This is a genomic window from Agromyces sp. NPDC056389, assembly GCF_042262385.1.
In the GTDB taxonomy this organism is placed as follows: domain Bacteria; phylum Actinomycetota; class Actinomycetes; order Actinomycetales; family Microbacteriaceae; genus Agromyces.
The window spans coordinates 1,925,011-1,979,361 of sequence record NZ_JBHJPN010000001.1 but is presented as its reverse complement, the minus strand read 5'-3'; the positions used below and the strand labels follow the sequence as shown (position 1 = coordinate 1,979,361).

General features: G+C 71.3%; 58 protein-coding genes and 1 pseudogene (1 of these 59 only partly in view). 34 read left to right on the top strand and 25 right to left on the bottom strand.

Features of this window, described 5'->3' with window-relative positions:
- Both ACFCVM_RS09220 and ACFCVM_RS09215 read left to right on the top strand, forming a co-directional pair.
- Positions 1-157 carry the 3' end of an SDR family NAD(P)-dependent oxidoreductase gene (locus ACFCVM_RS09220; protein WP_375835825.1) on the top strand. The gene continues 764 nt to the left of window position 1, outside the view, so 157 of the gene's 921 nt are visible here — the last part of the coding sequence; the start codon falls outside the window, past its left edge; it ends in the stop codon at positions 155-157.
- Entirely contained in the window at positions 154-357 is a 204-nt protein-coding gene (locus tag ACFCVM_RS09215; protein WP_375835824.1) for a hypothetical protein, read from the top strand. Before ACFCVM_RS09220 ends, ACFCVM_RS09215 begins: the two co-directional genes overlap by 4 nt.
- 57 nt (positions 358-414) lie before the next feature.
- Here the strand turns inward: ACFCVM_RS09215 and ACFCVM_RS09210 are convergent, their stop codons facing one another.
- Positions 415-837 carry a GNAT family N-acetyltransferase gene (locus tag ACFCVM_RS09210; RefSeq protein WP_375835823.1) on the bottom strand — a complete coding sequence of 141 codons (423 nt, stop codon included), beginning with the start codon at positions 835-837 and terminating at the stop codon, positions 415-417.
- 174 nt (positions 838-1,011) lie between these two features.
- Here ACFCVM_RS09210 and ACFCVM_RS09205 point away from each other — a divergent pair, with 174 nt between their 5' ends.
- From ACFCVM_RS09205 to ACFCVM_RS09165, 9 genes are read left to right on the top strand one after another with little or no spacing between them, the layout of a single operon-like run.
- Entirely contained in the window at positions 1,012-1,938 is a 927-nt protein-coding gene (locus ACFCVM_RS09205; RefSeq protein WP_375835822.1) for a phosphate/phosphite/phosphonate ABC transporter substrate-binding protein, read from the top strand.
- Between the two features lie 55 nt (positions 1,939-1,993).
- On the top strand, positions 1,994-2,863 hold the full coding sequence (gene phnC, locus ACFCVM_RS09200) for a phosphonate ABC transporter ATP-binding protein (RefSeq protein WP_375835821.1): 870 nt from the start codon (positions 1,994-1,996) through the stop codon (positions 2,861-2,863).
- On the top strand, positions 2,860-4,671 hold the full coding sequence (phnE, locus tag ACFCVM_RS09195) for a phosphonate ABC transporter, permease protein PhnE (protein WP_375835820.1): 1,812 nt from the start codon (positions 2,860-2,862) through the stop codon (positions 4,669-4,671). The genes phnC and phnE overlap by 4 nt, the downstream gene beginning before the upstream one ends.
- On the top strand, positions 4,668-5,852 hold the full coding sequence (locus ACFCVM_RS09190) for a TIGR03364 family FAD-dependent oxidoreductase (RefSeq protein WP_375835819.1): 1,185 nt from the start codon (positions 4,668-4,670) through the stop codon (positions 5,850-5,852). Before phnE ends, ACFCVM_RS09190 begins: the two co-directional genes overlap by 4 nt.
- Positions 5,849-6,709 carry a phosphonatase-like hydrolase gene (locus ACFCVM_RS09185; protein WP_375835818.1) on the top strand — a complete coding sequence of 287 codons (861 nt, stop codon included), beginning with the start codon at positions 5,849-5,851 and terminating at the stop codon, positions 6,707-6,709. Before ACFCVM_RS09190 ends, ACFCVM_RS09185 begins: the two co-directional genes overlap by 4 nt.
- Positions 6,710-6,719: 10 nt before the next feature.
- The gene (locus ACFCVM_RS09180) at positions 6,720-7,877 is read left to right on the top strand and encodes an alcohol dehydrogenase catalytic domain-containing protein (protein WP_375836691.1); all 1,158 of its coding nucleotides are present in this window, start codon (positions 6,720-6,722) and stop codon (positions 7,875-7,877) included.
- A 51-nt stretch (positions 7,878-7,928) separates the two neighbouring features.
- Entirely contained in the window at positions 7,929-8,621 is a 693-nt protein-coding gene (locus ACFCVM_RS09175; RefSeq protein ID WP_375835817.1) for an endonuclease/exonuclease/phosphatase family protein, read from the top strand.
- A complete protein-coding gene (locus tag ACFCVM_RS09170) occupies positions 8,618-9,037 on the top strand; it encodes a pilus assembly protein CpaE (RefSeq protein ID WP_375835816.1) in 420 nt (139 codons plus the stop codon). Before ACFCVM_RS09175 ends, ACFCVM_RS09170 begins: the two co-directional genes overlap by 4 nt.
- Complete coding sequence (locus tag ACFCVM_RS09165) at positions 9,034-9,597, top strand: hypothetical protein (protein WP_375835815.1); 564 nt, start codon at positions 9,034-9,036, stop codon at positions 9,595-9,597. The genes ACFCVM_RS09170 and ACFCVM_RS09165 overlap by 4 nt, the downstream gene beginning before the upstream one ends.
- A 30-nt stretch (positions 9,598-9,627) precedes the next feature.
- On the opposite strand, the gene ACFCVM_RS09160 is transcribed toward ACFCVM_RS09165, so the two are convergent.
- The gene (locus ACFCVM_RS09160) at positions 9,628-9,945 is read right to left on the bottom strand and encodes a hypothetical protein (RefSeq protein ID WP_375835814.1); all 318 of its coding nucleotides are present in this window, start codon (positions 9,943-9,945) and stop codon (positions 9,628-9,630) included.
- A 238-nt stretch (positions 9,946-10,183) separates the two neighbouring features.
- Here ACFCVM_RS09160 and erm point away from each other — a divergent pair, with 238 nt between their 5' ends.
- Entirely contained in the window at positions 10,184-11,083 is a 900-nt protein-coding gene (gene erm / locus ACFCVM_RS09155) for a 23S ribosomal RNA methyltransferase Erm (RefSeq protein ID WP_375835813.1), read from the top strand.
- Between the two features lie 113 nt (positions 11,084-11,196).
- On the opposite strand, the gene ACFCVM_RS09150 is transcribed toward erm, so the two are convergent.
- Both ACFCVM_RS09150 and ACFCVM_RS09145 read right to left on the bottom strand, forming a co-directional pair.
- Entirely contained in the window at positions 11,197-11,640 is a 444-nt protein-coding gene (locus ACFCVM_RS09150) for a hypothetical protein (RefSeq protein WP_375835812.1), read from the bottom strand.
- Positions 11,641-11,667: 27 nt separating this feature from the next.
- Positions 11,668-11,895, bottom strand: coding sequence for a PLDc N-terminal domain-containing protein (locus tag ACFCVM_RS09145; protein ID WP_375835811.1), 228 nt, complete (start codon positions 11,893-11,895; stop codon positions 11,668-11,670).
- 123 nt (positions 11,896-12,018) lie between these two features.
- Here ACFCVM_RS09145 and ACFCVM_RS09140 point away from each other — a divergent pair, with 123 nt between their 5' ends.
- Positions 12,019-12,684 carry a VIT1/CCC1 transporter family protein gene (locus ACFCVM_RS09140; RefSeq protein WP_375835810.1) on the top strand — a complete coding sequence of 222 codons (666 nt, stop codon included), beginning with the start codon at positions 12,019-12,021 and terminating at the stop codon, positions 12,682-12,684.
- Here ACFCVM_RS09140 and ACFCVM_RS09135 read toward each other — a convergent pair.
- From ACFCVM_RS09135 to ACFCVM_RS09120, 4 genes are all read right to left on the bottom strand, one after another.
- Positions 12,657-12,953: a hypothetical protein gene (locus ACFCVM_RS09135; protein ID WP_375835809.1), complete on the bottom strand. Its 297-nt coding sequence runs from the start codon at positions 12,951-12,953 to the stop codon at positions 12,657-12,659. The two genes, ACFCVM_RS09140 and ACFCVM_RS09135, sit on opposite strands and share 28 nt — an antisense overlap.
- Before the next feature lies 1 nt (position 12,954).
- Complete coding sequence (locus tag ACFCVM_RS09130; RefSeq protein ID WP_375835808.1) at positions 12,955-13,449, bottom strand: NUDIX domain-containing protein; 495 nt, start codon at positions 13,447-13,449, stop codon at positions 12,955-12,957.
- Between the two features lie 34 nt (positions 13,450-13,483).
- Positions 13,484-15,817, bottom strand: coding sequence for a phosphoribosylformylglycinamidine synthase subunit PurL (gene purL / locus ACFCVM_RS09125; protein ID WP_375835806.1), 2,334 nt, complete (start codon positions 15,815-15,817; stop codon positions 13,484-13,486).
- 167 nt (positions 15,818-15,984) lie between these two features.
- Positions 15,985-16,338 (bottom strand): RidA family protein, encoded by a 354-nt coding sequence (locus tag ACFCVM_RS09120; protein ID WP_375836689.1) that lies wholly within the window; start codon positions 16,336-16,338, stop codon positions 15,985-15,987.
- A gap of 140 nt (positions 16,339-16,478) precedes the next feature.
- Between ACFCVM_RS09120 and ACFCVM_RS09115 the strand changes: the two genes are divergently transcribed.
- Complete coding sequence (locus tag ACFCVM_RS09115) at positions 16,479-17,483, top strand: helix-turn-helix transcriptional regulator (RefSeq protein ID WP_375835805.1); 1,005 nt, start codon at positions 16,479-16,481, stop codon at positions 17,481-17,483.
- A 125-nt stretch (positions 17,484-17,608) separates the two neighbouring features.
- On the top strand, positions 17,609-18,826 hold the full coding sequence (locus tag ACFCVM_RS09110) for an MFS transporter (RefSeq protein ID WP_375835804.1): 1,218 nt from the start codon (positions 17,609-17,611) through the stop codon (positions 18,824-18,826).
- Between the two features lie 8 nt (positions 18,827-18,834).
- Here ACFCVM_RS09110 and ACFCVM_RS09105 read toward each other — a convergent pair whose 3' ends face one another.
- Both ACFCVM_RS09105 and ACFCVM_RS09100 read right to left on the bottom strand, forming a co-directional pair.
- Positions 18,835-19,650, bottom strand: coding sequence for a shikimate 5-dehydrogenase (locus tag ACFCVM_RS09105; RefSeq protein ID WP_375835803.1), 816 nt, complete (start codon positions 19,648-19,650; stop codon positions 18,835-18,837).
- Positions 19,651-19,678: 28 nt separating this feature from the next.
- Complete coding sequence (locus ACFCVM_RS09100) at positions 19,679-20,140, bottom strand: DUF3817 domain-containing protein (protein ID WP_056654278.1); 462 nt, start codon at positions 20,138-20,140, stop codon at positions 19,679-19,681.
- A 138-nt stretch (positions 20,141-20,278) separates the two neighbouring features.
- Here ACFCVM_RS09100 and ACFCVM_RS09095 point away from each other — a divergent pair, with 138 nt between their 5' ends.
- Both ACFCVM_RS09095 and ACFCVM_RS09090 read left to right on the top strand, forming a co-directional pair.
- Positions 20,279-20,812, top strand: a complete 534-nt coding sequence (locus ACFCVM_RS09095) for an adenine phosphoribosyltransferase (protein ID WP_375835802.1) — start codon at positions 20,279-20,281, stop codon at positions 20,810-20,812.
- Between the two features lie 118 nt (positions 20,813-20,930).
- Complete coding sequence (locus ACFCVM_RS09090; protein ID WP_375835801.1) at positions 20,931-21,233, top strand: hypothetical protein; 303 nt, start codon at positions 20,931-20,933, stop codon at positions 21,231-21,233.
- A gap of 110 nt (positions 21,234-21,343) precedes the next feature.
- On the opposite strand, the gene ACFCVM_RS09085 is transcribed toward ACFCVM_RS09090, so the two are convergent.
- The 3 genes from ACFCVM_RS09085 to ACFCVM_RS09075 all read right to left on the bottom strand — a co-directional run bounded on the left by ACFCVM_RS09085 (position 21,344) and on the right by ACFCVM_RS09075 (position 24,329).
- The gene (locus tag ACFCVM_RS09085; protein ID WP_375835799.1) at positions 21,344-22,033 is read right to left on the bottom strand and encodes a DNA alkylation repair protein; all 690 of its coding nucleotides are present in this window, start codon (positions 22,031-22,033) and stop codon (positions 21,344-21,346) included.
- Between the two features lie 69 nt (positions 22,034-22,102).
- Positions 22,103-22,627 carry a tetratricopeptide repeat protein gene (locus tag ACFCVM_RS09080; RefSeq protein ID WP_375835798.1) on the bottom strand — a complete coding sequence of 175 codons (525 nt, stop codon included), beginning with the start codon at positions 22,625-22,627 and terminating at the stop codon, positions 22,103-22,105.
- Between the two features lie 106 nt (positions 22,628-22,733).
- Positions 22,734-24,329, bottom strand: coding sequence for an AMP-binding protein (locus ACFCVM_RS09075; protein WP_375835797.1), 1,596 nt, complete (start codon positions 24,327-24,329; stop codon positions 22,734-22,736).
- 119 nt (positions 24,330-24,448) lie between these two features.
- Here ACFCVM_RS09075 and ACFCVM_RS09070 point away from each other — a divergent pair, with 119 nt between their 5' ends.
- Together ACFCVM_RS09070 and ACFCVM_RS09065 are read left to right on the top strand one after the other, a co-directional pair.
- Positions 24,449-24,898 (top strand): Fur family transcriptional regulator, encoded by a 450-nt coding sequence (locus ACFCVM_RS09070; RefSeq protein ID WP_375835796.1) that lies wholly within the window; start codon positions 24,449-24,451, stop codon positions 24,896-24,898.
- Positions 24,899-25,054: 156 nt separating this feature from the next.
- Positions 25,055-26,536: a catalase gene (locus ACFCVM_RS09065; RefSeq protein WP_375835795.1), complete on the top strand. Its 1,482-nt coding sequence runs from the start codon at positions 25,055-25,057 to the stop codon at positions 26,534-26,536.
- A 116-nt stretch (positions 26,537-26,652) separates the two neighbouring features.
- Here ACFCVM_RS09065 and ACFCVM_RS09060 read toward each other — a convergent pair whose 3' ends face one another.
- Together ACFCVM_RS09060 and ACFCVM_RS09055 are read right to left on the bottom strand one after the other, a co-directional pair.
- Positions 26,653-28,218, bottom strand: coding sequence for a glycerol-3-phosphate dehydrogenase/oxidase (locus ACFCVM_RS09060; RefSeq protein ID WP_375835794.1), 1,566 nt, complete (start codon positions 28,216-28,218; stop codon positions 26,653-26,655).
- Between the two features lie 35 nt (positions 28,219-28,253).
- Positions 28,254-28,850, bottom strand: coding sequence for a TetR/AcrR family transcriptional regulator (locus tag ACFCVM_RS09055; RefSeq protein WP_375835793.1), 597 nt, complete (start codon positions 28,848-28,850; stop codon positions 28,254-28,256).
- A 20-nt stretch (positions 28,851-28,870) separates the two neighbouring features.
- Here ACFCVM_RS09055 and ACFCVM_RS09050 point away from each other — a divergent pair, with 20 nt between their 5' ends.
- The 4 genes from ACFCVM_RS09050 to ACFCVM_RS09035 are packed head-to-tail and all read left to right on the top strand — an operon-like array spanning position 28,871 to position 33,945.
- Positions 28,871-30,553, top strand: a complete 1,683-nt coding sequence (locus ACFCVM_RS09050) for an FAD-binding oxidoreductase (protein WP_375835792.1) — start codon at positions 28,871-28,873, stop codon at positions 30,551-30,553.
- Between the two features lies 1 nt (position 30,554).
- Complete coding sequence (locus ACFCVM_RS09045) at positions 30,555-31,532, top strand: diacylglycerol kinase (RefSeq protein ID WP_375835791.1); 978 nt, start codon at positions 30,555-30,557, stop codon at positions 31,530-31,532.
- On the top strand, positions 31,529-33,175 hold the full coding sequence (locus ACFCVM_RS09040; RefSeq protein ID WP_375835789.1) for a GMC oxidoreductase: 1,647 nt from the start codon (positions 31,529-31,531) through the stop codon (positions 33,173-33,175). The genes ACFCVM_RS09045 and ACFCVM_RS09040 overlap by 4 nt, the downstream gene beginning before the upstream one ends.
- Positions 33,176-33,225: 50 nt before the next feature.
- Positions 33,226-33,945 (top strand): flavodoxin family protein, encoded by a 720-nt coding sequence (locus ACFCVM_RS09035; protein ID WP_375835788.1) that lies wholly within the window; start codon positions 33,226-33,228, stop codon positions 33,943-33,945.
- A gap of 67 nt (positions 33,946-34,012) precedes the next feature.
- Here ACFCVM_RS09035 and purQ read toward each other — a convergent pair whose 3' ends face one another.
- The 3 genes and pseudogenes from purQ to ACFCVM_RS09020 all read right to left on the bottom strand — a co-directional run bounded on the left by purQ (position 34,013) and on the right by ACFCVM_RS09020 (position 35,651).
- A complete protein-coding gene (gene purQ / locus ACFCVM_RS09030; RefSeq protein WP_375835787.1) occupies positions 34,013-34,711 on the bottom strand; it encodes a phosphoribosylformylglycinamidine synthase subunit PurQ in 699 nt (232 codons plus the stop codon).
- Positions 34,712-34,821: 110 nt separating this feature from the next.
- Positions 34,822-35,055 (bottom strand): annotated as a pseudogene (gene purS, locus ACFCVM_RS09025) (phosphoribosylformylglycinamidine synthase subunit PurS); the annotation flags it as partial.
- A 167-nt stretch (positions 35,056-35,222) separates the two neighbouring features.
- Positions 35,223-35,651, bottom strand: coding sequence for a hypothetical protein (locus ACFCVM_RS09020; protein WP_375835786.1), 429 nt, complete (start codon positions 35,649-35,651; stop codon positions 35,223-35,225).
- 201 nt (positions 35,652-35,852) lie between these two features.
- Here ACFCVM_RS09020 and ACFCVM_RS09015 point away from each other — a divergent pair, with 201 nt between their 5' ends.
- Positions 35,853-36,440 (top strand): PadR family transcriptional regulator, encoded by a 588-nt coding sequence (locus ACFCVM_RS09015; RefSeq protein ID WP_375835785.1) that lies wholly within the window; start codon positions 35,853-35,855, stop codon positions 36,438-36,440.
- An 18-nt stretch (positions 36,441-36,458) separates the two neighbouring features.
- Positions 36,459-37,988, top strand: a complete 1,530-nt coding sequence (locus tag ACFCVM_RS09010; RefSeq protein WP_375835784.1) for a DHA2 family efflux MFS transporter permease subunit — start codon at positions 36,459-36,461, stop codon at positions 37,986-37,988.
- A gap of 28 nt (positions 37,989-38,016) precedes the next feature.
- On the opposite strand, the gene ACFCVM_RS09005 is transcribed toward ACFCVM_RS09010, so the two are convergent.
- The 4 genes from ACFCVM_RS09005 to tatA form a co-directional block, all read right to left on the bottom strand.
- A complete protein-coding gene (locus tag ACFCVM_RS09005) occupies positions 38,017-39,240 on the bottom strand; it encodes a kynureninase (RefSeq protein WP_375836688.1) in 1,224 nt (407 codons plus the stop codon).
- A 32-nt stretch (positions 39,241-39,272) separates the two neighbouring features.
- Positions 39,273-40,274, bottom strand: coding sequence for a hypothetical protein (locus ACFCVM_RS09000; protein ID WP_375835783.1), 1,002 nt, complete (start codon positions 40,272-40,274; stop codon positions 39,273-39,275).
- Between the two features lie 2 nt (positions 40,275-40,276).
- The gene (kynA, locus tag ACFCVM_RS08995; protein WP_375836687.1) at positions 40,277-41,134 is read right to left on the bottom strand and encodes a tryptophan 2,3-dioxygenase; all 858 of its coding nucleotides are present in this window, start codon (positions 41,132-41,134) and stop codon (positions 40,277-40,279) included.
- A 79-nt stretch (positions 41,135-41,213) separates the two neighbouring features.
- A complete protein-coding gene (tatA, locus tag ACFCVM_RS08990; RefSeq protein WP_375835782.1) occupies positions 41,214-41,432 on the bottom strand; it encodes a twin-arginine translocase TatA/TatE family subunit in 219 nt (72 codons plus the stop codon).
- Positions 41,433-41,567: 135 nt separating this feature from the next.
- Between tatA and ACFCVM_RS08985 the strand changes: the two genes are divergently transcribed.
- Complete coding sequence (locus tag ACFCVM_RS08985) at positions 41,568-42,530, top strand: acetylxylan esterase (RefSeq protein WP_375835781.1); 963 nt, start codon at positions 41,568-41,570, stop codon at positions 42,528-42,530.
- A 46-nt stretch (positions 42,531-42,576) separates the two neighbouring features.
- Here ACFCVM_RS08985 and ACFCVM_RS08980 read toward each other — a convergent pair whose 3' ends face one another.
- Entirely contained in the window at positions 42,577-43,314 is a 738-nt protein-coding gene (locus ACFCVM_RS08980; protein ID WP_375835780.1) for a FadR/GntR family transcriptional regulator, read from the bottom strand.
- An 88-nt stretch (positions 43,315-43,402) separates the two neighbouring features.
- On the opposite strand from ACFCVM_RS08980, the gene ACFCVM_RS08975 reads away from it, so the two are divergent.
- The 8 genes from ACFCVM_RS08975 (at position 43,403) to ACFCVM_RS08940 (ending at position 52,386) form a co-directional block, all read left to right on the top strand.
- Complete coding sequence (locus tag ACFCVM_RS08975) at positions 43,403-45,007, top strand: ABC transporter substrate-binding protein (protein WP_375835779.1); 1,605 nt, start codon at positions 43,403-43,405, stop codon at positions 45,005-45,007.
- Positions 45,008-45,068: 61 nt separating this feature from the next.
- Positions 45,069-46,022, top strand: a complete 954-nt coding sequence (locus ACFCVM_RS08970) for an ABC transporter permease (RefSeq protein ID WP_375835778.1) — start codon at positions 45,069-45,071, stop codon at positions 46,020-46,022.
- 3 nt (positions 46,023-46,025) lie between these two features.
- Positions 46,026-48,089 (top strand): dipeptide/oligopeptide/nickel ABC transporter permease/ATP-binding protein, encoded by a 2,064-nt coding sequence (locus ACFCVM_RS08965; RefSeq protein ID WP_375835777.1) that lies wholly within the window; start codon positions 46,026-46,028, stop codon positions 48,087-48,089.
- Positions 48,086-48,886 (top strand): ABC transporter ATP-binding protein, encoded by an 801-nt coding sequence (locus ACFCVM_RS08960; RefSeq protein ID WP_375835776.1) that lies wholly within the window; start codon positions 48,086-48,088, stop codon positions 48,884-48,886. Before ACFCVM_RS08965 ends, ACFCVM_RS08960 begins: the two co-directional genes overlap by 4 nt.
- Positions 48,887-48,938: 52 nt before the next feature.
- Positions 48,939-49,862, top strand: coding sequence for a dihydrodipicolinate synthase family protein (locus tag ACFCVM_RS08955; RefSeq protein ID WP_375835775.1), 924 nt, complete (start codon positions 48,939-48,941; stop codon positions 49,860-49,862).
- A gap of 38 nt (positions 49,863-49,900) precedes the next feature.
- Positions 49,901-50,875, top strand: a complete 975-nt coding sequence (locus ACFCVM_RS08950; protein ID WP_375835774.1) for an ROK family protein — start codon at positions 49,901-49,903, stop codon at positions 50,873-50,875.
- Positions 50,872-51,549, top strand: coding sequence for an N-acetylmannosamine-6-phosphate 2-epimerase (locus ACFCVM_RS08945; protein WP_375835773.1), 678 nt, complete (start codon positions 50,872-50,874; stop codon positions 51,547-51,549). The genes ACFCVM_RS08950 and ACFCVM_RS08945 overlap by 4 nt, the downstream gene beginning before the upstream one ends.
- 186 nt (positions 51,550-51,735) lie before the next feature.
- Positions 51,736-52,386, top strand: a complete 651-nt coding sequence (locus tag ACFCVM_RS08940) for a TetR/AcrR family transcriptional regulator (RefSeq protein WP_375835772.1) — start codon at positions 51,736-51,738, stop codon at positions 52,384-52,386.
- Positions 52,387-52,469: 83 nt separating this feature from the next.
- Here the strand turns inward: ACFCVM_RS08940 and ACFCVM_RS08935 are convergent, their stop codons facing one another.
- Both ACFCVM_RS08935 and ACFCVM_RS08930 read right to left on the bottom strand, forming a co-directional pair.
- A complete protein-coding gene (locus tag ACFCVM_RS08935) occupies positions 52,470-54,026 on the bottom strand; it encodes a DHA2 family efflux MFS transporter permease subunit (RefSeq protein WP_375835771.1) in 1,557 nt (518 codons plus the stop codon).
- Positions 54,027-54,084: 58 nt separating this feature from the next.
- Positions 54,085-54,219 (bottom strand): hypothetical protein, encoded by a 135-nt coding sequence (locus tag ACFCVM_RS08930; protein ID WP_375835770.1) that lies wholly within the window; start codon positions 54,217-54,219, stop codon positions 54,085-54,087.
- Positions 54,220-54,351 lie beyond the last annotated feature (132 nt).

Genomic DNA, 54,351 nt, shown 5'->3' with positions numbered 1-54,351 from the left:
CGTCGAGGGCGGCCAGTTCTGGGGCCCGCGCTGGTCGACGAAGGGCGAGCCGACGCTGCAGCGGCCGACCCGCACGTCGACGGATGCCGCGATCGCTGCACGCTTCTGGGCTTCCGCCGAAGACGCCACCGGCACGACGTTCACCGTCGGCGCATGAGTGGGCCGGCCGGGCCCGCCGAGAAGCCGCGATTCTTCGCGCGGCCGAGGGTCCGGCGCATCCTCTCGCGCACCGTGGTCGCCGTCGGCATCGTGCTCGCCGTGATCGGCGTCGTCTCGGGCCGGTACGGGTGGCTCTTCGCGGGCATCATCGCGACCGGCCTCGGTGCTGCGATGGGGCCGGGGCGCATCCGCCGCTGAGCCCTGCGACGCGCGCATGCGGCACGAGGTGCCGCGCTCGCCCGCCGCTCGGCCCGATCAGGCGGGCTTCACCCAGCGGCTCCACTCCGGCTGCGGCGAGTATCCCGCTGACTGCCAGATCGTCTGGCCGAGCTCGTTGCCGTCGAGCACCATGGCGTCGATGCGTGCGGCGCCGAACTGAGACAGGCCGGCCGCCGCGTGCTCGAGCAGGCGGTTGCCGATTCCACGTCGACGGAACTCGGGGCTCACCGCGAGGCGGTAGAGGTGCGCGCGCCACCCATCCCATCCTGCGATCACCGAGCCCACCACCGTGCCGTCGACGACGGCGACGATGAGCGCGTCGGGGTCGCGAGCGATCAGTCGTTCGACGGCGGCTGCGGTGTCGACCGGCCGGGTGTCGTTCTCCGCAGAGGACTGCCAGAACTGCAGCACCTCGGGAATGTCGTCGGGCGTGGCGGTTCGGAACTCGGGGTCGGCCATGGCTCCGATTCTGACGCACGAGTGACTGGACGCCGTGCCGTGCGAGAACGCCGCACGCGGTTCACCTGCCGGTAACCGTGACGCTGCCCTGCGTTGGCGCCCGCTGCCTAGCTTGGGCCATCGGAACACACAGCATGCGCCTGCACCGGGCGCAGCGGTCACGAAAGGTTTCCGATGAAGCTCAACACCAAGGCCTGGCCCGCGATCGCCGCAGCGGCCCTGCTCACCGTCGGCCTCGCCGCCTGTTCGTCGCCCTCCGCGGCCGACGACGCCGCAGCGGATGCCTCGGGTGCGAAGTTCGCCGTCGACGAGAACACGCTCGTCTTCGGCGTCGTTCCCGACTCGGTCGACACCGAGACGAACTACCAGCCCCTCATGGACTACATCGCGCAGGAGACCGGCAAGACGGTCGAATACCACGAGTCCACCGACTACGCCGCGCTCATCGAGGCCGCCGTCGCCGGCAAGATCGACGTCGCCTCCTTCTCGGGCTTCACCTACGTGACCGCGACGAACAACGGCGCCGCCCTCACCCCGATCTCCTCGATCATCACCGAAGAGGGCCAGGAGCCCGGTTACTTCTCGCAGGCGATCGTGCCCAAGGGCAGCGACATCACCGACCTCGCCGGCTTCAAGGGCAAGAAGGTCTGCTTCGTCGACCCGTCGTCGACCTCGGGCTACCTGTTCCCGAGCTACAACCTGCTGAACGAGGGCATCGACCCCGAGACCGACGTCACGCCGGTGTTCGCGGGCAAGCACGACGTCTCGGTCACCAAGACCGGTGAGGGCGTCGAGTGCGAGGCCGGCTTCGCCGAGGACAGCGAGGTCGAGAAGAGCGACAAGGTCGAGGTCATCGCCGAGACGATGGTTCCCGGCGCGCCGATCGTGCTCTCGAAAACGCTGCCCGAAGAGCTCCAGGCCCAGTTGACCGACATCCTCGGCGAGGTCACGATCGACGAGATCATCGCCGCAGGCATCGACAGCGCCGACACCGACGCGTTCCGCAGCGTCTTCTTCGCGACGTCGCCCGTCGACGACGCGTACTACGACACCATCCGCGACATCTGCGAGAAGACGAACGCGGACCAGTGCCAGGGCTGACGCCTCGGCACTGAACACGGTCGGATCGCACGGAACACGGAACACGGAGCACCGCATGGGCACGCCAGTCGGCAACGAGGATCGCGTCGTCATCGACGTCACCGGACTCACGAAGGAGTTCGGCCGCACCGTGGCGCTGAATGGGGCGTCGCTCACGGTCGCGCGGGGGGAGATCGTGGTGCTCCTCGGGCTCTCGGGGTCGGGCAAGTCGACCCTGCTGCGGCACCTCGACGGACTCGAGACGCCGACATCCGGTTCCGTGCGCGTGCTCGGCCAGGAGGTGCCGCGCCTGACGGGGCGGCGCCTCCGGGCCCTGCGCAGCCGCATGGGCTTCGTCTTCCAGCAGTTCGACCTCGTGCCGTCGCTAACGGTGCTCGAGAACGTGCTGACCGGCGCGCTCTCCGAGCTCCGCGGCCCGCGCATCGGGCTCTGGAGCTACCCGCGGCGGCTGAAGCTCGCGGCGCTCGGCCACCTCGACCGGGTGGGCCTGCTCGACCGGGCGTACCAGCGGGCGGACACGCTCTCTGGCGGCCAGCAGCAGCGCGTCGCCATCGCACGCGCCCTCATGCAGGACCCCGAGATCCTCCTCGCCGACGAGCCCGTCGCCTCGCTCGACCCCGAGTCGAGCGAGCAGGTCATGTCGCTCATCCGCGAGATCGCGATGGACGCCGGCCTCACCGTCGTCTGCAGCCTGCACCAGGTCGACCTCGCGCTCTCCTGGGGCGACCGCATCGTCGGGCTCCGCCACGGCGAGGTCGTGCTCGACACGCCCGCCGAGGGTCTCTCAAAGGCCGAGGTCATGGAGATCTACGGCCGGGTCGCCACGTCGACCACGGAACTCGAGGCGATCGAGGTTGAGCTCGCGGACGCCGCGGCCGACGCCGCAGCAGACACCCACGTCGCCGACGGCGCGCTGCGCTCATGAGCCTCGCCGCCGTCGCTCCGGCCCCATCGGCACCGCCGCCCTCATCGTCGATCGCCGAGCGGGCACCCCGCCGCCGCGTTTCGCCGGAGCGCATCGCCGCGACCCTGACGCTCGGCGCGATCGTCGTGGCGTCCGTCATCGCCCTCGCGGACTCGGGCATCTCGATCCCGAGCATGATCGAGAGCTGGGGCAACGCCGAGCGGTTCTTCGCCCGCGTCGGCCCGATCACCTTCCCCGAGCCGGGGGAGCTCCTCTACCTCACCGCGCTCACGATCGGGCTCGTGCTCTGCGGCACCCTGCTCGCCGCGGTCATCTCGGTGCCCGTCGCCTATCTCGCCGCGTCGAACACCACACCGGGCCGCGCCTGGCAGGCGTTCGGCCGCTTCGTCACGGTGCTGACCCGTGCGATCCCCGACGTCGTGCTCGCGATGGTCTTCGTGCTCATGTTCTCGCTCGGCTCGCTCCCCGGCATCCTCGCGATCGGCATCCACTCGATCGGCATGATCGCCAAGCTCTTCGCCGACGCCATCGAGCAGATCGACGAAGGCCCGCGCCGCGCCATCCGTGCCGCAGGAGGCTCGAAGCTGCAGGAGTTCACGAGCGGGATCCTGCCGCAGGTGCTGCCGTCGTGGGTGGCGACCGTGCTGCACCGCAACGACATCAACCTGCGCGGATCGGTCGTGCTCGGCTACGTCGGCGTCGTCGGCCTCGGCATGGAGATGTCGTTCGCGTTCAAGTCGCTGAACTACTCGGAGGGCCTCGGCATCGCGCTCGTGATGTTCGCGCTCTGCGTGGTCATGGAGATCGTCTCGAGCGTCGTGCGCCAGGCCATGCTCGGCGGCGCGCCGTCGGGTCGGGGGCTCGGCGACCGCGTCGTGCGCGGCGTGCAGAACGCCGGCGCACGGGCACGCAACGCCCGCTCGGCGGCAGCGCAGGCATCGACGCAGGCAACGGTCGGGCGGGCGGATGCCGCGGCCCCGCGCCACGGCGTCGGCGCCCGCCACGCGGCATCCGACCTCGAAGCCGCCCTCAGCAGGCCGTGGGACGCCGTGCGGATCCGGAACGCCGTCTGGGGCTGGATCGCGCTCGCGGTCGTCATCGGCAGCGTGCTCGTCTGCAACATCCAGTGGGGCGACCTCATCACCTTCTGGGCGAAGGTCCCCGCGATCGCGGTGCAGTTCTGGCCGCCGAACTTCGGCAACTACGACGCCGCCACCATGTTCGGTGCAATGGCGCAGACGATCGGCATCGCACTCGCCGCGACCCTGCTCGCGTTCGTCGTGTCGGTCTTCGTCGGCTCGCTCGCCGCTCGCAACGTCGCCCCGAACGGCACCGTGCGCACGTCGATGCGACTGCTGCTCGTGGTGATCCGCGGCATCCCCGAGGTGATCCTCGCGATCGTGCTCATCGTCATCACGGGCCTCGGCAGCCAGGCCGGCACCCTCGCCCTCGCATTCGGCGGCATCGGCCTGCTCGGCAAGCTCATCGCCGACTCGTTCGAAGAGGTGAGGCCGGGGCCCGAGCGTGCGCTGCGCGCCACCGGCGCGAGCCGCGGCCAGGTCTACGCCTCGGCGACCCTGCCGCAGGGAACGCGGGCGCTCATCGGGCACAGCTTCTACCTGCTCGACACGAACATCCGTGCGGCCACGATCCTCGGCATCGTGGGCGGCGGCGGCATCGGGTACTACCTGCTGAACGCCGGGCAGGGCTCGAACTACGCCGTCGTGACCGCGATCGTGCTGATGATCCTCGTCACGGTGCTGATCGTCGAGGGCATCGCGATGTGGATGCGCCGGGTGTTCCGATGAGCACGGCCGGCTTCGACGTCGCCGTGGTCGGATCGGGCATCGTCGGCCTCGGCGCCGCACTCGCCGCCCACCGGCGCGGGCAGCGGGTCGTCGTGATCGAGCGGGGCAGCGAGGCAGCCGGGGCATCCGTCCGCAACTTCGGTCACCTGTGCTTCACCCCGCAGGCCGGGCTCGCCCGTGAGTTCGCGCTCACCTCTCGTGAGCTGTGGCTCGGGCTCGCCCTCGATGCCGGCGTGTGGCTGCGGGAATCGGGCACCCTCGTCGCCGCCCGCCGCGACGACGAGTTCGCCGTGCTCAGCGATCTCGAGGGCACCCGCGGTGGCGAGGTCGAGCTGCTCACGGCGGCCGAGGCCGAAGAGCGGATGCCGCTCGCCCCGGGTACCGCCGTCGGGGGCGCGTTCCTCCCGCACGACCTGCAGGCGAATCCGCGCCAGGCCCTCGCCGCGCTCGCCGCGCACCTCGAGCGCGAGGGCGTCGAGTTCCGCCGGCGCACCGCGGTCGGCGCCGTGCGCCGCGGCCGTGTCGAGACGAGCCGCGGCCCGATCGACGCCGGCCGTGTGGTCGTCGCGGTGAACCACGACATCGACCTGCTCTACCCCGAAGTCGCCGAGCGACACGGCATCGTGCGGTGCGCGCTCGACATGATGCGGGTCTCGGCGGAGCTGCGGATGCCGCTCGCCGCACCGCTCCTCACCGGCTGGTCGCTCGTGCGGTACGGCGCCTTCTCGGCCACTCCGGCTGCGGCGGCCCTTCGCGAGCGGCTGCACTCCGAGCGCCCCGACCTCGCGGCGCTCGACCTGAACCAGATGTACACGCGGCTGCCCGACGGCACCCTCATCGTCGGCGACACCCACTCTCGCGGCACGACTGTCGCGCCCTTCCAGGCCGAGTTCGCGTTCGAGTCGCTCGCCGCCGAGACCCGGTCGCTCTTCGGCCTCGACGAGCTGCGCGTGGTCGAGCGCTGGCAGGGCGTCTACGCGAGCGGGCCCGAGGACTTCCTCATCGAGGAGGTCGAACCCGGCGTGCACCTCGTCGCCGCCACGACCGGCATCGGCATGACGACCGGACTCGGGCTCGCCGAGCACGTCGTCGCCGGCTTCTCCGGCGAGCCGGTGTTGGCCCGCGACTCGTCGGCGTTCGCCTCGGCACCCACGATCACCCTGCAGAAAGGCGCATCATGACCTCGAACACTCCCATCGACCTCTCCGCCGACGAACTCGCCGAGCGCGACGAGCTGGCCGAGCTCTCCGAAGCCGGCGAGGCGGGCGAGGCCGGCACGCGCGCGCTCATCGCCGAGCAGCTCGACGAGCGGCTCGAGGACTTCGATGACGACGACCTCGACGACGACGACGAGTCGGGCGACATCGAGCTGATCGTGCTCGACATGGCCGGAACGACCGTCGCCGACGACGGCGTGGTGGAGCGGGCGTTCGCCCTCGCCGCCGAGCGCAGCGGCATCGCGACCGGCGAGGCCTTCGACCTCGCACTCCAGTACGTTCGCGACACGATGGGCCAGTCGAAGATCGACGTCTTCCGCGTGCTCGCCGATGGCGACGAAGACGCCGCGCAGCGGGCGAACTCGGCCTTCGAGGGGGCGTACGCCGAGCTCGTCGCGAGCGAGGGCGTCGCCGAGATCCCGGGCGCGGCCGAAGTCATCAGAGAGCTGCGCGGCGCCGGGGCATCCGTCGTGCTCACGACCGGGTTCTCGCCCGAGACGCGGACCGCGATCATCGATGCGCTCGGCTGGCACGACCTCGCCGATGCCGTGCTGTCGCCCGCCGACGCCGGTCGCGGCCGCCCGCACCCCGACATGCCGCTCACCGCACTGCTCCGCACCGGCGCGAGCGCGGTCGACGCGATGGTCGTCGTCGGCGACACCGTGAGCGATGTCGCATCCGGCGTCAATGCAGGCGCCGGATTCGTCGTCGGCGTGCTGAGCGGCGCCCACGACCGCGACGCGCTCGAGGAGGCCGGAGCCGACGCCGTCATCGACAGCATCACCGAGCTGCCCGCGCTGCTCGGCCTCCGCGGCGAGTAGCGGCGTGTCGATGCACACCGTCGTGCGGGTCGGCGATCTCGACATCATCGTCAAGCCGTCGCCGATCGCGATGGTCTGGTACGAGCCGGGCCGCCCGCATGAGGCGCTCGCGGCGCCCGGGGTGCGGCTCGCGCCGGGGGAGGCGCTCGTCGAGGTCGAACTCGCCACGATCTGCGGATCCGACGTGCACACGGTCAGCGGCCACCGCTCCGCTCCCGCGCCGCTCGTGCTCGGGCACGAGCAGGTCGGCCGGGTCGTCGCCGTGGGCGACGGCGCCGTGCGGGCCGACGGCACGCCGCTCGAACTCGGTGATCGCGTCGTGTGGTCGGTCACCGTCAGCTGCGGCGACTGCGACCGGTGCCGCAGGGGGCTCGCGCAGAAGTGCCGCACGCTCGCGAAGTACGGGCACGAGCGCGTGCATCGGGGCTGGGAGCTGTCGGGCGGTTTCGCCACCCACGTGCAGCTGCGAGCGGGCACCGCGACGGTGCGCGTCAGCGAGGCGCTGCCCGCAGCCATCGCGGCACCCGCATCGTGCGCGACGGCCACGGCGGTCGCGGCGCTCGACGCGGCCGCGGCGAAGGTCGGACTCGACGGCGCGCTCGTGCTCGTCACCGGTGCGGGCATGATCGGCCTCTCCGTCGCGGCGATGGCCATCGAGTCCGGAGCGGAGGTCGTCGTCAGCGATCCGGATGCCGCGCGGCGAGCCTTCGCCCGGCGGCTCGGCGCCGTCACGGTCGACCCGCTCGCCCGAGGTGCATCGCCCGATCGCCTCGACGCGGCGCTCGCGCGCTTCGCGGAGCGCGGCCGCCCGGAGGTGCTCGTCGCGATCGAGGCATCCGGAACCGCGGCGGCGGTGCGCACCGTGCTCGACATCGTCGGGGTCGGCGGCGTCGCCGTGCTCGTGGGCAGCGTCTCTCCGGGGTCGGAGGTGAGCCTCGACCCCGAGACCGTCGTGCGGCGGCTCGCGACCGTGACCGGCGTGCACAACTACTCGGCGGGCCAGCTCGAGCGCGCGGTCGCGTTCCTCGAGCGGGCGTGGCAGCTGCTGCCCTTCGAGGAGCTCGTGGGGGCGACGCATCCGCTCGCCGAACTCGACCTCGCGCTCGAGGAGGCCGCGACCGGGCTGCACGTGCGGGTCGGGGTCGCGCCGGGTCGCCGCCCGATCTGATCCCGAGATTCTGGGGACCCGATGAGCTGGGAGACGTAGGCTGATCGAATCATGCGCGTCATCAGCTACAACCTGCGGAAGCACCGGGCGAGCGGCGAACTCGTCGGTCTCGTCGAGCGCCACGAGCCCGACATCCTGTGCCTGCAGGAGTGCGACACACAAGATCTCCCGCAGCAGATCCACGACCTGCAGCTCGCCGATGCGACGCAGCGCAACCGGCTCGGCCTCGCGCTCTACTACGACGCGGAGCGATTCCGAGCCCTGCGCATCCAGGCGTTCGCGCTCAAGAAGTCGCTGCACGACCGGCTGCTGCAGCCGGCGCACGAACGACTCATCGGTGTGCGGCTCTACGATAACGAGGCGCAGCGCGAGCTCATCGTCGCCTCGTTCCACGCTGCGCCGCTGACCGCGCTGAACTCGCTGCGACGCCACCAGATCAAGTCGGCGCTCGGCGAGCTGCAGTTCCTCGGCCCGGGGCTGCCGACCCTCATGGTGGGCGACTACAACTACCCGATCTTCAAGGAGAACCTCGGCGAGAAGGTGCGCGACTCGGGCTACGACCTGACGCTCAGCGACAAGCGCACCTACACGCGGTACAAGTTCTTCCGCGGGCACTTCGACCTCGCGACCTCGGTCGGACTCGACATCTCGGCCGTCGAGACCCTCGCGCGCGGCTCGTCCGACCACATGCCGATCCTCGTCGACGCCGAGTACAGCGTGCCCGTCGTCGCGAGCGCCACATGATCGGTCGCGAACTCGCGCTCGCGCTGCGGGACGCCGGCCTCGTGTGGCACCCGGAGTCGGGCGATCGCTTCGCGCTCGACCTGCCCGATACCGTCGAGTCCGAGGTCGAGGCCGAGGTGTTCACGGTCAGCGAGATGACGATCGAGCCGCAGGCGTACTCGACCGACACGGTGCTCGGCTTCAACGGCACGACCGAGTGGGCGCTCGACTCGGTCTCGGTCGGCGACGCCGTCTGGTTGCCGCGCGAAGACCAGTTGCGGGAGCTGCTCCGCGGGTCGTTCCGGGCGCTGCGGCGCCTCGACGACGCGTTCGAGGTCGAGATCGAGCTCGGCGGCGAGCCGCATCGCTTCGAGCATCCCGACGTCGCCGAGGCATACGGCCTCGCCCTGTTCGAACTGATCGGGCGATCGCGATGACGGATGCCTCGGCGCCCGGGCCGTCTCCTTCGCAATCGTCGGAGGCGCTGCAGGTGCTGCGGCCGCTCGCCGATGCCGCATCGGCTGCAGCAGCCGAGCTCGCCCGCCACAGTGCCCGCGACGAGGCGCTCGCCGAGTACGTTCCGGAGCGCCGCACGCTCGGCATCACGCGTGCGGCGCGGATGACCCCGCTCGGCCGGGTCTGGCGGCTCGGGGTGCTGCTCGTCGGCGCCGACGGCCGGCTCCTCGCGACCGGCCGCGTCGTGCGTGCCGAACGCCCCGTCAGGCGGAGCACCCCTGCCGCGGCGATCGCCGAGCAGCGCGCCTACGCCGTCGCCGCCTCGAAGGGCGGATTCGCCGAGGGCGAGACCGTGAACTTCGGTGCGGTGCCGGTCGACCCGGTGGAGCTCGGGCGGTCCGGGGCATCCGGCCCGCTCGTGCTGGTCGGCGGCGAGCTGTTCGTTCGCTGGAGCCCGGCGCAGCCCGACGCGCTCACGCCGCTCGGCCGGTATCTCGCCGACCGGGTCGAGCTGCTCGCGAACCCGCCGTCGGGTTCCTGAACCGGGGCCGGCCGCCAGGCGGGGCCGGTGTCAGAACAGCGGGGTCGGCTGGAACAGCATGAAGATCGTCCATCCGCATGCGACGACGGTGAGGCCGAGGGCGATCCACCAAGTGAAGACCGGCGGCTCGGAGACGAGGTTCCAGATCAGGAAGCCGAGCTGCAGGATCCCGACCGCCGAGGCGATCACCGTCGAGACCACGGCCGGTTCGAACACCGTGTGCTGCATCGTCGCAGTGCCGTCGTCCAGCTGGTACGACAACTGGATCGCCGACGCCGAGAGGAGCACCGCGACGACCGCGAACAGCACGAGGAAGGAGGCGAACACGATGCGCTGGGAGCGTTGCATGGGCTCCATGATGGCAGTTGCCGGCCGTCGGGCTCCTGAGCCGTTCGGCTGCGCGGCCCGCTCCCGTTTGCTAGGGTCGACGATCGTGTCCTGCAATTCCGCTGCAATGATCATTCGGCCCCGCACCGCCTGAGGCGGAGCGACCGAACCTTCACGCGTCCCTCCGCCTCGGCCATGACCATGGCCGCGGTGCCCCTTCGGCGCGCCCGGCTGACGATCCTCGCCAGCGGAGTTCTCATTGCGTACGCACAACCCTTCTTCCCTTCCCTTCTCGTCTTCCGCCTCCCGTTCCGGTCGATCCGCCCGTTCCCACCGGGCACCGGCTCCAGCCTCGGCACTCGCCCGGCCGTCGGCCGTCGGCGGGCGCCACGAACTCGGCCAGAACTTCCTCGTCGACCGCCGCGTCGTCGAGCGGTTCGTCGCGCTGACGGCCGCCACTCGCGGCCCGATCGTCGAACTCGGCGCCGGTAGCGGCGCGATCACCCGCGAGCTCGCGGCGCTCGGCCGGCCGCTCACGGCGCTCGAGATCGACCGCCGCCAGGCCGACTCGCTTCGTCGCGAGTTCGCGCACGATGCCGACGTCACGATCGTCGAGGCCGACGCGCTCGCCTGGCGCTATCCGACGGCGCCGCATGCCGTCGTCGGCAACGTGCCATTCCATCTCACGACGGCGATCATGCGCTCGCTCCTCCCGCGCGGGCACTGGACCGACGCGATCCTGCTCACCCAGTGGGAGGTCGCCCGGCGTCGCTGCGGGGTCGGCGGCTCGAGCCTGCTCACGGCTCAATGGGACCCGTGGTTCTCGTTCCGGCTGCACGATCGCGTGCCGGCACGGGCGTTCAAGCCGGCCCCCTCGGTCGATGGCGGCGTCTTCACGATCGAGCGGCGACGCGAGCCGCTGGTATCGACGGCCGACACCGCGGCGTATCAGGCGTTCGTCGCCGAGGTCTATCGAGGGAAGGGGCGCGGGCTCGCTCAGATCCTCCGACGCACCTCGAGGCCGGTGTCCGCGGAGCGGACCCGCTCACTGCTGGCCTCGGTGGGCGTCACCGCGGACGTGCTGCCGAGTCGGCTCACCGGGCCGCAGTGGGCTGCGCTCTGGGTCGGGGTGCGCGGGGCTGCCGGGGGTCGCGGGTGAGGTGAGTTGATCGCTGATGCGCCGGGACCTGTCGTCCCGCACGCAACCGCCGGACTCATCGATTGCCCGGCAGCACGAGGCTGTCGTAGCTCATCGATCTGATCGGTTGAGCGTCAGCTCGCGACCGCGGTGGGTCCCGTGCGCATCTGCTGTGCGAGGCGGCCGCGGTACGTGAGTGCGGCGGCGATACCGCCGAGCACGGAGTACGCGGCAGCGTTCCAGAGAAGGCCGGGCGCGGCACTCACGAGGATGACGAGGGCGACCTGGGTCGCCATTGCGGTGCCGGCGAACACGAGACCAACGATCAGCACGCGAATCCGTGCGGCGCGTCTGCCCACCAAGAGGGCTGGCCCCGAACTCACCGCTCCGTAGATCGCGGAGAGCGCCGCCCCGACGAGCGTGATCTGCATGGCGAAGAAGAAGTCCTGAATGATCACCATCCAGGCGACGGAGATCGCGGCACCGAGAACCGCGCCCCAGGAGGCGTTCTTCGCGACGAACCAGCCGAGCGAGAGCGGCTCGGCGGTCTCCTTCGGCGGACGCAGCGATTCAGTCACGCGTTCATCGTCCTGTAGCGCCGTCGACTATCGAGGGTCGCGGTTGATTCGGATGCCGAATGAGTGCGGCCCGGCGGCGAACCACACGATCGAGCCGACGAGCGGGAAGCAGATCACCGCGATCACCCACACCCAGCGCTCGAGCTCGTTCAGCTCTGCGCTCCGGAAGGTCAGTGACACGACACAGACGATTGCGGCGAGGTAGGCGATGCCGACCATGAACGCGAGGAGGTTCCAGACGAGCATGCCGTCCATGGTCTCGCTCCGTTCGTCGGTGGCGGTGCTCGTGCCCCGGCCAGTGCCGACAGGCTACCGCCATGCACGCGGCATCCGCTCGCCGTCACGCGAGAATGGGTGCACGGCGGCAGGGGAGGGCGCATGAGGTGGTACCGCTCCGATGCCGCGCGGGACTTCGCCGTCGCCGCGAACGACGGCATCATCGGCACCGCCGGTGTGCTGCTCGGCTTCGCGGGCGCGGGCGCCTCGAGCACGACCCTGCTCGTCGCCTCGCTCTCGGCGCTCGTCGCCGGATCGGTCGCGGGCTTCGGGGCGAAGTACGCCGAGCTCGCCGCCGAGCGTGACGCCGAACGAGCGCTCATCGCCGAGACGGCGCTCGACATCCAGGAGGATGCGAGCGACGACCTCGACGACCTCGCCGCCCATTTCGTCGAGCGCGGCGTCTCGCACGACCTGGCACGGGATGTCGCGCAGCAGATGCACGCCCACGACGCGGTCGGGGCGCAGCTCGAGGCCGAGCACGGCATCGACCGGCCGATGCCGCGCTCGCGCCCGGTGCTCGGGGCGCTGGGGAACGCGGCAGCGCTCGCCACGGGCTCGCTGCTCCCGCTCCTCATGCTGCTCGCGTACCCGGCGGCATGGGAGGAATGGGCGGTCGCGGCCGCGACCCTGATCTCGCTCGCCGTGACGAGCGTGCTCATCGCCCTCTCGGCTCGCACCTCCGTGCCGCGCGCGCTGCGCCGCACGATCGGCATCGGCGTGGCGACGATGGGGCTCAGCTATCTGGTCGGCCTGGTCGTCTTCTGACCGGCGTCGTCGCCGCTGCCGCGCTCCGAACCCTGCGACTCCTGCTCCTGCACGGCCTCGATGATCGAATCCTGCAGGCCCCGCTGCCCGGTGTGCAGCTCCTGGTACTTCTCGCCGGCGCTCATGAGCGGCCCGAGTGCATGCCGCAGACGCGAGCGCGTGCCGCGCGGCGCGCGGAACCAGCGCACGACGATGCCGACGACGATCGCGATCGCGAGCAGTGCGACCGGCACCCAGATGAGGGCGAGCGACCACGACTCGGGAGCCATCTCAGAACCCGTACGGCGTGATCGGGTCGAGGCGCCCGTCGCGCAGGGCCTCGAGCACCGCGAGCTCGTGCGGCACGACGGGCACGGGCAGGGCGTCGAGCGGGAACCAGGCGAGCTCGGCCGCCTTGTCCTCCATCAGCCTCGGCTCGCCGCGCCACTCGGTCGCACTGAAGAACACGTCGATGCGCTCCTCGATCGCCCGGTGCGGTTCGCCGCCCGTGCGGTGCATGACGGTGAGCACCGTGAGCGCCGCCTCGTCGAGACCGACCCCGAGCTCTTCGCGGGTCTCGCGCACGGCGGCGGCGAGCAGGGACTCGCCCTGCTCGACATGGCCTGCCGCGCCGCACGCCCAGTGCTCGTCGAAGTAGCCCGTTCCCCTTCGCAGCTGCAGCAGCACCTCGTCGCCGCGCCGGAGCACGACGTAGGCGGCGGGAATGACCGCGAAGCGCCCGTGCGACGCCGCGTACGCCTCGGTGTACGACTCGGACTCGGTCACGGGGTTGTCGATGCGCTTCGCTACTCGACCGGCGTCAGTAGCCGACGATCGGCCCGAACGCGTCGGCGAGCGGCGCGCGGTTGATGCCGCGCAGCTCGTCGATCGAGACCGTGAAGAGGCCCTGCACCTCGAGCGCACCCGACGTGGCGTCGGTCACGCCGATGCGGCGCACGGGGTAGTCGCGTCCCTCGCAGAGGCCGCGGAACTTCACGTCGTCTTCGCGCGGCACCGTCACGATGACGCGGCCCGTCGACTCGGAGAACAGTGCGGTCGCGAGGTCGATGCCGGCGTCGCCGGCGACCTCGTCGAGCACGACGCGGGCGCCGAGGCCGAAGCGGCCGACCGCCTCGGCGAGGGCGATCGCGAGGCCGCCGTCGGAGAGGTCGTGCGCCGAGTCGATGAGGCCCTCGATCGCCGCGGCGTTCAGCAGCTCGGCGAGGCGCTTCTCGCCGGCGAGGTCGACCGCCGGCGGGCGACCGCCGAGGTGGCCGTGCACGACGCCGGCCCAGGCCGAGCCGTCGAGCTCGAGCGCGGTGTCGCCGAGGAGGTAGATGTTGTGGCCGTCGTCCTGCCAGCCCGAGGGGATGCGGCGGGCGACGTCGTCGATCACGCCGAGCACGGCGATCACGGGCGTCGGGTGGATCGGCACGTCGCCGGTCTGGTTGTAGAACGAGACGTTGCCGCCCGTGACGGGGATGCCGAGCTCGAGGCATCCGTCACTGAGGCCTTCGACCGTCTCGGAGAACTGCCACATGACCTCGGGGTTCTCGGGGGAGCCGAAGTTCAGGCAGTCGGAGACGGCGGCGGGCACCGCGCCGGAGACGGCGACGTTGCGGTACGCCTCGGCAAGGGCGAGCTTCGCACCCTGGCGCGGGTCGAGCTGCGAGTAGCGGCCGTTGGCGTCGGTCGCGACCGAGACGCCGAGACCCGACTCCTCGTCGACGCGCACCATGCCGGCGTCGTCGGGGTAGCTGAGCGCGGTGTTGCCGAGCACGTACTTGTCGTACTGGTTCGTAACCCACGCGGCATCCGCCTGGTTCGCCGAGCCGACGAGCTGCAAGAACTGCGCGCGGATCTCGTCGGGCGTCGCCGGACGGTCGAGCTTCGCGGCCGTGTCGGCCTGCAGCGCGTCGATCCAGGTGGGGTAGGCAACCGGGCGCTCGTAGACCGGGCCGTCGACGGCGACGGTGCGCGGGTCGACGTTCACGATCTCCTGGCCGTGCCACATGATCGAGAGGCGGCCGGTGTCGGTGACCTCGCCGAGCACGCTCGTCTCGACGTCCCACTTCTTGACGACCTCGAGGAAGCCGTCGAGCTTCTCGGGCCGCACGATCGCCATCATGCGCTCCTGGCTCTCGCTCATCAGGATCTCTTCGGGCGTGAGCGTGGGGTCGCGCAGCAGCACGTCGTCGAGCACGATGGACATGCCGCCGTCGCCGTTCGAGGCGAGCTCGGAGGTCGCGCACGAGATGCCGGCTGCACCGAGGTCTTGGATGCCCTCGACGAGGTCGCCGGCGAAGAGCTCGAGGCAGCACTCGATGAGCACCTTCTCGGCGAAGGGGTCGCCGACCTGCACCGCGGGGCGCTTGGTCGGGCCGCCCTCGGCGAAGGTGTCGGAGGCGAGGATCGACGCGCCGCCGATGCCGTCGCCGCCGGTGCGCGCGCCGAAGAGCACGACCTTGTTGCCGGCGCCCTTGGCGTTGGCGAGGTGCAGGTCTTCGTGGCGCATGACGCCGACCGCGAGGGCGTTGACGAGCGGGTTCGCCTGGTACACCGGGTCGAACCAGGTCTCGCCGCCGATGTTCGGCAGGCCGAGGCAGTTGCCGTAGAAGCTGATGCCCGAGACGACGCCGTGCACGACGCGGGCGGTGTCGGGGTGGTCGATGGCGCCGAAGCGCAGCGCGTCCATGACGGCGACGGGGCGCGCGCCCATCGAGATGATGTCGCGCACGATGCCGCCGACGCCGGTCGCGGCGCCCTGGAACGGCTCGATGTAGCTCGGGTGGTTGTGGCTCTCGATCTTGAACGTGACCGCCCAGCCCTCGCCGACGTCGATGACGCCCGCGTTCTCGCCCATGCCCACCATGAGGTTCTTCTTCATCTCGGGCGTGACCTTCTTGCCGAACTGGCGAAGGTAGATCTTCGACGACTTGTACGAGCAGTGCTCGCTCCACATGACCGAGTACATCGCGAGCTCGGCGCTCGTGGGGCGACGGCCCAGGATGTTGCGGATGCGCTCGTACTCGTCGGGCTTCAGGCCCAGGGCGGCGTACGGCTGCTCCTTCTCGGGAGTGGTCGCCGCGACCTCGACGGTGTCGAGCACCGCGGTCGTCGGTGCAGCGATGTTGGCGGGGGTGTTGATGGTCACGAGTGGCGAGCTCCAGAGAACGGCGGCGGGCGGATGCCGCGGGGCGGATGCCTGACCCCAGCAGTCTACCGGCCGTTGCAGACTCCCTTTCCGCGGTCATCCGCGGCCTGTTCGCCCGCTGCTCGTGCCGACCCGACCGGCACGAGCAGCGGCCCCGCTCGTTCACCTCACGCGACCGCGGTCGCCTCGAGCTCGACCATCTGACCGGGGATCGCGAGCCGGGTCACCCCGAGCATCGTGGTGGCGGGCGCGACGCCCGCGCCGCCCAGCCGCGATGCCAGCACGCCGTAGTGCGGGAACAGCAGGTCCACGTCGGTCGTGTACACGTTGAGCCGCACGACGTCGCCGAGTGACATGTCCGCCGCGGCGAGCACGGCCTCGAGGTTGTCGAGGCTGAGCGCCAGCTGCGCCGCCATGTCCCCGTCGTGCTGGGGCCTTCCATCGCTGCCCATTGCCGTCTGCCCCGAGCAGTACAGGGTGCGGGCATGCCCTGAGACGAGCTCGCCCTGGTTGAATCCCATCTCCACCGACCACGTCACCGGGTTGATCGCCGTTCGTTCGAGTGCCACTTCTGCTCCATTCGATTCGCGGGACTGCGTACATCTCGAGCCTTCCAACGAATCAAGACATCCTCTGTCATGTATTCGGATAGCGTTCTCGTATGCGTGCCGATCGCTTGGTCTCGCTGGTGCTGCTGCTCCGCCAGCGGGGTCGGCTGACCGCCGACGCGCTCGCCCACGAGCTGGAGGTCTCCACCCGCACCGTGCTGCGCGACATCGAGGCGTTGTCGACGGCCGGCGTTCCGGTCTACGCCGAACGCGGCCGGCACGGCGGGTTCGAGTTGCTGCCCGGCTTCCGCACCGAGCTCACCGGACTGAACCCCGACGAGGCGCTCGCCGTGCTGACCGCCGGATCCGGCCGTGGCGAACAGGCGTTCGGACTCGGCTCGGCGCTCGCCTCGGCGATGCGCAAGGTCGTCGACGCGATGCCCGAGACCGATCGGCTCACCGCGAACGACGCCGCCCGGCGCATCCTCGTGGAGCCCGAGACGGATCTGCTCTCGCGCCGGCGCTCGACCGAGGAGGTGGCGCGCACGACGATGAGCGAGGTCCGCCGTGCGGTGCTCACCGGAGTCAAGCTGCGCATCCTCTACACGGCAGTGGGTCGGGAGCCGACGTGGCGCACGGTGGATCCGATCGGCCTGGTCACCGTGCGCGACCGGGGCTACTTGCTCGCAACGACCGACGGCGAGGACCGCACCTACCGTCTGTCGCGGATCTCGGACGCCGAAGCGCTCGCGGAGGCGGCCGAGCGGCCGAGCCAGGTCGACCTGGACCGGATCTGGCGAGAGCGCAGCGCGCGATTCCTGGCCGACGGCCACATCGCCGTGTTGGCGCGGGTGGCCCCCGAACGGCGCGAGGAGCTGTTGGATGCCGCGGTGGCGGTCCGAGCCGAGGAGCCCGATGCCGATGCCGACGGCTGGTCGCGTGTCGAGGCCACCTTCCAGGATCTCCGGCATGCCGAGTGGGCGCTGTGGCAACTCGGCACGGACGCGGAAGCCCTGGGCCCGCCGTCGCTGCGCACCGCGCTCGGCGAGCGGGCGGCCGCACTCGTCGCACGGTACGTCGGTGCATCCCCCAGCGCGCTCACGCGTCCGATCCGGTAGAATGCCGAGTGGTCGTCGCGTTCTCGACGACCCTGGGCGCGCACATCAGCGCGCAGTCGACCCGCCGTAGCGCTCGCGGAGCCCCGCCCCGCGCCCGCGGGGAACGCCCTTCGTTCAGGTATCCCATGACGCCGTCAACTCCCGTCGATTCCACTTCCTCCACTCCCGCCGTCGCGCCGCCGTTCCCGTGGCTGGGCCTCATCGTGCTCGCCTCGGCCGTCTTCCTCTCCGTCACGATCGAGATGCTCCCGACGGGCCTGCTGCCCGACATGAGCCGTGAGCTCGGTGTCGGCGAACCCCTGGTGGGACTTCTCGTCACCGTGTTCGCCGCGACCGTGGTCGTGCTGACGGTGCCGCTCGCGGCTCTCACCCGCAAGGTCGGCCGTCGCCGCCTCATCGTGATCGCGCTCGTCGTGCTGGCGATCAGCTGCGTGCTCACCGCCGTGGCGCCGAACTACCCGACCGTGGTCGCGACTCGCGTGCTCGGCGGAGCCGCGCACGGCGTGTTCTGGTCGGTCGTCGGCGCCTACGCCGGGCACCTCGTGCCGAAGGAGCAGCTCGCCCGGGCCGTCTCGATCTCGGTCGCCGGCGGCTCGGCCGCGTTCGTGCTCGGCGTGCCGCTCAGCACGGCGCTCGGGCAGGCGCTCGGCTGGCGCTCCGCGTTCGCCGCGATGGGCGCGCTCACGCTCGTGGGTGCGGTGCTCGTCTGGCGGTTCCTCCCCTCGGTGCGGCATCACGCGGGCGAAGCGGATGCCGCGCCCGTGCGCGTGCGCAAGGACCCGACCTTCGTGCCCGTCATCGTGGTGTGCCTCATCACCGCGACCGCGATGATCGGCATGTACAGCTTCTACACCTACGTCGCCCCGTACCTGACCGACGTCATGGGCCTGCCGGCGAGTGCGATCAGCCCGATGCTGCTCGCCTACGGCATCGCCGGCGCGGTCGGCCTGGTGCTCGCGGGTGCCGTGCTCGGGCGACGCCCGACGGTCGGACTCGTGGTCGCGATGGTCGGCACCGCCCTCGGCGCGGTCGGCCTCGCGGTGTTCCCCCAGGTGCCGGTGGCGGGCATCGCGAGCTTCCTGCTGTTCGGCACCGCGTTCGGCGCGCTGCCGACGATGCTCAACACGAGGCTGCTGCACTCGGCCTCGGCGAGGATCCGCGACGCCGCGGCGTCGTTCTACACGACCGCGTTCAACACGGGCATCGGCGGCGGCGCGCTGCTCGGTGCGGCGCTCTACGGCGTGATCGGCCTCGCGGCGCTGCCGTGGGTGCTCGTCGCGCTCTTCGCCTGCGCGACGATCGCGCTCGTGTGGACGGCGCTCGTCAACCGCGTGCACCACTGAACGAGCGGCTACTCCGCCCGTGAGAACGCGGCGGCGCGCTCGATCTGGTCGCGCGTGAGCGCCACCCCGGTGTAGCGCTCGAACTGCGCGGCGGCCTGCATCGCGTGCACCTCGGCGCCGCTGATGACGAGCTTGCCCGCGGCCCTGCCCGCCGACACGAGCGGCGTCTCGGCGGGGAAGGCGACGACGTCGAAGACGACGGATGCCGCGGCGACGTGCGCCTCGGAGAATGAGAGCGCCGAGGCATCCGCCCCCTGCATGCCGAGCGGGGTGACGTTCACGATGACGTCGGCGCCGGGCTCGGGGTCGGTGCCCGTCCACGCGTAGCCGTACTGCTCGGCGAGCGCCGGCCCGAGGGAGGCGTTGCGCGCGAGCACCGTGACGTCGGAGAACGCCGCGCCGCGGAACGCTGCGACCACGGCCTTCGCCATGCCGCCCGAACCGCGCACGAGCACCGACTGCGCGGGGTCGAGGCCGTTCTCGGCGATGAGCTGCGCGATCGCCTCGTAGTCGGTGTTCGACGCGGTGAGCACGCCGTCGTCGTTCACGATCGTGTTGACCGATTCGATCGCCGCGGCCGAGGGCTCGACGACGTCGACGAGGGGGATGACCGCCTCTTTGAACGGCATCGAGACGGAGCATCCGCGGAAGCCGAGCGCCCGGACGCCGCGCACGGCGCCCTCGATGTCGTCGGTCGTGAACGCCTTGTAGACGAAGTTCAGGCCGAGCTCGTCGTAGAGGAAGTTGTGGAACCGGGTGCCGAGGTTCGACGGTCGACCCGCGAGCGAGATGCAGACCGACATGTCCTTGTTGAGGATGGGCATGTCACCATTCTGCGCTCCCGCGAGGGGATCAGGCTTCGCGGCCTCCGGGCGGGCCGATCACGAGGAGGCCGGCGAAGACGACCACGATGCCGACGACCGCGAGCGAGATGAGCAGCACGGGGCGGGCGAGGAACCAGCGGAGCAGTCCATTGACCCAGTTCGAGTCGGCCGGGTGATCGGTCTTCTCGCGGCGCCAGTCGCCCTCGAGGTGCCCCTTGCGCACGAGCCACAGGTCGAACGGGATGGTCGCGTAAGGCACGATCGCGGTGAGCACGGCGAAGGCGATGCGGCCGATGTTCCAGCGCTGGTTCACGCCGACGATGACGGCGGTGAGCGCGTAGGAGAGGAACACGAAACCGTGGATCGACCCGCCGACCAGCACCGCCCACTCGACGCCCGCGGCGTACTTCAGGATCATCGCGACGATGAGGATCGTCCACGTGACGGCCTCGGCGAAGGCGAGGGCGCGGTAGAGGCGTTTCGGTGACACGGGGATCTCCAGAGTTCGGGGGATGATGCCATCCTCCCAGTCGCCGCTGGGCGGGCGCATCGAACGAACGATTGATTCGACGGGTCGGGCGCAGGGCGGGCGGGGCCGTCGTTCAGCGCGCCGCGATAGCCTTGGCCGGTGACCGAGCAGTCTGCACGCGAGCTCGTCTCGAGCCTCATCGCGTCGATCCCCGATTTCCCCGAACCCGGCGTGACGTTCCGCGACCTGACACCCGTGTTCGCGAGCGGCCCGGCGCTGCACGCGCTCGGCGCCTCGCTGACCGAGCCCTTCGCCGGTCGATTCGACGACATCGGCGGGGTCGAGGCGCGCGGCTTCCTCATCGCGGGCGCGGCCTCGGCGATCTGCGGAGCCGGCGTGCTCACCATCCGCAAGGCGGGCAAGCTGCCGCGAGCGGTGCTCCGTGAGGACTACGCCCTCGAGTACGGCACCGCCGCACTCGAGGTGCACGAGGGCGAACTGCCGCCGGGATCTCGCGTGCTCATCGTCGACGACGTGCTCGCGACGGGCGGCACCGTCGCCGCGGCCGCGCGACTCGTCGAGCGGGCCGGCTGGGAGGTCGCGGGCATCTCGGTCGCGCTCGAGCTCGAGGGCCTCGGCGGCCGCGAGGCGCTCGGCGACCGCTACGAGATCTTCTCGCTGCTGCAGTACTGAGCCGGCTCGTCGAGTCGAGCGGATGCCGCGGCATCCGTGCCGGCGGAACCGCCGTGTTCATCGCGGACATTCCTTGGTAGCGTGTGCCACCGAACGAGGAGGTCCGATGCGGGACAGCATGCCGAAGCGAACGTTGTGGTGGGGCATCGGGCTGTCGGTCGGGGGTGCGCTGACGATCCTGCTCGCGCCGCCCGTGATGTACTCGATCGTGTCGGCCGAGGGCGAGGCCGGGCAGACGTTCTACTCGATCGTGCAACTGGTGTTGAACATCATCCGGCAGCTCGTGCTCCCGCTCGGCACCGCGCTGATCGCGGCATCCCTCGTGATGTTCTACATCCGCGGTCGTTCGGAGCCGGTCGACGCCGACCGCCCCAAGCGGTGGGTGCTGCCCGAGCCGACGGAGCGCGGCACCGAGCGCTGAGCGCCCGCGGCGGTGCTCCGAAATTCAGGAGAACTCGCTCGATGGCCCGCCAGGAGGAGCCGCGATCGCGCATCTCCTGAATTTCAGCCCGGCGGTCAGCCGCCCGGCGGTCAGCCGCCCGTCTGCCGCCGCACGATCTCGTTGATCCAGATCGGCGCGAACGGCGAGGTGCAGTTCGGCGGGGTGGGGTAGTCCTTCAGCACCTCGAGCCGCTCGCCGATCGCGAGCGCGCGGGCGCGGTACTCGGGGTGGTGGATGCCGATGTTCGCGAGCGTCTCGTTCATGGCCCACTGCAGGCGGTCGGGGGCCTGCTTCATGTGCGCCTCGATGAGGTCGAGGAGCGCGGGCAGGTCGAGCCCATCGGGCGACTTCGCGACCCGGGCGGTGGTCAGCGCCCATCCGGCGCTCGCGACGACCGGGTCGGCGTCGTCGAACCAGGCGACGCGCAGCTCCTCGACGTGCGGGTTCTTCTTGACGATGTAGTTGACGAGCCAGTCGTGCACCTTCGGCACGCGGGCCTCGCGGAGCATGGCGTCGAGCTCGGCCGCGCTGTACTGCTTCGGGCGGCTGATCAGGAGCGCCACGAGGCGGGCAGGGGTGTCGCCCGTCGCCCAGAGCTCACGGGCGAGCTCGGGCTGCGTGCCGACCCGCTTCGCGACGGCGCGCAACTTCGTGAGGTTCACGCCGTGGTCGTCGCCGTGGCGTTCGTTCACCGCCCGCATCTTCGGGTCCTCGAGCGCCGCGAGGTCGGCCATCACCTGACCGACGGTGGCCTGCGGTGCTGCCGTCATCGTCGCCATGACGACCTCCTCTGCTCCTTCGCCCCGTGTTCGTTCCAGCCTACGTCGACCCGCCGCGGGGCGACGGGATCATGCGTCGTCGCGACTCTCGTCGAGTCCGAGCAGGTACGCGGCGTTGCCCCGCAGCGCCGCCTCGTAGCGCAGCATGTCGGGCGTGCGCACCGCGTCGGCCGCGAAGGCGAGCAGCTCGCCGACCGCGGCGTCGCTGCGACCGGCGGCGTGCAGTCCGAGCGCGTGGAACAGGCGCACGGACTCGGAATCGGGGTACTCGGCGCGCGCCCGGTCGAGGGCGGCGAGCGACTCGCCCTGCCGCCCGAGGATGCGCAGCGTGCTGCCGTACTGCAGGAGGCACCGGCGCAGCGGGTCGCCCGCGAGACCGGCCGCCAGTGCCCGCTCGTAGTAGCCGACCGCCGTCTCCTCGTCGCCGGCGGTGTCGTACGAGCCGCCGACCTCGTAGAGCACGTACGGGTCGTCGGGATGCACGGCGAGCACCGCCAGGAACTCATCGATCGTCGGCTGCATGTTCGCGCGGTCGCGGCGATCGAAGATCTCGCGCAGCGTCGCTTCGAGCTCGGGGGAGAGGGTGGCGGTCATCGTTCCATCATCGCGGTCGGCGCCGTCCTCGTGCGCGTCGGGCGAGCGCGCGGGCGAGCGGATGCCGCGCGCTCACCGCAGCGCGAGGCATCCGCTCGCTCGCGGCTCAGGCGGTGGCCGCCTGCTCGCGCGCCCGCAGGTCCTTGCGCAGGATCTTGCCGGCGCTCGACTTCGGGATCACCTCGATGAACTCGACGACGCGCACCTTCTCGTGCGGTGCGACGTGCGCGGTGACATGCGCGATGACCGCGTCGCCGTCGAGTTCGGTGCCGGGCTGCAGCACGACGAACGCCTTCGGCACCTCCTGGCCGTCGTCGTCGAGCACGCCGATCACGGCGGCGTCGGCGATCGACGGGTGCCCGAGCAGCACGGCCTCGAGCACGGCCGGCGCCACCTGGTAGCCCTTGTACTTGATGAGCTCCTTGAGGCGGTCGACGATGCGGTAGACGCCGTCGGCGGTCACCGTGGCGATGTCGCCCGTGTGCAGCCAGCCCTCGGAGTCGAGCATCGCGGCGGTCGCCTCCGCGTTGCCGAGGTAGCCCTGCATCACCTGGGGGCCGCGGATCAGCAGCTCGCCGGGCTCGCTCGCGCCGTCGTCGGCGGGCACTTCGACGTCGACGCCCGTCTCGACGTCGACGAGGCGAGCCTCGGTGTTCGGCACCAGGAACCCGATGGTCGAGCGGTCGAGATCGTCGCGGTCGGTGGGGATCACGTGCGTGACCGGGCTCGTCTCGGTCATGCCGTAGCCCTGCGCGACGGTGCAGCCGATGCGGGTGGCGACGAGTTCGGCGAGCGCGCCGTCGAGCGGAGCCGCGCCCGAGAAGACGACCCGCACGCTCGAGAGGTCGTACTGGTCGACGAGCGGATGCTTCGCGAGCGCCACCGCGATCGGCGGCGCGATGAACACCCAGGTCGCCCGGTGCTCGCTGATGATGCGGAGGAACTCGACGAGGTCGAACCTCGGCATCGTCACGAGTGCGGCCCGGAGCTTGAGGGCGTAGTTCAAGAGCGCCGTCATGCCGTAGATGTGGAAGAACGGCAGCACCGCGAGCACGCGGTCGTCGGGCACGAGGCCGATGGAGCCGCGCGCCTGCTCGATGTTCGCGACGAGGTTCGCGTGTGTGAGCATGACGCCCTTCGGGCGCCCGGTGGTACCAGAGGAGTACGGGAGCACGGCGAGGTGCGTCGCCGGGTCGAACGAGACCTCGGGGGCCGGGTGCCCTTCGCCGAGGAGGTCGCGCAGCGAGGGGTGGCCCTCGGCGCCGTCGAGCACCACGAGGTGGTCGTCGGCGATGCCAAGGCGTGCCGCCGCGGCCTTCGCGCCCGGGAGAAGCGGCGACACGGTGAAGAACCAGGTGGCACCGGCATCCGTCAGCTGGTTGGCGATCTCGTCGGGCGTGTAGAGCGAGTTGATCGTGGTCGCCGTGGCGCCCGAGCGCAGGATGCCGTGGAAGACGGTGGCGAACGCGGGCACGTTGGGGCAGAGCAGGGCGACCACGTCGCCGACCCCGACTCCGCGGGCCGCGAGCGCACCCGCGAGGAGGCCGATCTGGCCGACGAGCTGGCGGTAGCTCGTCTCGGCGCCCGTCGCGCCGTCGATGAGGGCCACCCGGTCGAGCTCTTCGTCGGTGAGGCCGCCGAACAGGTAGTCGTAGATCGACTGGTCGGGAAGGGTGAGGTCGGGGTAGGTGCTCCTGGCCATGCGGCGATCTCCTTCGATCTGCGGGTGCAAGCCATCATGCGGCATTCGCGCGGCCGGGGGAAGAGCTGACGACGGCTCGGTTGTTTTGACAGAATCAAGACAACTGATAGGTTCGGGACATGACCTCGAATGCCGCCCACGAACGCGAAGAGGCCGCCGCCGTGCTTCGCGGCGCGGGGCTCAAGGTCACCGAGTCGCGCCTCGCGGTCTTCGGCGCGTTCCACCCGGGCGAGCACCTCGACGCCGACGAGGTGCACACGCGCGTCGCCGTGTCGCTGCCGACGACGTCTCGGCAGGCGGTCTACGGGGTGCTCGGCGCGCTCGCCGAGACCGGGTTGCTGCGCAAGATCGAGCCGGCCGGCTCGCCGGCGCTCTACGAGACCCGCGTCGGCGACAACCACCACCACCTCGTCTGCACGGGCTGCAGCACGGTCTTCGATGTCGCGTGCGTCGTCGGCGAGGCCGCCTGCCTCACGCCGAGCGAGACGCACGGCTTCCGCATCGCCGTCGCGGAGGTCACCTTCTGGGGTCTCTGCCCCGAGTGCAGCGCGAGCGGCGCGCTGAGCTGAAGTCGAAGCCGGCCCGCCGGCGTCCCCGTACCGCACACGACACTCCATCCCGCGCCGGATCGATCCGGCGCGCCCGAACTCGGGCGCACCCTCACTGCGCCCCGTCGACACTCGCGTCGGCGATCCCAGAGAAAGAAACGAAGAGAGAAGGACGCCATGTCGGAATCCATCACGACGCCCACGACGACGCAGACCGGAACCCCGGTCGCCAGCGACGCCCACTCCCTCACGATCGGCGCCGACGGCGCGACGGTGCTGCACGACCGCTACCTGGTCGAGAAGCTCGCCCAGTTCAACCGCGAGCGGATTCCGGAGCGTATCGTGCACGCGAAGGGCGGCGGCGCGTTCGGCCGCTTCGAGGTGACCGCGGATGTCTCCGCGTACACGCGGGCCGCTGTCTTCCAGCCGGGCGCCGACTCCGAGACGCTGATGCGCTTCTCGTCGGTCGCCGGTGAGCAGGGCTCGCCCGACACCTGGCGCGACGTGCGCGGCTTCTCGGTGAAGTTCTACACGACCGAGGGCAACTACGACATCGTCGGCAACAACACGCCCGTGTTCTTCATCCGCGACGCGATCAAGTTCCCCGACTTCATCCACTCGCAGAAGCGCCTGCCGGGCTCGGGCCTGCGCGACGCCGACATGCAGTGGGACTTCTGGACGCTCTCGCCCGAGTCGGCCCACCAGGTCACCTACCTCATGGGCGACCGAGGCCTGCCGAAGTCGTGGCGCGAGATGCACGGCTTCGGTTCGCACACCTACCAGTGGATCAACGCCGAGGGCGAGAAGTTCTGGGTGAAGTATCACTTCCGCTCGCAGCAGGGCGACCTGCACCTCGACGCCGAGAGCGCCGAGGCGATCGCCGGGGCCGACGCCGACTACTACCGCCGCGACCTGCATGAGGCGATCGAGGCCGGTAACCACCCGAGGTGGGACCTGCACGTGCAGGTCATGCCGTACGACGACGCGAAGACGTACCGCTTCAACCCGTTCGACCTCACGAAGGTGTGGCCGCACGCCGACTACCCGCTGATCCCGGTCGGCACGCTCACGCTCGACCGCAACCCGCAGAACTTCTTCGCCGAGATCGAGCAGGCGGCGTTCTCGCCCGCGAACACGGTTCCCGGCATCGCCATCAGCCCCGACAAGATGCTCATGGCGCGCGTGTTCAGCTACCCCGACGCGCAGCGGTACCGCGTGGGCACGAACTACAACCAGATTCCGGTGAACGCGCCGCACGCGGCATCCGTCGCCAACTACTCGCAGGACGGCGCCCAGCGTCACGCGTTCAACGCGCCGACCACGCCGGTCTACGCGCCGAACTCGTTCGGAGGGCCCGTGGCTTCCGCCGAGGCAGCCGCCGAGGGCGGCTGGGAGAGCGACGGCGAGCTCGTGCGCTCGGCGTATACGCTGCGCGCCGACGACAGTGACTTCGGTCAGCCGGGCACGCTCTACCGCGAGGTCTACTCGGCTGAAGCGAAGCTCCGCCTGCAGGCGACGCTCGCCGGCCAGGCGGCCTCGATCACGGTCGACGAGATCCGCGAGCGGTTCTTCCAGTACTGGACGAATGTCGACGCCGAGCTCGGCGCCGTGCTCCGCGCCGCGCACGCGACGGCCGTCGCCGACGGCGCCGCGGCCTAGTCGAAACGTCGGAACGGGCCCGGATGCCGCGAGGCATCCGGGCCCGTTCGCCGTCGCGCGCCGAGTCGAGGTGGCACATGTCGTCGGGAGCCGCGAGGGGGAGGCGACAGGATGTGTCATCTCGAGTGCCGCGTCAGCGCCTCCTCGACGATCTCGGCCACGGGGCCGTGCGCTCGTTCGCGGTCGGCGGAGACGAGCCCGATGCGGGTGCGCCGGTCGAGCACGTCGTCGACGTCGAGCGCACCCTCGGCGAGCACCGCGAACTCGATCTCGGCACGTGCGACGTCGAGGCCGGGCGCGATGCGCTCGGCGGGGTCGGCGCAGCGGGCCACGTCGAGCACGGTGGATGCCTCGGCGCCGAAGCGGGCCACGAGGGAGGCGGGCAGCTCGGTGCGGGCGCCGGCCGATTCGTTCGCCGGTGCGCTCGCCGCGGGAACCGCGGAGCCTGGCGCGCCCACCAGGGCGAGCGTCTCGGTGCGGCACCCGAGGTCGGCGAGGCCGGCGTGCCGGCATGCGAGGTCGACGGCGTCGCGGGCCATCGCCCGATACGTCGTGAGCTTGCCGCCGAGCACGTTGAGCAGTCCCGCCTCCGAGACGGCCACGTGATGGCGGCGGGAGATGTCGGCGGTCGAGCCGTCGTCGCCCGTGTCGATGAGCGGGCGCAGCCCGGCGAAGGCGCCGAGCACGTCGTCTCGGACGAGCGGCCGCTCGAGCGCCGTCGAGACGGTGCGCAGCAGGAACTCGATCTCGGCGTCCTGGGGCTGCGGCACGTCGGGCACCGGGCCGGGAGCGTCTTCATCGGTGAGGCCGACGACGACCCGGCCGAGCTGCTGCGGCAACGCGAAGACGAAACGACTGATCGATCCTGGGTGCGGCACGGTGATCGCGGCGGTCGGATGCCCGAGGGAGGCCGCGTCGAGCACGAGGTGCGTGCCCCGGCTCGGCCGCATCCTGATGCCGGGGTCGAGCTCGCCCGCCCACACGCCGGCGGCGTTCACGACGACCCGGGCGCGCACGCGCACCGAGCCGCCGCCGAGCGTGTCGTCGAGGGTCGCACCGTCGGCATCCGCGTTCGAGACGCGAACCCGGGTGAGCACCGCCGCTCCGTAGGCGGCGGCCGTGCGGGCGAGTGCCACGACGAGCCGGGCGTCGTCGACGAGCTGGCCGTCGTGCGAGAGCACTCCGCCTCGCAGACCCTCGCGGCGCAGGGCGGGGGCGAGCCGCAGCGCCTCGTCGCGGCCGATGCGTCGCGGGTGCGCCAAGACGCCGCCGGGCGTGCGGGCGAGCATGCGCAGGCCGTCGCCCAGGCCCATGCCGACGCCGCCGAACACGCGCTGCTTCGCAGTGACGGCGGGCACGAAGGGCAGCAGTTGGGGCAGGCTCCGCACGAGGTGGGGTGCCACACGGGTCATCAGGACATGTCGTTCCACGGCGCTCTCGCGCGCGACGGCGACGTCGCCGGTGGCGAGGTAGCGCAGGCCGCCGTGCACGAGCTTCGAGCTCCACCGGCTCGTGCCGAACGCCAGGTCGTGCGCCTCGGCGAGCACGACCGACAGCCCGCGGCTCGCGGCGTCGAGCGCGACCCCCGCGCCCGTGACGCCGCCGCCGATGACGAGGAGGTCGACCGGCTCGCTGCGCCCGGCGAGCGCGTCGAGCTCACGCGACCGGCGACTGCCGTTCAACGCGGGGGAGTGCGCAGGGCCGGGGCCCGCGGGGATCAGGGGCGGAGATGTCCGTCGAGTGCGTGCCAAAGTTCGCTGCTCCAATGCGGCTCGTCGATGAGGGCGGAGACGGTGTTGTGCGAGAGGATCGCTGACTGGGCGATGAGCAGGAGCATGACCGCGAGGTCGCTCGGGGCGCCGGCGCGCACCGAGCCGCCCTGCTGGGCGTGTTCGATGGCGACCGCCAGCCACTGCAGGATGACGCGTTGGCTCTGGCCGATGCGCTGCAGCGTGTACCGCATGAAGACCTCGGGCTCGCGCTCGAGCAGGCGTCCGTAGACGGGATCGGTGCGGAACAGCTCGGAGAACCGCATCACGTCGCGCACGATCTCGTCGCGTGAGCGCGCGGGTTCGGGGAACTGCTCGATGAGCGACACGGTGGCCCGGAGGAGGGCCGCGCGCACGATCTCGTCGGCGCTCGCCCAACGGCGGTACACGGTGGGCCGGCTGACCCCGGCGTTGCGCGCGACTTCGGCGACGGTGACCCCGCCGGAACCGCGCACGGCGATGAGCTCGACGGCCACGTCGAGCATGCGCGTCTCGGCCTCGTCCCAGACGGGCCGGTCGAGCAGGAGCGCTTGACGATCTTCCATGATGTGTCACACTGTAACGCATGGTCGACGGAGACACCTTCCCCAACGCCGCAAGCGCCGGCGACGAGACATCCACCCCGATGCGGTGGAACGGCTGGGGTGACCCCGCGAAGGCGAAGGAGCTGCCGCTCGCGGTGCGGGCGCTGCTGCCGGTGATGCTCGGGCGCACACCGAAGCCCGATGCCGCCGTCGTACTCGACGAGGTGGAGCTCGCGCCGTCGTCGCTCGACGATGCCGATCGGGCCGCGCTCGCCGCGATCGTGGGCGACGACCACGTCGCACTCGACGACGATGCCCGCATCCGGCATGCCGGTGGGCGCTCGACGCCCGACCTGCTCCGTCGTCGCGCGCGTCGACAGGATGCCCCCGACGCGGTCGTCTCCCCGGCCGACCACGGCCAGGTCGTCGAGGTGCTGCGCCTCGCCGGTTCGCGCGGCATCGCGGTGGTGCCGTTCGGCGGCGGCACGAGCGTCGTGGGCGGGCTCGACCCCGAGCGCGGCACCCACCGTGCGGTGATCGCGCTCGAACTGCGCCGGCTCACCGGGCTCGTCTCCCTCGACGAGACGAGCGGCGAAGCCGTGCTGCGCGCCGGCACCACGGGCCCCGAGGCCGAGCGGCTGCTCGGCGCTCACGGGTTCGAACTCGGGCACTTCCCGCAGAGCTTCCGCTACGCGACGATCGGCGGCTTCGCCGCAGCACGCTCCTCGGGGCAGAACTCCGCCGGCAACGGCCGCTTCGACGCGATGGTCACGGGCCTGCGCGTCGCGACCCCGACCGGCGAGCTCGACCTGGGCCGCGCGCCGGGATCAGCAGCCGGTCCCGACCTCCTGCGACTCTTCCTCGGCTCCGAGGGGGCGTTCGGCGTCATCACCGAGGTGCGCGTGCGCGTGCACCGCACGCCCGAGGTGCGGCGGGCGGAGGCCTGGACCTTCCCCGACTTCGCCGCAGGTGTCGATGCCCTGCGCCGGGTCGCGCAGCTCGGCACCGGCCCCACCGTCATCCGTCTCTCCGACGAGGCGGAGACCGGCGTCTCGCTCGCCCAGGTCGGACGCATCGGCAAGGCGCTCGCGAAGGGTGCGAGCGCGATCACCGTCTTCGAGGGCGACGCCGAGCTCGCGGCCGAGCGGCAGGCCCGAACGGCGCAGGTGCTGCGCGAGGCGGGCGGCGTCTCGGCCGGTCCAACGGCCGCCGAGGAGTGGGTCCACGGCCGCTTCAACGCCCCGTACCTGCGTGACGCCCTGCTCGACCACGGCGTGTTCTGCGAGACCCTTGAGACCGCCACCACCTGGTCGAACCTCGAGCGCCTGAAGCGCGAGGTGACCGCCGCGATCACCGACGGATTCGCCGGGCAGCGCGCCAAGTCGCTCGTGCTCTGCCACGTGTCGCACGTCTACCCGACCGGCGCCGCGCTCTACTTCACGATCCTCGCGGGAGTGAAGGGCGACCAGCTCGCCGCGTGGGAGCCGGTGAAGGCCGCGGTGAACGACGCGATCATGGCCGGCGGCGGCACCATCAGCCACCACCACGGCGTCGGTCGCGACCACGCGCCGTGGCTCGAGCGCGAGATCGGGCCGGTGGGGCTCCGCATCCTCCGAGCCGTGAAGGCGGAGCTCGACCCGGCCGGCGTCATGAATCCCGGTGCGCTCCTCGAACCGGTCGAGGTCGTCGCCCCGGCAGTGCCGCTCGAACTCGGGAGCCACTGACATGACCGGGCACATCGCCGTGCTCGTGAACCCCAGCTCGGGCCGTGGCCGCGGTGCCGCCGCGGCGGCGCGAGCCGTCGAGCGCCTCGAGGCGCTCGCCGCCGATGTGCGCGTGTTCACGGGCGACTCGGTCGACGACACCCGGCGGCTCGCACGCGAGGCTGTCGCGAGCCGGCCGCGCGCACTCGTGGTCGTCGGCGGTGACGGCACGCTCTCGTCGGTGCTCGACGCCGTGGTCGGTTCGGGCGTGCCGATCGCACTCGTGCCGGCGGGCACGGGCAACGACCTCGCGCGTGCCCTCGGCCTGCCCTTCGAGGCATCCGATGCCGCGTCGACGGCCGCCGAACTCGCCCTCAACGGCGCGCCCCGCGCGATCGACGTCGGCGAGGTCGAGTCGGCAGCGGGCATCGCGCGCTTCCTGACCGTCGCCGCGCTCGGCTTCGATGCGCACGTCAGCGAGCGCACCAATCGCCTGAAGTGGCCGCGAGGGCGCGTCCGCTACTACCTGGCGATCCTCATCGAGGTCGCGCGCCTGCGCCCGATGCCGTTCGCCGTCGCCTTCGACGGCGGGGCGATGCATCCCATGCCCGGCACGCTCATCGCCGTGGGTTCGACCCGCAGCTACGGCGGCGGCATGCCGGTGTGCCCCGACGCCCACCCGGCCGACGGCCTGCTCGATGTCACGCACGTCGCCCCGCTCGGCCGGGCGAAGCTCGTTCGCCTGTTCCCGCTGCTGCTGCGCGGCACGCACGTCGACCGGCCCGAGGTGACCACGGCGCGCGCGACGCTCGTCGACATCGACGCGCCGGGGCTCGTGGTCTATGCCGACGGCGAGCGGGTCGGCACCGGGCGCGCGCGCATCCGGGCGGTGCCCGGGGCGCTCACGGTGCTCGTGCCGGCCGCGGCGGACGAGGCGGCCGGACCCCACCGGTCCGCCGCCGCGATCGCGCCCGAACACGACCGGGAGGGCGCCGCATGACCGACTTCGATCACGACGTCGTCATCGTCGGTTCGGGCTTCGGCGGCTCGGTCGCCGCACTGCGCCTCGCCTCGAAGGGCTACCGGGTGCACGTCTTCGAGGCGGGCCGCCGCTTCGAGGACGCCGACTTCGCGAAGACCTCGTGGGACGTTCGGCGCTACCTCTGGGCGCCCGCGATCGGATGCTTCGGGGTGCAGCGCATCCACAAGCTGCCGCACGTCATGGTGCTCGCCGGCGCGGGCGTCGGCGGCGGATCGCTGAACTACGCGAACACCCTCTACGAACCGGGCCCCGCGTTCTTCGCCGACCGGCAGTGGTACGGCCTCGCCGACTGGCAGGCAGAACTCGCCCCCCACTACGCGACGGCCAAGCGCATGCTCGGCGTCGTTCCCGAGTACCCGCACTCGGGCCCGGTCGAGCAGATCATGGCGGATGCCGCGGCCGACCTCGGCGTCGGCGACACCTTCCGGCGCGCCCCCGTCGGGGTGTACTTCGGCCGCCCCGGCGAGACGGTCGCCGACCCGTTCTTCGGTGGCGAGGGGCCCGATCGTACCGGGTGCACGCTCTGCGGCAACTGCATGGTCGGCTGCCGGGTGGGCGCGAAGAACACGCTCGCGAAGAACTACCTCGCGCTGGCCGAACGGCTCGGCACCACGATCGAGCCGCTCCGAACCGTCGTCGAGGTGCGTGAGCGCCCGGGCGGCGGCTTCACCGTGACATCGGTGCGGAGCGGCGCGTGGTTCGGCCGTGATCGCCGCTCGGTGAGCGCCGAGCAGGTCGTGTTCGGCGCCGGCACGTGGGGCACGCAGCAGCTGCTGCACCGTATGAAGGACTCGGGTGCGCTGCCTCGGCTGTCCGACGCGCTCGGGCGCCTCACGCGCACGAACTCCGAAGCACTCGACGGCGCGGTCGCGGTGTCGGTGCCCGAGGGGCTCGGTCTCGCGAGCGGCGTGGCGATCACCACGTCGTTCCACGTCGATGAGCGCACGCACGTCGAGAACGTGCGGTACGGGCCGGGGTCGAACCTGATGGGTGCCCTGGCGACCGGCCTCGTGCCCGGCGGGCGCCCCCTCCTCGGGCGGCTCGGGGCGTTGATCGGCGGGGCGCTGCGGCATCCGATCACGACCCTGCGCGTGAGCTCGCTGCGTCGCTGGAGCGAGCGCGGCATCATCGCGCTCGTCATGCAGACGGCCGACAACTCGCTCACGCTCTCGCTCCGCCGCCGATTCGGACGCCCGGTGCTCACGAGCGCCCAGGGTGAGGGGGAGCCGAACCCGAGTCACCTGCCCGGTGCGCACCTCGCCGCCCAGGCGATCGCCGCACGCATGCAGGCGGCCGGCGGCGTGCCGGCATCCGCGCGCGGCTCGTGGCCCGAGGTGTTCGGCATCCCCCTGACGGCGCACTTCCTCGGTGGAGCGGTGGTGTCGGGCGATCCCGAGCAGGGCGTCGTCGACGCGTACCACCGCGTGTGGGGCCATCCCGGGCTGCACGTCGTCGACGGTGCGGCCATGCCCGCCAACCCGGGCGTGAATCCGTCGCTCACGATCACCGCGATGGCCGAGCGCGCGCTGTCGTACTGGCCGCGCCGGAGCGCCGCCGATGAACGGCCGACGCAGGAGGCGCTCCTCGATCGACGCGGCTGAGGCGGTCGCCGCCCTGTCGGCCGATCCGACCCGCGAGTACCATCGGCGCCATGGCCGAGTTGCCGGATTTCTCAGACCTGCGGGCGCTCTACGTCAACTGCACGCTGAAGCGGAGCCCCGAACCGAGCCACACCCAGGGCCTCATGGACGCGAGCATCGCCCTCATGCGCGGTCGCGACGTGCACGTCGACACCCTGCGGTTCGTCGACCTCGATGTCGCGACCGGGGTCTACCCCGACATGCGCGAGCACGGCTGGCCGGCCGACGCCTGGCCCGACGAGGTGTGGCCGCTCGTCGAGGCCGCCGACATCCTCGTCGTCGGCGGGCCGATCTGGCTCGGCGACAACTCGTCGATCACGAAACGGCTCGTCGAGCGGCTCTACTCGATGAGCGGCATGTTCAACGACCGCGGCCAGTACGTCTACTACGGCAAGGTCGGCGGTGCGATCATCACGGGCAACGAAGACGGCATCAAGCATTGCGCCATGAACCTGCTCTACAGCCTGCAGCACATCGGCTACGCGATCCCGCCGGGCGCCGACGCGGGCTGGATCGGCGAGGCGGGCCCCGGTCCGAGCTACCTCGATCCGGGCTCTGGAGGCCCCGAGAACGACTTCACCAATCGCAACACGACGTTCATGACGTACAACCTGCTGCACCTCGCGCGGCTGCTGAAGGATGCGGGCGGATTTCCGGCCGGGGGCAACCTGCGCGCAGAGTGGGACGGCGGCGATCACTCCGGCTTCGAGGCCAACCCCGAGTACCGCTGACCCATCGACGCGGCGACGACGAAGGGCGGCCCGATCGGGCCGCCCTTCGCAGTGTTCGTGCCTGAAGCTACGCCTCGACGAGGGCGCGCTTGACGATGCTCGTGAAGAAGCCGAGGCCGTCGACGCCGGAGCGCATCGCGGCAGCGGTGTCGGGGCCGAAGCCGGGCTCGACCGCGTGCTCGGGGTGCGGCATGAGGCCGACCACGTTGCCGCGGGCGTTCGAGACGCCCGCGATGTCGCGGAGCGAGCCGTTGGGGTTCACGTCGACGTAGCGGAAGACCACTCGGCCCTCGCCCTCGAGCCGGTCGAGCGTCTCGTCGGAGGCGATGAAGCCGCCCTCGCCGTTCTTCAGCGGGATCGTGATCTGCTGCCCGGCCTCGAAGTCGCCGGTCCAGTCGGTTGCGGCGTTCTCGACCGTGAGCACCTGGTCGCGGCAGATGAAGGAGCCGTGGTCGTTGCGGATGAGCCCGCCCTCGAGGAGGCCGGCCTCGGTCAGCATCTGGAAGCCGTTGCAGATGCCGAGCACCGGCATGCCGGCGTTCGCCGCGGCGACGACCTCGGTCATGATCGGGCTGAGCGAGGCGATCGCGCCGCAGCGCAGGTAGTCGCCGTAGCTGAAGCCGCCGGGCAGGATCAGCGCGTCGACGCCCTCGAGGTCGTGCGACCCGTGCCAGAGTGCGACGGGCTCGCCTCCGGCGAGGCGCACCGCGCGCTGCGCGTCGCGGTCGTCGAGCGAGCCGGGGAAGGTGATGACGCCGATGCGCATGGCGGGCCCGCTCAGTGCGTTTCGCCGGCGGGAGCGCCGAAGCCGTCGTCGGTGGTGGATGCCGCGTCGGACGCCTCTTCGGCGAGCTCGGCGTTCGTCACCTCGTAGTGGATGCCGACGACGTCTTCGATCACGCCGTTGGAGAGGATCTCTTCGGCGATCTGCTGCACCTGCGCGCGCAGTGCGTCGTCGACGGGTCCGTCGACGGTCAGTTCGAATCGCTTGCCGATGCGCACGCCGCTGAAGCCGGTGCGTCCGGTGCGGGCGAGGGCGCCGGCGACGGCCTTCCCCTGGGGGTCGAGCAGTTCGGCTTTGGGCATCACGTCGACGACGATGGTGGGCACCGCGGTTCTCCGTCCGGTGTCGAAAGTGTGGATGCGTCGATTCTACCGGGGGCGGCGAGGCATCGAAGCATCCGTCGCCCTCGGCGCCCGGGAGCGCACCTCTCGGTCCGGTCGCGTCACGCGCGACCGGACCGCCCGGGTCCTCGTCCGAGGCCTCGTGTCGTGCGTCAGCGCCGGGTGATGGCCTTGACGAGCAGGCCGACGGCGACGATCGCCGCGGCACCCACGGCGATGACGAGGGCCGGATTCTCCCGGTACCGCGCCTTCACGTATGCGACGCCGTCGTCGGCGACCTCCCTCGCGCCTGCGACGGCCGCACTCGCCTGCGCGGCGACGGCGTCGACGGTGTCCGCTGCGGTGTCGCGGGCGTCGCTCAGCACGTCGCCAACGGTGTCGGATGCCTGCCCGGCCACTCTGGCCGTGGCATCCCCGAGTCGATCGGCGCTCGTCTTCACTGCTCGCGCCGCGTCCGCCGCGCTGTCGCTCACCGCGTCGGCCACGTGATCCGCGTGGTCGCGCACGGTCTCGGTTGCTCGGTTCGCCGTGTCCTTCATAGCGGCCGCGACGTCATTCGGAGTGCGATCCGTGTCGGTCATCAGTGGCTCCCTTCGCCGGAGTGATCGGGTCATCTCATCGGATGATCGAGTCATCGTACGCTCGCGAACCGTGAAGGGCCCGGATCGGCCGACGGGCTTGCCACCGCCCAGACGGGGTGCTAGCGGGGAAGTTGCGCGGCATGAATTCCAAGCGTATTATTCCGAGCGGAATAACCGCACTGCGACGTGAAGGGAACGCGGATGCCGCACCTCAACCCGCTCGCCTTCTCGGCGCTCGGCATGCTGATCGACGCTCCCATGCATCCGTACGAGATGTACCAGCTCATGCTGGCCCGCCGGGAGGACCGCGTCGTCAAGGTCAGCGCCGGGTCGCTCTATCGCGCGGTCGAACGTCTCGCCCGCGACGGACTGATCGTCGAGAGCGCGACCGAGCGCATGGGCAATCGGCCGGAGCGCACCGTCTACACCGTGACGGAGGCGGGGCGCACCGCGTTCGATGAGAGCCTCGAGGAGATGCTCAGCCGGAGCGTCAACGAGTTCCCCGAGTTCCCGCTCGCCATCGGCGAGGCGCACAACCTGCCGGCCGAGCGGGTCGTCGAGCTGCTCGGAGACCGGCTCGACGCGATCCGCGACGACATCGCCTGGTACGACGCGGCGATGGTGCGCATCGCCGACAAGGGCAAGCCGAAGCACGTGGTGCTGAACGTCTACTACAGCCGGGCGATGCTCGCCGCCGAAGCCGAATGGCTCGCCGCGACCATCGCCGAACTCCGCTCCGGCGAACTCGAGTGGCCGTCCGCCGCTCCGTCCGCCTCCCCGCAGACCTGACCCGTTCCGGAGGAACACATGCAGACCGAACGCAAGCCGTGGCCGGCCCTCTGGGCACTCGTCATCGGCTTCTTCATGATCCTGGTCGACTCGACCATCGTCTCGATCGCCAACCCCGCCATCATGCGCGACCTCGGCACCGACCTCACCGCGGTGCTGTGGGTGACCTCCGCCTACCTGCTGGCGTACGCCGTGCCGCTGCTCATCACCGGTCGCCTCGGCGATCGCTTCGGCCCGAAGAACGTCTACCTCGTCGGCCTCGCCGTGTTCACGCTCTCCTCGCTCTGGTGCGGCCTCTCCGATGACATCACCATGCTGATCGTCGCGCGCGTCGTGCAGGGGCTCGGCGCCGCGCTCATGACTCCGCAGACGATGGCGGTCATCACCCGCATCTTCCCGCCGCAGCAGCGTGGCGCGGCGATGGGCCTCTGGGGCGCCGTCGCCGGTGTCGCGACGCTCGTCGGCCCGATCCTCGGCGGTCTCCTGGTCGACTCGCTCGGGTGGGAGTGGATCTTCTTCGTCAACGTGCCCGTCGGCATCGTCGCGTTCGTCCTCGCGGTGCGGCTCGTGCCCAGGCTCGAGACGCACCAGCACTCCTTCGACTGGCTCGGCGTCGTGCTGAGCGCGGTCGGCATGTTCCTCGTGATCTTCGGCATCCAGGAGGGCGCGACCTACGACTGGGGCACCATCGTCGGGCCGATCAGCGTCTGGGGCCTGATCATCACGGGCCTCGTGGTGCTCGTCGCCTTCGTGGTCTGGCAGCGCTTCAACCGCAAGGAACCGCTGCTGCCCCTCGACCTCTTCACGGATCGCAACTTCGCGCTGTCGAACGCCGCGATCACCTTCGTCGGCTTCGCGATCGTCGCCATGCCGCTGCCGCTCGCGTTCTACTACCAGGTCGCTCGCGGACTCGAGCCCACGCAGGCCGCGCTCATGCTCGTGCCCATGGCGGTCGTGTCGGGCGTGATGGCGCCGTTCATCGGCCGCCTGACCGATCGGGTGGACCCGAAGTGGATCGCGTTCGCCGGCTTCGCGATCACCGCAAGCGCCCTCGCCGCGATGTCGCTGCTCATCACCCCCGACGTGCAGCTCTGGGTGCTGCTCATCCCGGCGGCGTTCCTCGGCCTCGGCATGTCGGGCATCTGGGCGCCCCTCGCATCGACCGCGACGCGCAACCTGCCGCCGCACCAGGCGGGTGCCGGGTCGGGCGTCTACAACATGACCCGGCAGTTCGGCTCGGTCTTCGGCGCCGCGGCGATCACGGCGCTCATGAACGGCCGGCTCGAGGCGAACCTTCCCGGGTTCTCCGAGTCCGGCGGTGAGCAGTCGACGACGGCGGGCCAGGCGTTGCCGCCGCAGATCGCCGGTGGATTCACCGATGCGATGTCGCAGTCGCTGTGGCTGCCCGTCATCGGGTTCGCGATCGGCGCCGTGCTGGTGCTGTTCTTCGCCAAGCCCAAGGTGACGGTCGACTGGGAGCAGCGGGGCGCCGCCGCGCCGACGGATGTCGCCGGCCCCGCGACCGGCTCGCTCACCGCGGTCGACTAGGGCCGGGGCCCCGCGACGGCTCGAAGCGTCACGCGAGCCCCGCGCGCTCCTGGAGCACCGTCTTCAAGGTGTCGCGGGTGGCGTCGAGCCCGCGGTGCACCTCCTCGAAGCTCGTCGAGAGCGGCGAGAGGCCGATGCGCAGGCCCCCGGGGTCGCGGTAGTCGGGGATCACGTCCTGCTGCCAGAGCCGCGCGGTGACCTCCCGCATCGCGGGGTGGTGCAGCGTGACGTGCCCGCCGCGCTCCTCGGGGTCGGCGGGGGAGGCGAGCGTCACGCCGAGGGGCGCGAGCCAGTCGTCGGCGAGGGTGATCGCGAACTCCGTGAGCGCGATCGACTTCTCGCGGAGCGCGGGCATGCCGGCCTCCTCGATCATCGCGAGGGTCTCCTCCATCGCGAGCATGCCGACGATCGGCGCGGTGCCCGAGAGGAAGCGGCGGATGTCGGGGACGGGCTCGTAGTCCGGCCCCATCGCGAACATGTCGGTCGTGCCCCACCAGCCCTGGATCGGCTGGGCGATCGCCGCTTGCAGGTCGTCGCGCACATAGGCGAACGCCGGTGAACCCGGGCCGCCGTTCAGGTACTTGTACGTGCAGCCGACGGCGAGGTCGAAGCCCCAGAGGTCGGCCTTCACGGGCACCGAGCCGGCAGAGTGGCAGAGGTCCCAGAGGATCAGGGAACCGGCGTCGTGCGCGATGCGCGTGAGCTCGGGGGCATCCGCCAGGTAGGCCGATCGGTACGCGACGTGCGAGACGACGACGAGCGCGGTCTCGGGGCCGACCGCCTCGGCGAGCTGCTCGGGCGAGACGCCGGCCGAGGTGTCGACCTCGATCCAGCGCAGGCGCATGCCGCGCTCGCGGGCGATGCCGTCGAGCACGTAGCGGTCGGTCGGGAAGTTGTCGGTGTCGACGACGATCTCGCGCCGCGCGGGGTCGCGGGCGATCTGCGCGTCGACGGCCGCGCGGGCGAGCTTGTAGAGGAGCACCGTGGTCGAGTCGCCGATGATCGTCTGCCCGGCCTTCGCCTCGATCACGGAGCGGCCGATGCGGTCTCCGATCTCGGTGGGCAGCTGCAGCCACGCCTCGTCCCACCCGCGGATGAGGCGGCCGCCCCAGTCCTCGCGCAAGAACCGCTCGACGCGCTCGATCGCCGACACCGGCGGGCGGCCGAGCGAGTTGCCGTCGAAGTAGACGAGGTCGGTCTCGGCGCCCGCGAAGCGCTTGCGGTAGTGCGCGAGCCCGTCGGCGCGGTCCATGCGGCGGGCGAAGGCGAGATGCGGGTCGTGGGTCACCGGTGCTCCAAATCGAAGTAGGGCTGCAGGTCTTCGGCGGGCGAGAGATCGGCGCCGGCCAGCCAGCCGGACAGCTCGTCGAGGCTCGCGGGGGGTTCGCCGGGCACGAAGGTCGCGACGGCGCCGTCGATCGCGACGGGCCAGGGGTCGGTGATCGAGGCGATCACGGCGGATGCCCCGAGACCCGCCTGCACGAGCAGCGCGAGTTCGGCGGGGTTCACGCCGAGCGGCTGCTCGCCGTTGCCGAGGTCGGTGCCGTAGAGCACTCGCCCGCCCGCGAGGTGGAAGCGACCGAGGTTGTCGAGCGCGATCTCCGCCTCCGCGGTCGGCTCGCCGTACCCGGCGACGAAGAGCGTCGAGATCCAGCACTGCCCCGCCGCGACGGCCCGGGCGATGAGCTCATCGTCGAGCCGCTCGGTGAACGGCGTGTGCGCGAAGGCGTCGACGCCGGCGTCGATCGCGAGCTGCGACATCCCGTCGCCCTCGACGTGCGCGACCACCGGGACGCCGGCGGCGTGCGCGCTCGCGACGATCGCGGCGAGCGTCGCCGCGTCGAGCACCGGGCCGGCCGCGCTGTTGAGCACGACCTTCACGACGGATGCCCCGAACGCCAGCTGCTCGCCGACCGCCGTCTCGACCGCGGTCGGCAGGGCGGCGCGCTCGTCGCCCGCCTCGACGACGATCTCGCGGACGCTGCCGGGCGACGCCCACGGACGATCGACGGGGTACCCGCCCGGTGCCGTGAGGAAGCTGCCCGCGAAGGCGACCTTGGGCAGGCCGTCGCGGCGGGCGTATGCCGCGATCGTGTCGAGCGGGCCGCCGAGGTCGACGACGCCCGCGAGCGCGGTGTCGCACAGAGCGTCGGGCCCGACGAGCATGAGGTGCACGTGGTGGTCGATGAGCGGGGGCAGCATCGTGCCCGTCTCGCCGGGGTGCTCGGCGCTCATCGAGCGTCGCACGGGCCGTGCGAGGGGACCGAGGTCGAGCGGGCTGGTCATCGTCAGCCCGGGATCTCGGTGCGGACGGCGTAGAGCTCGGGGAAGAAGGTGAGGTCGAGCGCGCGCCGGAGGAAGCTCGCACCGCTCGAGCCGCCGGTGCCGATCTTGTTGCCGATGATGCGCTCGACCGTCTTCAGGTGACGGAAGCGCCAGAGCTGGAAGTTGTCCTCGAGGTCGACGAGTTCCTCGCAGGTCTCGTAGGCGGCCCAGTGCTCCGAGGTGTCGGCGTAGATCGAGGCGAACACCGGCACGAGCTCGGGGGCGAACGTCCAAGCCTGGGTGACGTCGCGCTCGAGGATCTCGGCGGGGATCGGGTAGCCGGCGCGAGCGAGGAGGCGGAGGAACTCGTCGTAGAGGCTCGGGGACTCGAGGGCGTGGCTGAGGATCGCGGTCGCTGCGGCATCCGACTCGAAGACCTGCATCATCTTCGCGTTCTTGTTGCCGAGCACGAACTCGACCGCGCGGTACTGGTACGACTGGAACCCGCTCGCGTTGCCGAGCACGCCGCGGAACTGCGCGTACTCGGTGGGCGTGAGCGTCGCGAGCACCGACCACTGCTCGGTGAGCGTCTTCTGGATGTGCTTGACGCGCGCGATGCACTTGAGCGCCGGGGCGAGCGCGTCGGCCCGCAGCAGGTCGCGCGCCGTCTCGAGCTCGTGCAGCACGAGCTTCAGCCAGAGCTCGGTGGTCTGGTGCTGGATGATGAACAGCAGCTCGTCGTGATGCTCGGGCCGCGAGATCGGGCGCTGCGCCGAGAGCAGGGTGGGCAGGTCGAGGTAGCCGCCGTAGCTCATGCGATCGCTGAAGTCGGTGACGACGGATGCCTCGATCGTGCGGGTGTTGGCTTCGACGCCGTCGATCGTGCGTTCGCCGGGTTCGGTTGGCTCAGGGGTCACGCCACCAGCCTAGCCACGCGGGTGGCCGACGGGCCGGGGGGAGTCAGGCGGACTTGGCGCCCGTTCCCGTCTCCGCGACTGCCGGCCGCGTCGCCGCTTCGTCGCCATCGGCGGCGTCATCGTTCGACCGCACCTCCTTCTTCAGGATGTGCATCGACTGCCCCAGGCTCTTCGCGAGCGCGGGCAGCTTCGGCGCACCGAAGAGCAGCAGGATGATGAAGACGACGATGAGCATGTGCCAGCCGGTGAGATTCGCGAACATGTTCCCAGACTTCCCTGTCGAGTGGTCGTGTGGCTAGTGCCGATCGCACCAGCAGAACACATCTGACATCAGATGTCCAGCGGGCACCGTGCTACGGTGAGCGCCGAATCGAGAACCGAGAACGAGAGGCCGCGCATGTACGTCGATCTTCCAGAGTCCGAACTCCGCAGCTATCGCGGCAGCGGCCGCGAGCCGGCCGACTTCGACGAATTCTGGGCCGACACGCTCGCCGAGGCGCGCAGCTTGCCGATCGACGCGACCATGACGGCGACCGCGACGCCGCTCGTCACCCTCGACGTCTACGACGTGACCTTCCGCGGCTTCGGGGGCCAGCCGGTGCGTGCCTGGCTTCGCGTGCCCGCCGGCACCGAGGGGCCCCTCCCGACGATCGTGCAGCTGCACGGCTACGGCCGGGGCCGCGGCGACGCCGTCGAGAACCTGCTGTGGGCGTCGGCCGGCTACGCCCACCTCGAGCTCGACACGCGGGGTCAGGCCTGGAGCGGTTCGCGCGGAGCGACCGTCGACGACGCCGGCTCGGGCCCGCAGGTGCCGGGGTTCCTCACGCGCGGCATCGAGAGTGCAGAGGGGTACTACTACCGTCGGCTCATCACGGACGCGGTCAGGCTCACGGATGCCGCGCGCGAGCTGCCGCTCGTCGACGCTGAGCGCCTCATCGTGACCGGCATCAGCCAGGGCGGTGGCCTCGCGCTCGCCGTCGGAGGGCTCGTGCGGGGCCTCGCGGGCGTCGTCGCACGCGTGCCGTTCCTCTGCGACTTCCCACGTGCCACCGTGATCACCGATGCGCGCCCCTACCGGGAGATCGCCGAGTACCTCGCGCACTACCGCGACCGCACCGAAGCCGTGCTCGACACCCTGTCGTACTTCGACGGCGTGAACTTCGCCCGGCGCGGCGACGCGCCGCTGCATGTGACCGTCGCGCTCATGGACGCCGTCTGCCCGCCGTCGACGGTCTTCGCGGCCTACAACAACTCCCCGGCGCCGAAGTCCATCACCGTCTGGCAGTACAACGGCCACGAGGGCGGCGGCGTCGACGACGACGTGCTCTCGCTCGACGCGTTCGCCGAGATGCTCGGCTGAGCGCGGGCGCGGGCGCCGGTTCCCGTCACCGGTGGGCCGGCGCGCCTCAGCGGCGGGCTGCCGCCTTGTCGAGGGCACGCCGCAGCGGCAGGTAGTGCTCGATGACGGCCCGGCGGTAGCGGGCCGCGTCACCGGATGCCGCGGCCTCGAGCATCGCGCCGTGGGCGCGTGCCGTGTCGACGATGTCTTCGGCCGGTGCCAGCCCGAGCATCGGGTAGACGACCGTGTTGACCTCCCAGAACGCGGCGACGAGCTGGCCGACGAGTGCGTTGTCGAGGTAGCCGAGCAGTCGGGTGTGGAAGGCGAGGTCCTCTGCGGCGAACGCCTCGCCGCGAGCGGCCTTCGCCGTCATCTCGGCGACGAGCCGTTCGAGCTCGGGGTCGTGGGCGCCGTCGAGCGCGGCCACGATCTGCTCGGCCATGGCGAGGTCGAGAGCTTCGCGCACCTCGACGACCTCGCGGAGTGCGGCCACGCTGTCGTCCTGGTCGACGACGCCGCGGAAGACCAGGCCCTCGACGAGCGGCGCGAGGGAGAGTTGGCCGACGTACGTGCCGTGGCCGTGGCGCACCTCGACGATGTCGAGCGCCGCGAGGGTGCGCATGGCCTCGCGCACGCTCGAGCGGCTGACCTCCAGCCGGGCGCAGATCTCGGCCTCGGTCGGCATGAGGTCGCCGGGCCGCAGGCCCTCGGTGAGGATGAGGTGCTTGATCTGGTCGGTGACGGACTCGCGGCGTCGCGACGTTCCGGAGAACATCCGCGTCACGGTCAGATCACGTGTCGTCATCTTCGGCTTGACCTCTCGCTCGGTTGGGGCTAGCTTCAGTGTACTCAGATACGACGTCTGATGTCCGATATCCAGGAGAATTCATCCAATGTTGAAGGAAACGCTCCGAGTGGAGACCAGCCGCAGGGTCTTCCTCCAGGCCGCGGGTGCCATGGGAATCGTCGCCACCCTGGCCGCATGCAGCGGCCCGGCCTCGACGAACAAGCCGGCCGCGACCGAGACCGGTGCGCCGGTCGACGAGAACGGCACGATCGATGCGGGCATCTCGTATCCCCTCTCCACCGGCTTCGACCCCATGACCACCACGGGCGCCGTCACCGTCGCCGCGAACTGGCACACGCTCGAGGGCCTCGTCGAGCTCGACCCGATCAGCCGCGAGCCGTACGCCGCACTCGCCGCCGACCTGCCCTCGGCCGACGGCACCACGATCACGGTGGCGCTCCGCAAGGGCGCCGTCTTCCACGACGGCAGCCCGGTCACGGCCGACGACGTGGTGTTCTCCTTCCAGCGCGTGCTCGACCCCGCCAACAACTCGCTCTACCGCACGTTCATCCCCTTCGTGTCGGGTGTCGAGAAGATCGACGAGAACACCGTCGAGATCACGCTCAACCAGAAGTTCTCGCTCGCGGTCGAGCGCCTCTCGGTCGTCAAGATCGTGCCGCAGGCGATCGTCACGGCCGACCCCGCGGCGTTCGACGCCCTGCCGACCGGCACCGGCCCCTACAAGATCACGAGCGCCGTCAAGGACGACAAGCTCACCTTCGAGCGCAACGACGCCTACACCGGCTCCCGCCCCGCGCTCGCCGCGGCGATGACCTGGAACCTGCTGTCGGATGCCGCGGCCCGCGTCACCGCGGTGCAGTCGGGTCGCGTGCAGGCGATCGAGGACGTGCCCTACATCGACGTCGCGAACCTCTCGAAGGACTCGACGGTCGAATCCGTGCAGTCGTTCGGCCAGCTCTTCATGATGTTCAACTGCGAGGCGGCGCCCTTCGACGACGTGCGCGTGCGCCAGGCGTTCCGCTACGCGATCGACTACGACAAGCTCGTCAACGTCGGCATGCTCGGGCAGGCGACTCCCGCCACGAGCTACCTGCAGCAGGAGCACCCGTCGTACCAGAAGGCGAAGACGGTCTACACGTACGACGTGAAGAAGGCGAAGAAGCTGCTCGCCGCGGCCGGCGTCTCCGACCTGTCGATCACGCTGCTCGCGACCGACACCAGCTGGGTGAAGGACGTGCTGCCCCTCATCAAGGAGGACCTCGACGCCGTCGGCATCGCGACCACCATCGACGCGAACCAGTCGGGCGCCCAGTACAAGATCGTCGACTCCGGCGCCTACACCGTCATGGTCGCCCCCGGCGACCCCTCGGTGTTCGGCAACGACGCCGACCTGCTGCTGCGCTGGTGGTACGGAGCCGACACGGTGTGGCCGTCGAAGCGGTACCGCTGGGCCGACTCCGAGGGCTTCGCCGAGCTCACGGCACTGCTCGACGACGCCGTCGCGACGGGCGACACCGAGAAGCAGGCGAAGCTCTGGGGCCAGGCGTTCGACCTGATCGCCGAGGAGTGCCCGGTCTACCCGCTCGTGCACCGCAAGCTCCCGACCGCGTGGGACGCGGACGCGCTCGCCGACTTCGAGCCGCTCGCGTTCACCGGCCTGTCGTTCCTCGACGTGGCGCGCCGAGGCTGATCCGACCACCGGGGGTCGACCGCCTGGTCGGCCCCCGGTTCTTCTTGAGGAGCAATACCCTGTGACCACGCTGCTGCGGCTCATGGTCCGCCGACTGGCGGTCCTGCCGATCATGGTGCTCGGCATCACCGCCCTCGTGTTCTTCGTGATGCAGTTCGCCCCCGGCGATCCCGCGATCAACGCGCTCGGCGAGAGTTCGTCCGAAGAGGCCCGCGAGGCCTATCGCGAACAGGCCGGGCTGAACGACCCGATCTTCGTGCAGTACCTGCGGTTCCTCGGGAACCTGCTGCGCGGCGACCTCGGCACCACGGTGCCGCCCGCCCAACCCGTCTCCGAGGCGATCGCCACGGCGTTCCCCCTCACCCTGCAGCTGACCTTCCTCGGTCTCCTGATCGCGGGCGTGCTCTCACTCGTCATGGGCGTGACCGGGGCGCTCTACCGCGACCGCTGGCCCGACCAGCTCACCCGCGTGCTCTCGATCGCCGGCATCGCCATCCCGTCGTTCTGGCTCGCGATCCTGCTCATCCAGTCGTTCGCCCTCGGCCTCGGCTGGTTCCCGACCGGCGGCTACGTGAACCCCGGCGACTCGGTCTCGGGCTGGCTGAACTCGATGACCCTGCCCGCCATCGCCCTCGGCATCCCCGTCGCGGCCTCCCTCACGAGGGTGGTGCGCACCTCCATGGTCGAGGAGCTCGACCGCGACTACGTGCGCACCGCGATCGGCAGCGGGCTGCCCCGCCACGTCGTCGTCGGTCGCAACGTGCTCCGCAACGCCCTCATCACGCCGGTGACCGTGCTCGGCCTCCGCATCGGCTACCTGCTCGGCGGCGCCGTCGTCATCGAGGTCATCTTCGACCTGCCCGGCATGGGCAAGCTCATCCTCAACGGCGTCACGAACAACGACATCAACCTCGTGCAGGGCGTCACGCTCACGATCGCCCTGACCTTCGTGCTCGTCAACATCATCGTCGACATGCTCTACCTCGTCATCAACCCCAGAATCCGGACGGTGTAAACGATGCGTCGCTCACTCGCCGAACGGCTGAGCACCCCGGGGCAGCGCTTCGGCGCCATGCCGGTGGGGGCGAAGATCGCCGTGGTCTTCCTCGCCCTCGTGGTGCTCGTCGCGATCTTCGCGCCGCTCGTGGCCCCGTACGACCCGCTCAAGTCCGGCATCCCCGCCCAGCCGCCCTCGTGGGAGCACTGGTTCGGCACCGACCGCAACGGCCGCGACATCCTCTCGCGCCTCATCTACGGCGCGCGGTACTCGCTCGCCATCGGCCTCGGCGCGACGACGATCGCGCTCATCGTGGGATCGATCGTCGGTTCGATCGCGGCAACCGGCCCGAACTGGCTGCGCGAGGTCGTCATGCGCATCCTCGACATCATCATGTCGTTCCCCGGCATCGCGCTCGCGATCGTGTTCGTCGCCGTCTTCGGCAAGGACCTGCCGGTGCTGATCTGCACCATCGCGTTCCTGTACGTTCCGCAGATCGCGAGGATCGTGCGCGCCAACGTGCTCGCCCAGTTCGGCGAGGACTACGTCGCCGCCGAACGGGTGATGGGCGCCCGCATCCCGTACATCCTCTTCTGGCACGTCGCCCGCAACTGCGCCGCGCCGATCCTCGTGTTCGTGACGGTGCTCGTCGCCGACGCGATCGTGTTCGAGGCGAGCCTCTCGTTCATCGGGGCCGGAGTGCAGGACCCCGCTCCCTCATGGGGCAACATCATCGCCTCGGGCCGGAACCTCCTGCTCAGCGGCGGCTGGTGGGCGACGTTCTTCCCGGGCATGGTGATCCTCATCACGGTGCTCTCGCTGAACATCCTCGCCGAGGGGGTGACCGACGCGCTCGTCAAGCCGGGCGCGAGGCGGCGCACGGTCGACGCAGCGGCGGAGACCGCGGCAGCGGATGCCGCCCTCGACATGACGGTCGAGTCCGAGTCGGGCTACGACCCGATCCCCGACACGGTCGCGGTGGCCGTGCAGACGACCGCGACCTCGGCGATCGGGCGCGATGCCGCCGAGGCCGCGGCTCGCAGCGGCGCGCTGCAGGCGCACCTCGCCGAACTGCGCGAGGCCGAGGCATCCCGAACCGACCGGCTCGTCCACACCGGCGACGCCGAGCCGCTCCTCGAGGTGCGCGACCTCAGCATCCGCTTCCCGGAACGGCACGGCGACGTCGCGGTCGTCGACGGCGTGAGCTTCTCGGTGCGCCCCGGCGAGACGATGGCGCTGGTCGGCGAATCCGGGTGCGGCAAGTCGATCACGAGCCTCGCGATCATGGGGCTCCTGCCCGACACGGCCGTCATCACCGGGCAGGTGCTCTTCCAGGGGCGCGACCTGCTGACGATGGCCCCGAAGGAGCGGCAGGCGCTGCTCGGCCACGAGATGGCGATGGTCTACCAGGACGCGCTGAGCTCGCTCAACCCGTCGATGCTCATCCGCACCCAGCTCGGCCAGCTCATCAAGCGCGGCGGCACCCGCACCGCCGACGACCTCATGCGCCTCGTCGGCCTCGACCCCGACCGCACGCTCAAGAGCTACCCGCACGAGCTCTCGGGCGGGCAGCGGCAGCGCGTGCTCATCGCGATGGCGCTCACCCGGAGCCCCAAGCTGATCATCGCCGACGAGCCCACCACGGCCCTCGACGTGACGGTGCAGGCGCAGGTCGTCGACCTCCTCAACGAGCTGCGCGAGAAGCTCGGCTTCGCGATGGTCTTCGTCAGCCACGACCTCGCCCTCGTCGCCGAGCTCGCCCACAAGGTCACCGTGATGTACGCGGGCCAGGTCGTCGAGTCGGCGCCGACGACGAGCCTGCTCATGCGGCCGCAGCACGAGTACGCGCGGGGCCTGCTCGGCTCGGTGCTCTCGATCGAGGACGCGGCGGATCGCCTGCACCAGATCCCGGGCACCGTGCCGTCGCCGCGCGACTTCGTGATGGGCGACCGCTTCGCGCCGCGATCGGTCGAGGGGCGTCCGGTGGGCCTGGCCCGACCGGAGCTCCGTTCGCTCGACGGTTCCGATCACTACTACGCAGCTCGCGCCGACGAGGCCGAGCTCCGACCGGAGGTGGCCCGATGAGCGGCGACGAGATCCTGCGCCTCGACGACATCCACGTGGTGCACAAGGCGCGCACGGGCACGCTGTTCAAGCGCGACCGGGTGCATGCCGTCGACGGCGTGAACCTGGCCCTGCACCGGGGCGAGACCATCGGAATCGTCGGCGAGTCGGGCTGCGGCAAGTCGACCCTCGCCCGGGTCATGGTTGGGCTGCAAATGCCGACGTCGGGCACGGTGAGCTTCCGCGGTGCGCCGCTCGAGCGCCGCACCCCCGCGATGCGCGCGGAGTACGGTCGCGCGGTCTCGGTCGTCTTCCAGGACCCGTCGACCGCCTTGAACACGCGGATGTCGGTGCGCGACATCCTGCTCGACCCGCTCAACGTGCACGGCATCGGCACGAAGGCGCAGCGCGAGTCGCGAGTCGTGGAGCTGCTGCAGCTCGTCGGCCTCCCGGCCTCGGCGGCCGAGGTGCTGCCCGGCCAGGTCTCCGGCGGTCAACGGCAGCGCGTCGCCATCGCGCGGGCGCTCGCCCTCGATCCCGACGTGATCGTCGCCGACGAGCCCACGAGCGCCCTCGACGTGTCGGTGCGCGCCCAGATCCTCAACCTCCTGAGCGACCTGAAGGAGCGGCTGAACCTCGGCATGGTCTTCATCTCGCACGACATCCAGACGGTGCGCTACGTCTCGGACCGCATCGTCGTCATGTATGCGGGCCGCATCGTCGAGGAGGGCCCGGCCGACGATGTGCTCGCCGACCCGCGCGACGAGTACACGCGCACCCTGCTCGGCGCGGCGCCGAGCCTGCTGCACCGCCGCTGACGACCACCTGATCCACGAACCACCTGATCCACGAACCACCAGGAGCTCCAACGTGACCACCCCCGCCTTCCGCGGCGTCATCCCGCCCGTCCTCACTCCGCTCGACGAGTCGGGCGCCTTCGATGAGGCGGCGTTCGAGCGCCTCGTCGAGCGCCTCATCGCCGCGGGCGTGCACGGCCTCTTCGTGCTCGGCTCCTCGGGCGAGGTCGCGTTCCTCTCCGACGACGAGCGCACTCGGGTGCTCGAGGCATCCGTTCGGGTCGCCGCCGGCCGCGTGCCCGTGATCGCGGGCGTCAACGAGATGACGCCCGCCCGCGTCATCGGCCAGGTGCGCCTGGCCGAGGCCGCCGGCGTCGACGCCATCGTCGCGACGGCGCCGTACTACGCCCGTCCGAGCGCTGCTGAGGTCGAAGCGCACTTCCGCGCCGTCGCCGCGGCCACGTCGCTGCCGGTCTTCGCCTACGACGTGCCCGTGCGCGTGCACTCGAAGCTCGACCACGCGATGCTCGTGCGCCTCGGCGTCGAGGGCGTGCTGGCGGGCGTCAAGGACTCGAGCGGCGACGACGTCGCGTTCCGCCGCCTCGTCATGGCCAACCGCGCGGCGGGCAGCCCGCTCGCGCTCTTCACCGGTCACGAGGTCGTCGTCGACGGCGCCCTGCTCGCCGGTGCCGACGGCGTCGTGCCCGGTCTCGGCAATGTCGACCCCGTGCGCTACATGCAGCTCTTCGACGCAGCGGGCGCCGCCGACTGGGCCCGCGTGCGCGTGCTGCAGGACGAGGTCGCGGAGCTCTTCGAGATCGTCTTCCAGGCGAGCGGCGTGAGCGGCGAGGCGGCCGGCCTCGGGGCCTTCAAGACGGCACTCGCCCACCTCGGCGTCATCTCCTCGAACCGGATGTCGCAGCCCGTGCCGTCGCTCGAGGGCGACACCGTCGCGCGCATCACCGCGATCGTCGATCGCGCGGAGCTCTCGGCCTGATGAGCCCCGCCACCGGCGCCGACTCTCGGGCGGACTCGATGAGCACCGCCACCGGCGCCGACTCTCGGGCGGGCTCGATGCGAGCCGCCATCGGCGTCGACCTCGGCGGCACGAAGATCGCCGCGGGGCTCGTCTGCGCCGGCGGCGTGGTGCTCGACCGGGCGTCGGCGCCGACCCCGGCCCTGCACGGCCCCGGCGCGGTGCTCGACACGGTCGTCGACCTGGTGCGCTCCCTCCTCGAACGCGCGGGCGGCGACGTCGTGGTCAGCGGGTGCGGCGTGGGCTCGGCCGGCGTCATCGATGCAGCGAGCGGCATCGTCTCCTCCGCGACGGATTCCCTGCCCGGCTGGTCGGGCACACGCGTGCGCGACGTGCTCACGACCGCCCTCGCAATGCCCGTCGCCGTCGTCAACGACGTGCACGCCCACGCCCTCGGCGAGGCGCTGCACGGCGCGGGCGCCGGGTCGCCCACCGTGCTCATGGTCGCGGCGGGCACCGGCGTCGGCGGCGCGCTCGTCATCGACGGGCGGGTGCAGTCGGGTCGCTGCGGCGTCTCGGGCCACTTCGGCCATGTGCCGGCCATCGAGGCCGTCGGTCGGCCGTGCACGTGCGGCGGCTCCGGGCACGTCGAGGCGGTCGCGTCCGGGCCCGCGATGTGCGCCGTCTACCGCGAACTGAGCGGCGACGCCTCGGTGGCCGACGGCCGCGAGGTCGTGCGGCGCGCTGCGGGCGGCGACGAGCACGCCGCGGCATCCGTCGCCCTCGCGGGCGGTGCGCTCGGCCGCATGATCGGCGGACTCCTGAACGCGCTCGACCCCGACGTCGTGATCGTCGGCGGCGGGCTCGCGGCGGCGGGGGAGGCGTGGTGGGCGGCGCTTCGCGACGCCGCGGGCGCCGAACGCATGCCGCTCCTCGCCGACACGCCGATCGTCGGCGCGGCGCTCGGCGCCGACGCGGCGATCGTGGGGGCAGCGGCCCTCGTCGCCACCACCGTCATGGAGGAATCAGCATGACCGACCTCGATCTCGGCCTGCTGCGCGGCGGACTCATCGTCTCGTGCCAGGCGTATCCGGGGGAGCCCATGCGGCACGCCGAGACGATGGCGCAGATCGCGGAGTCGGCGGTGCGCGGCGGGGCAGTCGGCATCCGGGCGCAGGGCATCGCCGACGTACGGCTGATCCACGAGCGCGTCGCGCTGCCGCAGATCGGACTCTGGAAGGACGGCGACGGCGGGGTCTTCATCACGCCGACGCTCGACCACGCGCTCGCCGTGGCGCGGGCCGGCGCCGAGATCGTCGCGATCGACGGCACCCGGCGGGAACGCCCCGACGGGCTGAGCCTCGCCGAGACGGTGCGCAGGCTCCGCGCGGAGACCGGAGCGCTCGTCATGGCAGACGTCGGTTCGGTCGCCGACGGGCTGGCCGCGGTCGACGCGGGCGCCGATCTCGTCGGCACGACGCTCTGCGGCTACACCGACGAGCGGCCGAAGACCGACGGCCCCGACCTCGAGGTGCTCGCCGAGCTCGTCGCGCTGCTCGACGTGCCGGTCGTCGCAGAGGGGCGCGTCCACACGCCGGCCCAGGCGTCGTCGTGCATCGACGCGGGAGCCTACGCCGTGGTGGTCGGCACCGCGATCACGCATCCCGCGACGCTCACGGGATGGTTCGCTCACGCCGTGGCACGCTGAATGCCCGCCCGACGGACTCGTTCGCAGCTTGAAGGGCCGACACGGCGGGCATCCCCTTGCCGGAACTACCGACACGTGCCCGCCGCGCCGCGACCCCTCCCCCCAGAGGGGCCACCGCCACGTTCATTCGGGTAAACGGAGGCGACCCTCCGAATCATACGCGATCGACGCGCGTACAGTGAAAGCGTGAGTTCATCCCTGTCGCCGCGCCGCGATGCGAGACGCAATCACGAGCGACTCCTCGTCGAGGCGAAGCAGCTCTTCGCCGAGCGCGGCATCGACGCGCCGCTCGACGAGCTCGCGGTGCGTGCCGGCGTCGGTGCCGGCACCGTCTACCGGCACTTCCCGAACCGCGACGCACTCGTGCGCGAGCTCTACGACACCGCGGTCGCCGACCTGCACGACTTCGCGCCGCAGTTCCTCGGTGCCGAGACGGGGTGGCAGGCGATCGAGCTCTGGCTCGAGCTGGTCAGCGGTTGGCTCGCCGCCTCGCCGCACCTGCCCGCGGTGATGCGCCGCGTCGCCGAGCTCGACCCGAGCCATCGCCCGGCCGCCGAGTTCGTGCCGATGATGGACGCGGTGGTCGCCCGCGCGAAGGCCGAAGGGGCATTGCGCCAGGACGTGACGGCGGTCGACCTCAGCGTGATGGTCGACATGCTCGGCTCGCTCGGCCAGTACGGCGGCATGTACCTGCCGTACTGGCGTCGTCAGCTCGCCGTCATCCTCGACGGGCTGCGCGCTCGGCCCGACGTCACGCCGTTGCCCGGTGAGGGGCAGGCCTTCGACGAGTTCCACGACATGTCCCACGCGAAGGGGCCGAAGCCGGCACCTCGCTGACGAGGGCAGCACTCCGCCGCCCCGCGCCCCGAGGTGACGCGAGTCGACCTCCGAGCCCGGCTCGAAGGTCGACCCGCGTCATTTCACCGCGACGGGACCGCGGCGCCCTCGTCGATCCGCGCGGCGGGGATGCCGCGCGAGGCCCGGGCGGGCGCAGCGGCGGTCGCTCTCCGACGGATGGTCACCGTCGCGACGGCCGCGAGCACCGCGGCCACGCCTGCGCCGATGAACACGGCGCGGAATCCGCCGGCCGCGGCGACCCCGACACTCGCGCCGGAATCGGTGAGGGCCGCGGAGATGGCGCCGCTGATCGAGGCGAGTACGGCGAGCCCGAGTGCGCCGCCGATCTGCTGGCTCGTGTTCACGAGCCCTCCTGCGAGTCCGGCTTCGCCGCCGTCGACCCCGTCGACCGCGAGTTGCGTGGCGGTCACGAACGCGCCCCCGAGGCCGATGCCGATGGCCAGGCTCGGGCCGAGCACGTGCACCGGGAAGTCGGCGTTCGCAGGTGCCACGGCCAGCCATCCAAGGCCGCCCGCGAGCACGAGCAGCGAGACCGTCAGCACAGGACGGATGCCGAGGCGGGCGACCGCAGTCGGCACCAGTCCCGCGACGATCACGAGCGCGCCGGCGAGCGGCAGCTGCGAGAGCCCGGCGGCCAGGGCGTCGAAGCCGAGCTGCTCCTGCAGGAAGACGGAGAGCGCGAAGAACAACGCGACCATCGCCGCACCCGTGAGCAGCATCACGACATTGCCCGCAGTCACCGCTCGGTTGCGGAACAGCTCGAGCGGCACGAGCGGGGACGCGGTGCGTCGCTCGATCGCGACGAACGCCGCGAGCAGCGCGACGCCGGCGACGAGCAGCACGATGACGAGCGGGTGACCGAAGCCGAGCGCCTCGGCGTTCGAGAGTCCCGCGACGAGGGCGACGAGGCCGCCAGTCACCGTGGCAGCGCCCGGCAGGTCGAGCGTGCCCTTCTCGCCGCGCCGGTCGCGGGCGACGAGGAACGGGATCGCGACGAGGACGATCGCTCCGATGGGCGCGTTCACGAAGAACACCGCCTCCCAGCCGAAGGCGCCGGTGAGCAGGCCGCCGGCCAGCACTCCCGCTGCGCTTCCCGCCCCGGCCACGGCGCCCCAGATGCCGAGGGCCTTCGCGCGGTCGGCCGTAGTCGTGAAGAGCCGGGTCACGAGCGCGAGCGACGCGGGGGCGAGCAGGGCGGCGGATGCCCCTTGCACGGCCCGTGCCGCCAGCAGCCAGGTGCCATCGGGGGCGAGGCCGGCGGCGATGGATGCCGCGACGAATCCGATCGTGCCGATGAGGAACACGTTGCGGTGCCCGAACCGGTCGGCGAGGCGGCCGCCGAGCAGCAGCAGGCTGCCGAACGGCAGCACGTAGGCCGTGATCACCCAGGCGAGCGCGCCCTGGTCGAGGCCGAGGTCGGCGCCCAGGCTCGGGATCGCGATGTTCACGATCGAGGCATCGAGCACGACGAGGAACTGTGCGAGTGCAAGGGCGGCGAGCGCCCACCAACGCAGGCGGGCCCGGTCGTCGGGGTCGGGCGATCGGTCGGGGGAGAGGGCCCGAGCAGCGGCCGCAGTGGGGTGCTGCGACCGGGCTTCGAGGTGACGGGTGGAGTTCATCGGAGTGTCCGTTCGGTTGGATGACGGATGCTCCGAGGAGACCCGTCGTGTGCGGTGATCAGTTCCAGAGGCCGAGCATCGCCAGCGCGGCGAAGGCGAGCACGCCGAAGACGACCCACCAGAGCACCAGCTCGGTGGAGGGCTGGGTTCGCCGTGCGTCCGCCGGTGAAGCTGCGGGTGTCGTGTCAGTCATGTCGGTTCCAGTCTGTGAGTGACTAGTCAGTCACTAAGTCGGGGAAAGAAGAGCCCGCAACTGCGGGCGGGTGTTCAGGACCAGGCGGAGAGCATCGCGAGGTCGAGCAGCGCGAGTGGGATCAGCGCGACC

Bases quoted from the DNA above. Each gene is read 5' to 3' on its own strand.
- ACFCVM_RS09215 (WP_375835824.1), top strand. From the start codon at position 154: ATGAGTGGGCCGGCCGGGCCCGCCGAGAAGCCGCGATTCTTCGCGCGG.
- ACFCVM_RS09210 (WP_375835823.1), bottom strand. From the start codon at position 837: ATGGCCGACCCCGAGTTCCGAACCGCCACGCCCGACGACATTCCCGAG.
- ACFCVM_RS09205 (WP_375835822.1), top strand. From the start codon at position 1,012: ATGAAGCTCAACACCAAGGCCTGGCCCGCGATCGCCGCAGCGGCCCTG.
- phnC (WP_375835821.1), top strand. From the start codon at position 1,994: ATGGGCACGCCAGTCGGCAACGAGGATCGCGTCGTCATCGACGTCACC.
- phnE (WP_375835820.1), top strand. From the start codon at position 2,860: ATGAGCCTCGCCGCCGTCGCTCCGGCCCCATCGGCACCGCCGCCCTCA.
- ACFCVM_RS09190 (WP_375835819.1), top strand. From the start codon at position 4,668: ATGAGCACGGCCGGCTTCGACGTCGCCGTGGTCGGATCGGGCATCGTC.
- ACFCVM_RS09185 (WP_375835818.1), top strand. From the start codon at position 5,849: ATGACCTCGAACACTCCCATCGACCTCTCCGCCGACGAACTCGCCGAG.
- ACFCVM_RS09180 (WP_375836691.1), top strand. From the start codon at position 6,720: ATGCACACCGTCGTGCGGGTCGGCGATCTCGACATCATCGTCAAGCCG.
- ACFCVM_RS09175 (WP_375835817.1), top strand. From the start codon at position 7,929: ATGCGCGTCATCAGCTACAACCTGCGGAAGCACCGGGCGAGCGGCGAA.
- ACFCVM_RS09170 (WP_375835816.1), top strand. From the start codon at position 8,618: ATGATCGGTCGCGAACTCGCGCTCGCGCTGCGGGACGCCGGCCTCGTG.
- ACFCVM_RS09165 (WP_375835815.1), top strand. From the start codon at position 9,034: ATGACGGATGCCTCGGCGCCCGGGCCGTCTCCTTCGCAATCGTCGGAG.
- ACFCVM_RS09160 (WP_375835814.1), bottom strand. From the start codon at position 9,945: ATGCAACGCTCCCAGCGCATCGTGTTCGCCTCCTTCCTCGTGCTGTTC.
- ACFCVM_RS09145 (WP_375835811.1), bottom strand. From the start codon at position 11,895: ATGGACGGCATGCTCGTCTGGAACCTCCTCGCGTTCATGGTCGGCATC.
- ACFCVM_RS09140 (WP_375835810.1), top strand. From the start codon at position 12,019: ATGAGGTGGTACCGCTCCGATGCCGCGCGGGACTTCGCCGTCGCCGCG.
- ACFCVM_RS09135 (WP_375835809.1), bottom strand. From the start codon at position 12,953: ATGGCTCCCGAGTCGTGGTCGCTCGCCCTCATCTGGGTGCCGGTCGCA.
- ACFCVM_RS09120 (WP_375836689.1), bottom strand. From the start codon at position 16,338: ATGGGATTCAACCAGGGCGAGCTCGTCTCAGGGCATGCCCGCACCCTG.
- ACFCVM_RS09115 (WP_375835805.1), top strand. From the start codon at position 16,479: ATGCGTGCCGATCGCTTGGTCTCGCTGGTGCTGCTGCTCCGCCAGCGG.
- ACFCVM_RS09110 (WP_375835804.1), top strand. From the start codon at position 17,609: ATGACGCCGTCAACTCCCGTCGATTCCACTTCCTCCACTCCCGCCGTC.
- ACFCVM_RS09105 (WP_375835803.1), bottom strand. From the start codon at position 19,650: ATGCCCATCCTCAACAAGGACATGTCGGTCTGCATCTCGCTCGCGGGT.
- ACFCVM_RS09090 (WP_375835801.1), top strand. From the start codon at position 20,931: ATGCCGAAGCGAACGTTGTGGTGGGGCATCGGGCTGTCGGTCGGGGGT.
- ACFCVM_RS09085 (WP_375835799.1), bottom strand. From the start codon at position 22,033: ATGGCGACGATGACGGCAGCACCGCAGGCCACCGTCGGTCAGGTGATG.
- ACFCVM_RS09080 (WP_375835798.1), bottom strand. From the start codon at position 22,627: ATGACCGCCACCCTCTCCCCCGAGCTCGAAGCGACGCTGCGCGAGATC.
- ACFCVM_RS09075 (WP_375835797.1), bottom strand. From the start codon at position 24,329: ATGGCCAGGAGCACCTACCCCGACCTCACCCTTCCCGACCAGTCGATC.
- ACFCVM_RS09070 (WP_375835796.1), top strand. From the start codon at position 24,449: ATGACCTCGAATGCCGCCCACGAACGCGAAGAGGCCGCCGCCGTGCTT.
- ACFCVM_RS09065 (WP_375835795.1), top strand. From the start codon at position 25,055: ATGTCGGAATCCATCACGACGCCCACGACGACGCAGACCGGAACCCCG.
- ACFCVM_RS09055 (WP_375835793.1), bottom strand. From the start codon at position 28,850: ATGGAAGATCGTCAAGCGCTCCTGCTCGACCGGCCCGTCTGGGACGAG.
- ACFCVM_RS09050 (WP_375835792.1), top strand. From the start codon at position 28,871: ATGGTCGACGGAGACACCTTCCCCAACGCCGCAAGCGCCGGCGACGAG.
- ACFCVM_RS09045 (WP_375835791.1), top strand. From the start codon at position 30,555: ATGACCGGGCACATCGCCGTGCTCGTGAACCCCAGCTCGGGCCGTGGC.
- ACFCVM_RS09040 (WP_375835789.1), top strand. From the start codon at position 31,529: ATGACCGACTTCGATCACGACGTCGTCATCGTCGGTTCGGGCTTCGGC.
- ACFCVM_RS09035 (WP_375835788.1), top strand. From the start codon at position 33,226: ATGGCCGAGTTGCCGGATTTCTCAGACCTGCGGGCGCTCTACGTCAAC.
- purQ (WP_375835787.1), bottom strand. From the start codon at position 34,711: ATGCGCATCGGCGTCATCACCTTCCCCGGCTCGCTCGACGACCGCGAC.
- ACFCVM_RS09020 (WP_375835786.1), bottom strand. From the start codon at position 35,651: ATGACCGACACGGATCGCACTCCGAATGACGTCGCGGCCGCTATGAAG.
- ACFCVM_RS09015 (WP_375835785.1), top strand. From the start codon at position 35,853: ATGCCGCACCTCAACCCGCTCGCCTTCTCGGCGCTCGGCATGCTGATC.
- ACFCVM_RS09010 (WP_375835784.1), top strand. From the start codon at position 36,459: ATGCAGACCGAACGCAAGCCGTGGCCGGCCCTCTGGGCACTCGTCATC.
- ACFCVM_RS09005 (WP_375836688.1), bottom strand. From the start codon at position 39,240: ATGGACCGCGCCGACGGGCTCGCGCACTACCGCAAGCGCTTCGCGGGC.
- ACFCVM_RS09000 (WP_375835783.1), bottom strand. From the start codon at position 40,274: ATGACCAGCCCGCTCGACCTCGGTCCCCTCGCACGGCCCGTGCGACGC.
- tatA (WP_375835782.1), bottom strand. From the start codon at position 41,432: ATGTTCGCGAATCTCACCGGCTGGCACATGCTCATCGTCGTCTTCATC.
- ACFCVM_RS08985 (WP_375835781.1), top strand. From the start codon at position 41,568: ATGTACGTCGATCTTCCAGAGTCCGAACTCCGCAGCTATCGCGGCAGC.
- ACFCVM_RS08980 (WP_375835780.1), bottom strand. From the start codon at position 43,314: ATGACGACACGTGATCTGACCGTGACGCGGATGTTCTCCGGAACGTCG.
- ACFCVM_RS08975 (WP_375835779.1), top strand. From the start codon at position 43,403: ATGTTGAAGGAAACGCTCCGAGTGGAGACCAGCCGCAGGGTCTTCCTC.
- ACFCVM_RS08965 (WP_375835777.1), top strand. From the start codon at position 46,026: ATGCGTCGCTCACTCGCCGAACGGCTGAGCACCCCGGGGCAGCGCTTC.
- ACFCVM_RS08960 (WP_375835776.1), top strand. From the start codon at position 48,086: ATGAGCGGCGACGAGATCCTGCGCCTCGACGACATCCACGTGGTGCAC.
- ACFCVM_RS08950 (WP_375835774.1), top strand. From the start codon at position 49,901: ATGAGCACCGCCACCGGCGCCGACTCTCGGGCGGGCTCGATGCGAGCC.
- ACFCVM_RS08945 (WP_375835773.1), top strand. From the start codon at position 50,872: ATGACCGACCTCGATCTCGGCCTGCTGCGCGGCGGACTCATCGTCTCG.
- ACFCVM_RS08935 (WP_375835771.1), bottom strand. From the start codon at position 54,026: ATGAACTCCACCCGTCACCTCGAAGCCCGGTCGCAGCACCCCACTGCG.
- ACFCVM_RS08930 (WP_375835770.1), bottom strand. From the start codon at position 54,219: ATGACTGACACGACACCCGCAGCTTCACCGGCGGACGCACGGCGAACC.